Here is a 56,535-nt window from a genome sequence, read left to right on the forward strand (position 1 = left end):
AACAACATAAAAAAATGCCATGACACCGATGGCGCGGCGGAATTTCAAAAGGTTCAGGCCGAGGTATTTGCGGGCCGGAGTAATAGCGAGGCCGATGATCAAGAGTTGCAACGTGATCTCACCCATTTCGCGTTCGAGCGCGTTGATAGGTTCAACGCCCATGCCGCCCGTTTGGGCCAGCCAGAACAGATAAGGGATGGGCAGACTATATAGTATATAGACAAGCCACGTCGGAACCTTGCGCGCGAAGCTATTGATCGGGTCGACGAATTTGGACAATGCGGACATGGGCATGGCTTTCTGATGCGCCGCGTGTTGCGGCTGTTGACCCTACATTGCGGTTGCAGATTTCAAAAGAAAGAGGATGTCATCGTTCCCACGGTGAGTTGCAGATTGTTTCAATGCTTCCGGTGCATCATCCAAAGGCCCATCAGTAGCGCCACAAGCGAAACGGCGACGAAAGGCAACAAAACGCTGTCTCTATATAAGAGGCTGTCTCTATATAAGAGAGAGATAAGGCCGGTGGCACCGATGGACGTCAGCGCAACCGGCAAAAACCCTGTGAAGCAGCAGAGCAGGCCAAGTACGCTGCCCAAGCCGCCCAAGGTGGCAATAGTCCTGCCCATCAGTAATTTTCGCGCAGATCCATACCTTCGTACAACGACGCAACTTCTGGGTAGCCGTTGAACATCAGCGTGTCTTCGCGGCTGTTGAACAATCCTCCACCGATGACGCGATGGGATGCTTGTGACCAGCGCGGGTGATCGACCTGCGGGTTCACATTACTATAGAACCCGTATTCACGCGCATTGATCTTGTTCCACGTGGTGGGCGGTTGCTCGTTTGTCACCGTAATCTTCACAATGGATTTGATCGATTTGAACCCGTATTTCCACGGCACAACCAACCGGATTGGCGCGCCGGACTGATTGGCAAGTGGGCGATCATAGATGCCGGTGGCCATAATCGTCAAAGGATGCACCGCCTCGTCCAGGCGCAGACCTTCCACATAGGGAAATTCAATCACGTTCCGGCGCACGCCTGGCATGACGTCTGGCAGAACTGCGGTTTCGAACGCAACATGCGTGGCCCCGTCTTGGATACCTGCACGGTTCAGCAAATCAGCCAGTTCAAACCCGTTCCATGGAACAACCATCGCCCATGCTTCGACGCATCGGAAACGGTAAAGGCGTTCTTCCATGGTCATGCCATCAACAAGTTCGGCCAATGAAAACGTGCCCGGATTGTCGACCATACCATCAATCGTGATTTCCCATGGATCGGTTACCATATCGCCAGCGTTGTCTGACGGATCGGATTTGCCGGTGCCGAATTCATAGAAGTTATTGTAGGTCGTGATCTGTTCCCACGTGTTTGGTTCAAGCGCTTCTTGTGCCGCAACCGATCCAACCCCGCCAAGCGCGCCTGCACCCGCCATCCCTGCGAGGATCGCGCGGCGGTTCAGCCAAAGCGGTTCAGGTGTGACGTCTGCATGTGTAAATGTGTTCTTCCAGCGGTGGGCCATGGGTCTCTCCGAAGTTCAATTTCTTTGCTGTATATATAGTGCAACGTTCACAGGTCACTAAAAGTCGTGTCACATCTGCGCGGGGCGCCTGTAATGTTTGCGCGTGCCGCGAGCGTGGAGGGGGCCAGCCCCCGCCCGGTGGGCTCCCCCGGAATATTTATGAAGCTCAGACGCAGGTTAGGACGGATAAAGCGTTGAGAGCGGGATGCTCGTGCCGTCCGGCTGGACAATGCGAACGTGATCGCGGCGCATTTTTCGCGGCTCTGACACGCCGACAGAATGCGCGATTGTTTCTACCTCTTTAATGATGCCTTTGGCGTAGGCCGCGACCTTGTCGTATTTTTCGGACGGAACGAGGCCCTTTTGAAACCGTGGATCATGGGTCGTGATGCCAGTCGGACAGGTGTTCTTGTTGCATTTGAGGGCTTGGATGCAGCCAAGCGAAAACATGAACCCGCGCGCGGAGGTAATAAAATCAGCGCCGGCACACAATGCCCATGCGATATCGCCTGGGTTCACCAACTTGCCGGAGGCCACAATACGGATACGATCCTTTAGACCGCGTTCATTGCGCATCGCCGACACGCGCGGCAGGGCTTCGCGGATCGACACACCGACCAAATCCATCAATGGCATCGGGGCCGCGCCTGTACCGCCTTCGCCACCATCCAGTGTTATAAAGTCAGGGGCGGTGTCTGCGCCTCTCTCTACTATAGTATCAAAAAACTCGGCGAATGCCTTTTCGGACCCCATAACGGTTTTGATCCCCGTAGGCAGCCCCGTGACGCCGCGAACATGGACGATGAAATCGAGCAGATCATTCCAATCATCCACTTCGGCGTGCCGGTTCGGGCTGATGCCATCTTTCCCGCGCGGCAGACCGCGGATGTCTGCAATCTCAGCACTAATCTTGGCGGCCGGAAGGATGCCGCCCTTACCGGGCTTAGCCCCCTGCGCGAGTTTGATTTCGATCATCTTGACCTGATCGTGCGCGGCAACCTTGCGCAGTTCGTTGTCGTCCAGATTGCCATCCGCGTCCCGCACACCGTATTTGGCGGTGCCCATCTGAAACACCAAGTCGCACCCGCCTTCCAAGTGGTAGGGCGACAAACCACCCTCGCCCGTATTCATCCAAATTCCAGCCTTGGCGCACCCTTTGGATAAGGCCTGCACGGCTGGTTTGGAAATCGCGCCATAAGACATGCCACTTAGATTAAAGATAGACGGTGCCAGATACGGTGTGCGCGCGCCCTCCCCGATGATCAAAGGATCCGTACAAGCGAATTGGTTGTCTAGCGGTGGAAACGCCGCGTTGGTGAAAATCGGCGTGCCGGGGACAGACAGATTGCGGGTTGAACCGAATGCAATTGTGCTACCGCCCCCGCCCGCCGCATGTTTAACCCATTCCCGTTGCGCACGGTTGAAGGGCAATTCTTCGCGATCCATCGCAAAGAAATATTGGCGAAAGAATTCCCCCAAGCTGGAGAACACATAGCGAAACCGCCCCACCACAGGATAATTGCGGCGGATCGCATCATGGGTCTGCGTACGGTCAATCACAAACAGGATCACCAAAACCGCAATCACCACACCGAGCGAGATGATAAGAGCAAGTGCCAGCCCTTCGAAAACAGACATGCTTAGGCTGGAAAACATTGGCGCGACCCTTTGGTGAAGAAACAATCAGAGACCACACAATAGATTGGTACCCTTTCGGTCAACCGACTGTTGGTAAAAGCAAGTTTACCTTTCCCTTTCGTTAACCACTGCATAGCGTGTGTCAAAAGGCGGGCCAGATTCTGTCAAGAATGTGGCACCGTCGGCGCTGGGGAAGGCGCAACGGGGATTTGAGAGCATATTATTAGACGCGCCGCTTCGGTGCGTTGTTTTTGTTATTGGAGACTCTCATGTCTGTTGCTGATCTTAAGATTACCGAATTGCTATTTAACACTGGGCCCACAGGCTTTCAGTTTATCGAAGTCACCAACACGGGGGCGACTGCCGTTTCAAGTCAGGATTTCTTTGTCGGAAACGATGATTTTGGCCCGGCCTATTTCGAAGGCAACTTTGGCCCCGATATCCAGATTGCTGCTGGCGCGTCGATTGTTTTGGTTCCTGTTGTGCCTGATTTTTCAGAAGAGGTTTTCGAGCCCCCAGTTCCCGTTACCCAAGCCGAGTTTGAGGCGGTCTACGGCCCGCTACCGGCTGGCGCTGTTTTCCTAAGCTATCCGGCATTTTTGGCCCCGGTTGAGGGCAATTTGTTCACGGGCAACACGTCTTACACAATCGGTGGCAACGATGTCTTTGGCGACAGTGTGTTCATACCCGACGGTGGCACAGTGGGCCAAAGCGCGCAGATCGATTCCGCTGGCGTGATCACGTTCGGTACGCCAACACCGGGGGCGACCGGGCTTGTTGTTCCTGTCGGTCCAACATCCGGTGATGATGTTCTGTTTGGTGGCGATGCCCCTACGACGATTGACCTGATGGATGGTAACGACACTTGGACAGGCGTGGCCAGCACCGACGAATTCGTCGTTGGCATGTATATCGATAGCATTCTTGGCGGCAGCGGGGATGACTCCATCTTCGGCGGCCTTGGCAATGACTTGATCAACGCTGGTCGTGATAATGACCTCGTGGATGCGGGCGAAGGCAACGACAAGGTTTGGGCCGGTCAGGGCGATGATGAAGTTTACGGTGGCACAGGCGCAGATCGCTTGAACGGAAACTCCGGCGACGACGAAATCTATGGCGGCAACGGTGGCGACATCATTCGTGGCGGCAAAGGCGAAGATTACATCGAAGGTGGCGGCCAGTCAGACAAGATTTGGGGCGGTTCGCAGGCTGACGAAATCTATGGCGATACAGGGAACGACTATATCAATGGCGGTGCCGGTTTCGATTTGTTGTTTGGTGGTTCCGGCCACGACGATCTGTACGGCGGCACATTTGACGATGTGCTGTATGGCGGAACCGGATCGGACCGCCTAAATGGCGGATCGGGCGATGATGAATTGCACGGTGAGCGCAGCAATGACCGTTTGAACGGTAATTCCGGTGACGACAGCCTGTATGGCGGGTCGGGCAACGACAAGCTTTGGGGTGGTTCCGAAGACGACGTTCTGTTCGGCGGCAGCCAGTCGGACACGCTGAATGGCGGCACAGGCGAGGATATTCTTGTCGGTGGTTTGGGTAATGACATCCTGAACGGTGGCCAGGACGCAGATACCTTCGTATTCGCTGGCGTCACAAACTCGGACATCATTGAAGACTTCGAAACAGGTATCGATAAGATCGATTTCACAGCCTATGGGCCCGTGTCTGATCTGGATGCCGTGTCTATCGCCAGTCAGGTGGGCGACGACGTCGTGCTTGATCTGGGTGCGCAAGGCGACATTACCCTGAAAGACACCAATCTGGCCGATCTGTCCTTGGATGATTTCATCTATATTTCTGACGATATCTTCGTCGTTGGCTAACAAATACCTATGCAGCAGATGATCTAGGCCCGGCGTAGTCCGGGCCTTTTTCGTTTCAAACAGCGTCTTTTGATAAACCTGTTGTGACTTGAAAGTGAAATCCACGCGGGCTTAGTGCGCCCTGTCTTTGCGTCAAATGACACCGGCGGAAACCCCCTGTGAACCAAAACCGACAGGCCACGTATTCCTTTACGATACCAACAAGGTGTCGACTTACTGGAGGACTACACATGTTTCGTCGTACATTCATGGCCACAACGGCCGCACTCGCACTGACCGCAACATCTGCTTTCGCAGACGGTCATTCCAAGGACATCGTGGACACAGCTGTTGAGGCTGGCACATTCAACACCCTCGTCGCAGCCGTAGAAGCCGCCGGACTGGTGGAAACGCTGAAAGGCGAAGGGCCGTTCACAGTGTTCGCACCAACGGATGACGCATTTGCCGCATTGCCCGAAGGCACAGTCGAAGGCCTGCTCGCAGACCCAGAAGCACTGGCAGCCGTGCTGACTTATCATGTGGTCGCGGGCAAAGTGATGTCGGGCGATCTGTCTGATGGCATGATGGCCACGACTGTAAATGGCGCAGACGTCACGATCATGACCGAAGGTGGCGTAATGGTGAACGAAGCCAACGTGATTGCAGCCGACGTAGAAGCATCAAACGGCGTGATCCACGTGATTGACGCAGTGATTTTGCCACCAATGTAAACGGTGCAAACCATACTTTTGGCCCCGGCGCGTTCCCCCACGCGCCGGGGCTTTTCTTTTGCCGGATCACCGTGCAAATTCGTGCCATGAAAACAGCAATTATTACAGGCGCGGCGCGCGGGATCGGGTTGGCAACCACTGACATCCTTTTGGCAAACGGCTGGCAGGTCGCGATGGTAGATCGGGACGCGAAAGCCCTCGCCGACGCGCTAGAAACCCGCACAAATGTGCACGGCATTGATTGTGACGTGTCCGACGAAGGCTCGGTCAAAGGGATGATCGCCGAAACACTGCGCCACTTTGGTCAGATAGATGCGCTGGTGAACAACGCAGGCGTCGCAGATTTTTGCCCCATCGAAGAAACCGATTTCGTGCGCTGGAAAACGGTGATGGAAACAAACCTTGATGGGGTGTTTCTATGTACGCAGGCCGCGATCCCCGCGCTTAAGAAAACAAAGGGCGCGATCGTAAACATCGCCAGTATTTCCGGCTTGCGGGCCTCAACCTTACGCGTGGCATACGGCACATCCAAAGCAGCGGTCATTCAGCTAACGCTGCAACAGGCCGTCGAACTCGGCGAATATGGAATTCGCGCCAATACTGTTTGTCCTGGTCCGGTGCGCACAAAATTGGCAATGGCCGTGCACACGCAAGACATCATCGATGCCTACCATGACGCAATCCCGCTGAACCGCTACGGGTCAGAGGCCGAGATCGGCGAAGTCATTGCGTTTCTGATTTCGGAGAAGGCGAGCTTTGTAACAGGCCAGACCATCGCCGCAGACGGCGGGTTTGAAGCCACGGGCGTCGGGCTTCCGGCGTTGCGATCCTAATAGACGTGCATCATTTCTTTGATTAACGGCAGCACGGAGGCGGCGATGATCCCGACCCCTGCCCCCACGCCAAGACGTACAGGTAGGCCCGGAAATTTCGGGGCAACAACGCTAAGGCAGCCACAAACAACAGCGTAAAAAGCAATAGTAATCGGGTCCATGCGCAAAAGCGTAGCACACAGACCCGATTTTTGTCACCTTTAGTGAACGACAGCGTCCTCTGGGGGGCGACGGTTTGATTTGCTCACGCGGTCGCCAACCAGCAATCCATCCGCACCCGCTGAAACAGGCACGGTGTCGCCATCTTTCACATCCCCCGCCAGCAGCATCTCAGCGAGCGGGTTTTGCAACGCATGTTGGATTACCCGCTTTAATGGGCGTGCACCAAACACCGGATCATAGCCTTCATCAGCCAGCCATTTGCGCGCGTCATCATTAAGGGCGAGGTTGATCTTGCGCGACGCGAGCCGTTTTAGAAGACGCGCCATCTGGATAGTCACGATCCCGTCCATGTCGTCGCGCGCAAGGCGGTCAAAGATGACGGTTTCATCCAAACGGTTCAGGAATTCGGGGCGGAAGTGCGCGCGCACCGCATCCATCACATCGCGTTTGGCTTCGGATGCATCCGACCCTTCAGGCAACTGGCTAAGCGCTTGGCTTCCGAGGTTGGATGTCAGAATGATCAACGTCTGTTTGAAATCAACAGTGCGCCCTTGGCCATCCGTCAACACGCCATCATCCAAGACCTGCAACAGAACGTTAAACACATCCGGATGCGCCTTTTCGACTTCGTCAAACAGGATCACCTGATACGGCCGTCGCCGCACGGCTTCGGTCAGCACACCGCCTTCGTCATAACCGACGTATCCGGGGGGCGCCCCGATCAGACGCGCAACCGCATGCTTTTCCATGAATTCAGACATATCGATGCGCACCATCGCGCTGTCATCATCAAACAGATATTCGGCAAGCGCTTTGGTCAGTTCGGTCTTACCCACGCCGGTTGGTCCAAGAAACAAAAAGCTGCCCAAAGGCCGCCCTTCGTCGTTCAACCCGGCGCGGGCACGACGCACGGCATTGGCCACAGCCCGAACCGCGGCGTCCTGACCGATGACGCGCTGGTGCAGCCCGTCTTCCATACGCAGCAATTTTTCACGTTCGCCTTCCAGCATCTTTGCGACAGGCACGCCTGTCCAACGCTCAACCACGCTCGCAATCTGTTCAGGGCGCACGGCTTCTTCGACCATCAAATCACTGTCGTCCGCCTCCCCCAGCTGCTTTTCAAGCTCGGGGATAACGCCGTAAGACAATTCACCCGCCTTCGCGAGGTTGCCTTCACGCTTGGCAATATCCAATTCGGCACGCGCCCGATCAAGCCGCTCCTTGAGATCACGTGACCCCTCAAGCTTATCGCGTTCCGCCTGCCATTTGGCGGTCATCTCGGCTGATCTTTCTTGCAGATCAGCAAGTTCTTTTTCGCGCTTCTCAAGCCGATCCTTGGAGGCTTGATCGTCCTCCATGCGCAGGGCCTCTACCTCGATCTGGAGCTGTAGGACCTGGCGATCAAGCTGGTCCAGTTCTTCGGGTTTGCTGTCGACTTCCATGCGCAAGCGGCTCGCGGCCTCATCCACCAGATCGATGGCTTTATCCGGCAAGAAACGATCTGTGATATATCGGTGCGACAAGGTTGCGGCACTCACCAAGGCAGAATCCGAAATGCGTACGCCGTGGTGAAGTTCATATTTTTCTTTGATACCGCGCAGGATGCTTACCGTATCTTCGACAGTGGGTTCTTGCACGACAATCGGTTGGAAACGCCGCGCCAACGCCGCGTCTTTTTCCACGTATTTGCGGTATTCATCCAAGGTCGTCGCACCGATACAGTGCAATTCACCCCGTGCCAGCGCAGGTTTGATCAGGTTAGCAGCATCCATCGCGCCGTCACCCTTACCCGCACCCACAAGCGTGTGCATTTCGTCGATGAATAAAATGACTTCGCCCGCTGCTTCGCCCACTTCGTTAAGAACAGCCTTAAGGCGTTCTTCGAATTCACCACGGTACTTCGCACCCGCAATTAGCGCGCCCATGTCGAGGGACAGAAGCGATTTGTTGCGCAATGATTCCGGGACATCACCGTCGATAATCCGCAGCGCAAGACCCTCGGCGATTGCAGTTTTACCCACTCCGGGCTCACCGATCAGCACCGGGTTGTTCTTTGTGCGGCGCGACAACACCTGCATCGCGCGACGGATTTCTTCGTCGCGCCCAATAATCGGATCAATACGGCCTTCGCGGGCACGTGCAGTCAGATCCATCGCGTATTTCTTCAGCGCATCATAGCCTTCTTCGGCGCTGGCAGTGTCAGCGGTGCGGCCCTTGCGGATATCATTGATCGCGGAATTCAGCGCCTGCGCCGTCACCTTACCGGCATCCAAAGCATCCTTTGCTTTGGACTTGGTCATCGTCAGTGCCATCAAAATGCGTTCGACAGGCACAAAGCTATCGCCGGCCTTCTTGGCCAGCTTCTCGGCCTCGGCGAGAACCTTACCCGTCGTGCCATCCATATAGGTTTGCGCCGCATCGCCGGACACCTGGGGCAATTTCGCCAGTGCAATATCAACGTTCTGCAACACGCGCGCAGCATCACCACCCGCCGCATTGATCAGATTCGCCGCGAGGCCTTGATCATCGTCTAAAAGGGCCTTGAGAAGGTGTTCAGGCGCAAGCCGTTGGTGGCTTTCGCGCATTGCGATCGTCTGGGCGGCCTGAATGAAACCGCGCGACCGCTCTGTGAACTTTTCTAAGTTCATAGGTCTCTCCTTTATATAAGCGCCCCGGATTGAATGCTGCCCGCAATGCGGCACAGAGGTATGGGGCCTCGATTGACATATGGGGGGCGATTTCGGGCTGTTCAAGGTCGGTTGATGATTGCGGCGCTGGGGCATAGAACGGCCAAAATCAAAGGAGCCCGAAATGACTGATGACCGCCTGATTGTTGCCCTTGATGTGCCTGATGCAATCGCCGGACTGGCGATGGCCGAACAGATCGGGGATGCGGCATCGTTTTACAAAATCGGTTTGGGAATGTTGACCGGCGGAGGGCTTGCGCTGGCCAATGAACTCGCGGACGAACACGGCAAACGTATTTTCCTTGATATGAAACTGTTTGATATCGGCGCAACGATTGAATCCGCCGTGCGGGGGCTATCTCGGTTCGGGCATGATTTTTTGACTGTGCATGGCGATCCGCATGTCGTGCGCGCTGCGGCCCAAACCAAGGGTGAGATGAAAATCCTCGCCGTGACGATCCTGACGTCACTGGACCGCGCTGATTTGAATGCGGGCCTGATCAAATCGGGCGACATCACTGATTTGGTGCAAGAACGCGCAGGTCTGGCGCTATCCAACGGCGCTGACGGAGTGATTGCCTCCCCGCAAGAGGCCGCGCTGATCCGCGCCCTGCCAGAAGCCGAAGGAAAGCTGATTGTGACCCCGGGCGTACGCCCTGCGGGGGCCGATCTAGGTGATCAAAAACGGGTCACAACACCTGCAACAGCTATTGCAAACGGGGCAGATCACGTAGTTGTCGGACGTCCGATTTGGCAAAATTCCAACCCACGCGCCGCCGCACAGGCCATTGTGGCAGAACTCCGCTCACCTCAGGCGCAGACTCCGAACACTTGAAAATAAGGGCGTTGGCAGGAACACGCCCGCAATTATTACATTGAATCACAGGGTTGAGGGAAAACGTGTGTTTTCTTCCCCTTCAATGGCGCCAAAGTTATCCCCAAGTGTTGTGGAGGCAATCAGTGCCGCCACAACATCCACGTAAAAGGGGATACACGATGATTACGCTGAACGACATTCGCTACACTGGCCGCGGCTTTGAAGCTGCAGTTGTTTTGCCCACCCGCGATGGACCACTGCATTTTGATTGCCGCGTCGATGGGCCGTCATCGCTTGACCCTTTTCACGTAAAGCGTGCCCTGCTGGGCCATGCCGTGCGACAACGCACGCGCTAAGGAAGGACTGCAATCATGTCAGATATTTTGCTTGGAAACATTCGCTACAACCCCACGACTGGCGCCTACGAGGCCCGTGTGGATATTGACCGCAAAGGTCGCACATACCGGTATCCGTGTTCCATTCCGGGGACGCTGATGATGGATGAAAGTGCCGTGCGTCGTGGTCTGGCACTGCAGGCGATGAAGATGTCGCGCCGCGAAGGTGGACTGGCCTCAATTCGTTAGATTTTGAAGATATCTGTCACTGCCTCTGTCCGAATTGTCCCTCGGATAAGAAACTCCTCGTGAACAGATCGAACTGGCCCCGCCGTTTTCGTGCGGGGCCCTTTTTTATCAATCGTTGATGTCGCGATCCCAGATTTTAACCTGGCCCCGGCGGATGCCAAAGATTTGGCGCATCAGGACATACGCGATCAGCGACAGCACGGCAAATATCACCAACGTCCATGCAAGTGACAAGCCCGTGCCAATGCCAAGCCAGATCACGCTGCCCAAGAAGAACGCGCCGACCGCAAAGCCGAAGAAAATCCAACCCGGAATCAAAACCTCGGCGATGGCCAGCACAAGGGCCGCCACCATCCAGATCCACCATTCGTTAAACCAAGACATTATACGCGACCCTTAAGCATCTTGAACGCATCGCCAAAGCTTTCGATCAGGTTCGCAGGCAGGACAACGGTGTTGCTGCCAGCGGACGAGCTCATCGCGTTGACGGCCTCAACCTGTTTTAATGCAACTTGGTACTGCGCGGCCTCAAGACCGTTTTCAGCAATCGCGACGGCAACCACCTGCGTTGCGTAGGCTTCGGCGTCCGCAGATACACGACGCGCTTTGGCGGCTTGTTCGGCAGCATACAATTCAGCATCCGCCTGAAGTTCAACAGACCGCTTTTTACCTTCGGCCTCGGTTACTTGCGCACGACGCGCACGTTCCGCGTTCAACTGCTGAAGCATCGCTGCACGTGTCGCAGCATCCAGATTCACGTCCAGGATTTCAGCGCGTGTTACTTCGATACCCCAATCATCAACCTGCGCCGCAAGCTGGTCTTGGATCGCGAGGATCAAACCGGTGCGGTTCGCCTGCACTTGGTCCAGCTCCATCTTACCGATTTCAGAACGCACGATACCCGCAACAGTTGTGGAAATCGCGCCATCAACATCGCGGATACGGTAAACCGTCTTTTCAGGCTCAGTGATGCGGTAGAAAACGGATGTTTCAACCTGCACCAACACGTTATCCGATGTGATCGCATCCTGGCCCATGACGGGCAACTGACGTTCAAGGATCGAAATCTTGTGCGCAACGCGGTCAAGGAACGGGATGATAAAGTTGATGCCTGGTCCAAGTACCGCGCGCAGACGGCCAAACCGTTCAACGACATATTTCTCGGACTGCGGAACGATCCGCACACCAACCAGAATACAAATGATAATAAAGGCCGCCAACAAGATCAGGACGATGTTCCCGCCGATCAGGTTGGTGATGATGTTCTCGATGTCCATAAAATGGGTCCCTCAAATTTATTATGACGTGCCGTGTTTGCCAGTTTTATAGGCCATTTCGCGGCATTCTTCCACCAGCTAGATAGGGTCGCCACCCGTTCCCTGCAACCAGAGCGTCAGCCGATTCCGCAAGGCTGCGATCAGGTTTGGCAATTTCGCCACATTTGATGGGTGTTCTTGCCTCACATGCCTGCCCCCCTTATCTGTGGGGCCATGCCATCCCTTTGTCGCGCCTGTTTACACACATTCAATGACGGTGCCCGCTGCCCCGCGTGCCGCAGCCCCCGTGTGACGGCGCATGATGAGTTATTCGACCTGACGATCGCCCACATGGACTGCGATGCCTTTTACGCCAGCGTCGAAAAACGCGACAATCCAGATCTTGAGGGCAAGGCGGTGATCATCGGCGGGGGCCGCCGCGGAGTTGTATCCACCTGCTGTTACATTGCGCGCATTAAAGGCGTGCGATCGGCGATGCCAATGTTTCAAGCACTAAAGCTTTGCCCCGAAGCCGTCATCGTGCGCGGGCGGATGGATCGCTATGTCGAAGTGTCCCGCCAGGTACGCACCCTGATGGATGAACTGACGCCAACGGTTGAACCTTTGTCACTGGACGAAGCGTTTATGGACCTGTCCGGCACCGCCAAACTGCACGGTGCGCCGCCTGCGGTCATGCTTGCGCGGCTGACAAAGCGCATGCAGGACGAAATCGGGATCACGGGGTCCATCGGGCTAAGCCATAACAAATTCCTCGCTAAAGTGGCCTCTGATCTGGACAAGCCGCGTGGGTTCTCCGTGATCGGCGCGAAAGAAACGACAGAATTCCTACGCCCCAAACCCGTGAAACTGATCTGGGGGATCGGCCCTGTTGCCCAGCAATCGCTGGACGCGGCTGGCATACGGACGTTTGATGACCTTCTGCGTTGGGAAAAACGCGATTTGACAGATCGGTTTGGCGGAATGGGTGAACGGCTCTATTCTCTTGCGCGCGGGGAAGACGCACGCCGCATCAGCGCCCACACACCCGTAAAGGGTCTCAGCAACGAAACGACGTTTAACGATGACACCGCCGATACGGACATTCTGGATGGGCACATCTGGCGCATGGCGGAAAAAGTTTCGGCGCGGGCCAAGGCGAAAGACAAGGCCGGGCGTGTCGTAACGCTGAAACTAAAACGCGCAAACCACAAACTGCTGAGCAAACGGCAATCCTTGCACCAGCCCACCCAATTGGCCGACACGATTTATCGCTGCGCACGCGGGTTGTTCGATCAAGTCGGCGATCAGGGGCCCTATCGCCTGCTCGGCGTAGGCATTTCCGATTTGGTCCCCGCCGGGGATGCCGACCGTGAGGGCGATCTGCTTGACCCAAACGCAACCAAACGCGCCGAAGCCGAACGCGCCGCAGATGCGATCCGCGAAAAATTCGGGAAGGATGCAATATTGAAAGGGCGGGCGTTGCGGTAGTTACTCTGCCGCGACGCGCAGGTCGCTCGGTCTGCCTATGCCCGCGATTTCGGCCATGACACCGTCCAGTTTTGCCTTGAATGCCTTAAAGTTCGCATTTGGTTTTATCGTGGCTTCGTCCATGTAGATGGATCGATCAATTTCAACCTGCACCGCGTGATGGCGCCGCGACGGGCGGCCATATTGCTGGCAAATGTACGCGCCCGCAAACGGCATATTGCGCGCGACCTTGAAACCCGCAGCGCCAAAAGCGGCTTCGACTTGTTCAACAATCGATGACGCCGCAGATGCGCCGAACCGGTCACCTAACACCACATCAGGGCGCGTCGTGCCCGGTGGACCGACATGTTCCAACGCTTCGTGCGGCATGGAATGGCAATCAATCAGGATCGCTTCGCCGAATGTGCGGTGCGCCTCGTCCATCAGGGATTGCAATGTGTCGTGATAGGGCCGCCAGACGGTTTTGATCCGTTGGTGGGCCTCGGTCAGGGTCAGCTTACCGTCATAAATCGACCGACCACCGGATACCACACGGGGAATGACCCCAAGCCCACTCGCGATTCGCGGATTGTGGGCAACACGGCGCACACCATCAATCACGGCAGGATCAAATTCATCGGGGCCACGATTAAGATCAAGATAGGCACGTGGGGCTTGGGCCAACAAAAGCGGCGCACCATGATCAACGGCCCCGCCAAACAAATCATCGACGAAAGCATCTTCGGACGACCGGATATCTTTTTCATTCAAAACGGCGCGGCGCAAAAATGACGCAGGGTACTTGCGGCCCGAATGGGGCGATGCGAACACAACTGATGTGGTGCGGGCCACCGGGCGGCGCAGCAGGTAGGATAATTCAGTGTTAACGTTGCTCATTCGTGCCCCTTCGTGACCAGACTGTAGCGCATTTCGCGCAAATACCAAAAGCCCTTGATCCCTATCCCGACTCTTTATATAGACCGCGCAACCGACGCGCGCTTGCGCGTCCCTTTTCGTTTTAGAACACGGTTCTATTCGGTTTGGGAGGCAAGTGTGTTAAGGGTATGGATGATTAGCTCAGCGGTAGAGCACTTCGTTGACATCGAAGGGGTCACTGGTTCGATCCCAGTATCGTCCACCATTACTTTGCACCTTTGGTGCGGACATGAATTTAGCCGCGCTGGCAACAGCGCATGAACGAAACAAAGGCGCATCAGACGCGCCGCGAGACAAAGGATAGAACACATGAAAGTTCGCAACTCCCTCCGGTCGCTGAAAAACCGCCACCGCGATTGCCGCGTCGTGCGCCGTAAAGGCCGGGTCTACGTTATCAACAAGACCCAGCGTCGTTTCAAAGCCCGTCAGGGCTAAACGAGACCGCAGTAATTTGAGAAAGCCGCGCCCAGAAATGGGACGCGGCTTTTTCTTTGTTCCGTGTCTTGTTTTAGAAAAAACCCTTCTTTCAGACCGCACATTCGCGTTAATGCGAAATGGCCTGACCAAAAGAATACTCAGACGATCAGCACAGGGTTCGCCATCCGCACTTGCGATTGATCGCGGGCCTGACGGTGTACGGTGCAACGCAATTGTGCCGGGTCAGGTATCCCTGACCTTCGGGCGCAAAGCGCACCTGCCCCCTAGCCTCGCCGTGATTGCCCCCTTACGCTGGGACAAATCATAACCGAAGAAAGGGTTTTCAATGATCAAACCAATTTCAACGGCACTGGCCACGTCGCTTTTCGCGCTGGCTGCACTGCCGGCCGCCGCCCAAGACGCCAATTTATGTGGCGGCGCAGGTGCGAACGGGCAGTGGCTTGGTGGGGACGAAGCCTCATCCGATATCTCAACCACGGACAGCTACATTGAACAGATGGCGTTGGTCTTGTTGCGCAATGAATACGTCGGGTTGTTCACGGTTTCACAAGATGGCGATTACCGGATCGAAGCCCAAGGGCGTGGGGGCGGCGATACTGTTCTGGATGTGCGCGACGCCAGCGGCGAAATCGTCGCATCCGATGATGACAGCGGCGGCGATGCGGCCAGCCGTGCTGAAACTTACCTCACCGCAGGCACCTATTGCGCGTCTATGCGCAGCTTTGACGGGTCCCCGCTGACGGCATTTGTGCGCGCCGCACGGATCGATCAGGAACCACTAACGGCTGGTTTCGCCGCACCAAGTGGTGGGGGCGACGGCGAATGCGACCTCAGCACCGCGCAACCTTTGGTCCTTGGGCAACCTGTTTCAAACCCGTGGTCCACCCAGAATGTCTATAGCCTGCGGATCGACACACCCATGGCCGTGTCGCTGACAGCAGAAAACGAGACAGCAGACCCGATCCTGACGTTGTTTGACCCGTCGGGCAATTGGCTCGCCGAGAACGACGATTTTGATGGGCTCAACAGCCGCATCGACATGGCAAACCCTTTGCCTGCCGGTGAATACTGCGTCGCAGTTGATCTATATGGTGACGAAAGCGTGCCGATCACGGTGACGGCAAAGGAATACGACGCTGCTGAAATTCAGCGCAATCTATACGCGCGCGGCGACGCAAGCCCACCACTGGACGGGACGTATCCTGTTGAACCACTGGGGGAGCTGGCAACACGCCTGCGCCAGGACGTAAACGTCAATGGTGATGCGACGTGGTATTCATTCGAGGTTTACGAGGGTGGTCTGGTCTTGGTCGAGGCAATCGCGCAAGGCCAAGGCGACCCCGTATTGGTCATGTACGACGATCTTGGCCGACAGGTCGGATACAATGATGACTATGACGGAAGCCTGAATTCATTGCTGACAGTGCGGGTGCAACCGGGCACTTATCTGGTGGCCGTGCGTCAGTTGGACAACGGCACGACAGGTTTTGTGCGGATGCTGTTTGAACGCTACGTTCCCGCCCGCCCATAAGCGGATTGAAACGACACGAACCCCGTCCCAACCATGCGTTGGGGCGGGGTTTTGTTTTTGATCAGCGCCCCGGAACAGTGATTGAGATTGATCCCGTCATCAGCCCAACAGCCGTTGCACGGTCCACATATCCCGTAGCTGTCAGACCCTCAGCCTCTTGGTAGGCGACGATGGCGTTGCGGGTATTTCCGTCAATGACACCGTCCAAGCGGCCGGGGTTATAGCCCAGATCGCGAAGACGCAGTTCCAACAATTGCGCCCGCACGCCTGACAGGCGCAAATTGGATTCTTCGCCGCGTGATTGTGCGACCTGCGCGTCAGAAATGCGCGGTTCGCTCAGCGCTGTGATCTGCGCCAGCGCCTGCCCCGAAAAGACGCCAGACGGATAGGCCGCAAGATATTCTTGATATCCTGCGATGTCGTCTTGGCTGTCGGCAATTGACCATGCGGCGCGGTCGGCTGCCTCTGCGGCGCCGCGACGGCGGTCTTCGATCTCGGCCAAACGGGCCTTGGCGATGTTGGCAAACAGACCGTCAGGATAACGCGCAAGGTACGCCCGGAACCCCGGTTCATCGCCGACCCCGCCAGTTTCACCCCAATAACTGCGATCAAGCGCTTCGGCTTGGGCACGCTCGCGGGCTTCCTCTGCTTCAATCTCGGCTTGTCGGCGGGACGCTTGTGCATCCAGCAGATTAATTTGATCGCGCGACAAATAGGATGTCTGCGGAAACCCGTTTGATTGCTGCCAATTGGTAATCGCACCGCGCGACCCGGGGCCAAAAATCCCGTCCACGCCACGTGTATTGTAATTCAGCAGCGTCAGTTGCGATTGAACCGTGCGGCGTGCATTGCGATCCAGCCCCAAGGCTTCTTCGACCAACCGCGCAGCGCGGTTCGGTTCTGCCAAGATCGCCTCAATCTGTTGTTCGGCGTCATCCACGAACCGACCTGTCGGATAGCGCGCAACGTAATTGCGGTACGCCACGACAGTGTCAGCGGCGGTCGTGCGATCCCACAACGCGGCCTCTGCGTTCAGATCAGCCTCTGTCGGGCCAGTCGGCGTTGGGTCCGGGGTTTCAACAATCACTTCGCCGGGCATCAAGGCCCAATTGGCTGGCAGGTATCCATCAACAAACAAGGATGGATTTGACAACAGCCGCCGACCGATCACCGCCTCCGGTTCGGTCAATTCACGCGATAATACAGTAGATGCCATTTGCGGTGTCGTTCGGATCACGGTGACACCTTGGGGAATGTCCAACGCACCGATACCAGACGACAACGCGCTGTCGTCCATATCCAGATCATCAGGATCAGCCGCACCCAACAGCAAAACAGCCTGACCGGGGCGCGCGCCAAGCACCGCCAAAAGGCTATCAATCGCAAGGCCCGCGTCATCCACAGAAAACAAATCCGGTTCAGATGCTTCGGCCGTCAAAAGCCATGTGCGCGTGCCGTCTGTTACGAAATGGCCGGACAGGGCCACAACCAACCGGTCCGCATCGCCGACACTTTGCTGAAACGCCGACGCAAGGTCCTTGGCGGCTGCGACGCGGCTATTGGCGCGGCTGAACACATCAAACCCCAGCGCGTCAAAGCGATCAGTGGCACCAAGCAAATCATCGGCACGGTTCACCCGATCAAGCTGTTCATACCGCTCCATCCCAAGAATAAGGGCGGCATCCTGCGCCCAAACGGGCAGCGGCAACATCAGGGCGGTGGTCAGTAAAAGCGAACGCATGGTGGGTCCTTTCGATTGGATCTGCATACATTTGGCCCGCATTCAGATCCGATATACAATAACACCGCGACGTATCGCGGTATTGCGGTTGCAGCCCATCTTCGTCATCCCTGTCCCACACGCAAGACACCGGATGTTTCAATGAACTACACAGACGATTTTTCGCCGGATGCGCTCGACCCGCGAATCACGGTTCACGAAGGCGCCCAAATTGTTGAAATCGACTTTACCGGCCTGTATTTCCACACCAGCGCCGATGTGAACGCCTTTTATGACCGGGTTGAGGCGCGGATCTACGAAACAGGTGAAGCGCAGTGGTTCTTTATGGTGAACACGCAAGACTACCGCGTCGATGGGGACGCATGGTTTGCCTTCACGCGGCGCGGGTTGGATTTGAACGAAGGCCACGGAATGAAAACCGTGCGCTACGACGCCGACCCGATGACGGTGAAACAAATCGCAAAGGCGAAGGGAACCGACCGTGCGAACCCGAACCTGTTTGGATCACGCGAGGAGGCATTGGAATTCCTCAAATCACTACCCTCCAAACGGCGCGAACGCACCGCGCACCACCCCAATTTCCACAAAGCCGAATTCCTGCGCCGTCTGGCGTTTGACGAAGACACAGGCATCCTTGAAATTGATCTCTCCGGCATGAGCCTTGAACATTCGCGCGACGTCAACGACGTCCACAACTGGACCGAAGAAGCGATCCGCGCGACGCGGCATAAATGGTGGGTCATCTTCAATTACGAAGGCACGCGCATCCAGTCGCGGGCTTGGGTGCAGTTTTCACTGCGATCCGATGCGTTCAACGCAGAATATTCCATGGGGTCCGTCCGCTACGCGATGGGATCAGAAACCGAGGCTGACAAACGCCTGCGTTATGAGGCCAAAACAACCCGCCCCAACATCCGCAACACCCGCACAGAAGCGTTGGCACGGCTTGAGGAGTTGCGCGCAGAATACGCCGCGAACCATTAGGCCAGACAGGGTTGTACGATTGGGCCGCACACCTATGCTGATAGCGGCAGATATGCCCCAACAGTTAGGACCCGACATGCTGATCTGGCTTCGCAGCGAATCCCGCGACAATGAATCCCGCACGCCCTTAACACCGGACGGGGCCGCACAGCTGATCGCCAAAGGCTGGCGCGTCGTTGTTGAAGGGGATGATCACCGCTGCATCCCAACCACTGACTATGCCTCAGTAGGGTGCGAAATCACGCGCGCCGGATCATGGGTGGGCGCCCCGAAAGGTGCGATCATTCTAGGGCTCAAAGAACTCCCCGATGATGGAACCGATCTTATCCACCGCCACATCATGTTCGGGCATGCGTTTAAGGCGCAATTGTCCGGTCGCGTCTTGCTAGATCGGTTCAAATCAGGCGGTGGAACGCTGCTTGATCTGGAATATCTGGTTGATGAAACAGGCCGCCGGGTGGCCGCGTTTGGGTTTTGGGCAGGCTATGCTGGCGCTGCTTTATCTGTGATGGCGTGGGGCCGTCAGCAAAGGGGCGCGACGTTGGGTGCGGTGGACATGTTCACATCGGCCCAAGTGATGGCCGACGCGGCAAAGGCCGAATTGGGCGCCCCCCCCAGCGCATTGATCATCGGTGCTTTGGGTCGCGTGGGCAGCGGGGCCGCCGCCCTGTGCAAAGCCGTCGGAATTGAACCCACAGGCTGGGACATCGCCGAGACCGCCCACGGCGGACCATTCCCCGAAATCCTGACGCATGACATTTTATTGAATTGCATCCTCGCCCACGAAGGCGCGCCTGTGTTTGTCCACGCGGATGCAGGCAGCACGGATCGCAAACTGTCTGTGATCGGCGATATTGCCTGTGATCCCGACAGCGATTATTCCCCCATCAAGGTCTATGATCGTGCAACGACTTGGGATGCGCCGACTTTGCGGGCCCACGACGACCCGCCGCTTGATGTTATGGCGATTGATAATCTGCCCTCGTTACTACCCTCCGAAAGCACCGAGGATTTCGCAGCGCAGTTGTTGCCACATCTGTTGATGCTCGATCAGATCGACAAAAGTGTCTGGGGCCGCGCAACGCAGACCTTCAACAACCACGTCTAATACAGGTCGTTCTCTTCGGATCGCGCTGACACGCCCAGCGCGTCCAGTCCGTTTTCAAGGTGGTCTGGCAAAAGCGGCGACCCCGCGAGGTAATCTTCGGTAGGCGTTGTTGCCTCATCCAAGGCCGTATTATGGGCCTCGTCAAAATCTGCCGCATCAAAGCTATCGCGCCCGATCCACATGATAGCCACAAGATCAGCTTGTTCGCCTTGCGTCAGATTAGACACGAAGCCGTCAAACTCGGCCCGCCTGTGGGGCAGGTCGCGGGCGAGGATGATGACTTCCGCCACTTTATCAGTTGTAATTTTCATGACGTTCTCCCGTGCAATGACGACAGGGTGCCAAATTTCGCAGGGCTGCGCCTTGATCTAGGACAAACGGATTACTTGCCGAAAATCCGGTAGTACAGCCAATCAGGAAGAAACTGGGATGCACGAAATACCAACGAAAACGCGGTCGGAAAACTGCGTTTGAAGCGTCCCGAATTCATATGGTCAAACATCACTTGCCCGGCCTGCGCAGGTTCCATGATGAACGGCATGTTGAAATCGTTTTTATCAGTCAGTCGCGTTTTGATGAACCCTGGGTTGGCGACCTGAACATCGACGCCCGTTTTGCGCAGGTCCGCATACATACATTCCGCAAGCGACATCGTGCCCGCCTTGGACGCCGTGTACCCGATCGACCCCGGCAAACCGCGAAAACCGGTCAACGATGATGTAATCACGATATGCCCATCGTCCTTAGCCACCATCGCAGGCACCACCTGCCCCAAAACACGAACAAAACCCGTGAAATTGATATCAACCATGGCGGTGGCCTTTTCGGCGTCCCACTCATCCGCCCCGAACGGCCAATAGACGCCTGCCAACAGCACAACACCGTCAACATCGCCCACGGCCTCTGCTGCCGCTTTGACGCTGTCATCATCGCTGATGTCGATGGTCTGATAGGATGCCTTGCCGTGCATGTCTTTCACGGCCTCGGCCAACGTATCCTCAGAACGCGCGGACAGGATGACTTCGGCACCTTGACGGCTGATGATTTCCGCCAGCGCCTTGCCCAACCCTTCACTGGCCCCGATCAGCCAGTACCGTTTTCCCTGCCAGTCGCGCATTACTTTATTCTCCGGGTTGCATGGATGATGCATTTTTTGGGCGCATCGTTGCGACCAATTCCGCCACCTTGATCCCGAATTTGCGGAACTGGCTGCGGTTCATCACATTGCCATTGGGCGTCATATACATCCAATCGTTGACCTTCAGAACATGCCCGCCGGCTTCGTCCGTCAGCTTGATGTCGTAATTCAGCTGCACCGCAGATCCATGCTGTTGGCCTGTGCCAACGCCAACCAGATCGGGCGCTTCGGCCTTCATTGATCCATCATTGCCCAGTGTGAATTTCCATTCGCGGTGTTGGACATTGCCGCTGTCGTACCGGAATTCTTCACGCACGGTACCGATGTTGCCGTCCCAGCTCGCGATGAAATCCGCCTCGAACCGCGATGTGACCCGCCCTGTGGGGCCGTAGATCACGCCTTCGCATTCAATGGGGCCATTGAACACGTCCCGCATGTTGAACTGCGGCCCGTCTGAATAATCAGCAGGTGCCTGCGCCATAAAAGACGCGTATCGGCCGCGCAGGATCAAAAGGGCGGCAACCGCAGCGGCCCCCAGCAGGAATAGGATCGTGGACGTCATCGGTTCAGTCCTCCAGTTTGGTCATGGCCAGCAACGCGATGGCCAGAAGTTTCAGCAAGGACGGCACAAGCGCATAAAGCACCGTCAATAATGTCAGAACCTGCGCAGTGTTGTCCGTGCCTGCCTGAAATCCCTGCAATTCGAGCAAGGGCAACAACAGCACGGCCGCGAAGGCCAATGTAAATTTCGAAACCAACGACCACAGGCCAAAGCCCTGTCCGCCGTTGGGGGATATGATACTCATACGTTTGGCGAACATCGCCGGGAGCAAAGTTAAATCGGCACCAATTGTCGCACCCGACAAAACGCAGATAATCGCAAAGGCGGTGACGTCGCCGGTGCCCAGTGTGAAGGCCCATCCAAAAGACGCCACGGCCAACACCATCGCCCACAACAGCACCGGTTTCGCGCCGAATTTACGGGCCAATACAGACCAGAACGGCGATGAAACTGCTGCTGACAAAAAGAACAAAACCAAAAGCGGCCCTTCCCATCCTTGGGCGCCAAGGCGGCTTTCGACGAAGAACAGGAACAACGTCGATGATACGGCAAGCGGCGTCGCGTTGATCAACGCAAGCAACAACAAACGGCGCGCAGTTGGGTCATTTATGATATCGCGGATCGGGGTTGGCTCTTGGGCCGTGGACGCAGGTGTCCATTCGCGCCACATGAAAGCCGCGACAATCACGGTGGCGATCGCAAATCCCCAAGCAAAGGTCGCGAAGGGGTCGTCTGAATAATCCAACAACAACGTCGGCGCGATTGCAGCCAAACATATCCCCAACAGCGCACCGCTTTCGCGCCATGCGGCCAGTCGCACGTGGCCATCATGGCTGTCGCCCACCTTGGCGATGCCTTGGGCGTAAAAATTGATGGTGAGAAAACTGAATGCGCTAAACAGCCCTGTAATCGTCAGGCCAAACCACCACACCGGATCAATCGGTGGCGCAATGGCGAACAAACCAATCATTGACAGCGCCAGAATGGCTGCGCCGAACGTCACGGCAATTGCCTTGGCTGCCCGTAGGCGTTCAGACAACCAACCCAGCAGTGGGTCTTGCACAAAATCAAAGAACCGCAAGCCACCCAAAACCGCGCCAAGCACCGTCAGGCTGACGCCATAGGTGTCGGCATAGTATTTCGGCGCATAAATATAGATCGGCAGGCCCGCACCCGACAGAACGGCCGCGAACCCCGTATAGGCGGGATAGCGTTGGGATAGGGCGTGGCTAAGGCTCATCTTGTGACGTCTTTTGCGGGCGGCTCTGGGCGCGGGCGATACCCAGCACCTTTCCACCACAGCTTAACCGCCTGCCAATGGATCAACGCCAACACACGGCGCGATCCGAACGGGCGGCGCAACATGGCCTTCAGAATACTCGTGTTTGTTAGCGGTTTTCTCGGCCCCGTCAGGGTCGCAATCAAACCGGCATGATCTTCGGAAAAATCGATCCAGACGCCGATGCTGTCGGGCTGGATATCAAAACGAAAGGTGTATTCCCCCGCGATGTCCTGAAACGGAGACACATGGAAAATCTTTTGCGCGGAAATCGTATCCGCCTTCGTGATCGCGCGCAGATCATCATGGTGGCACAAATATGAATGACGGTCGCCAAACGTATTGGACACTTCGGCGATAACGACCCGCAATGTGCCTGCCTCATCATAACAGAGCCAGAACGACACAGGGTTGAAGACATGCCCCAACACCCGCGGCTGCGCGAGAAGTTCGACACGCCCTTTGACGTTAAGCTGATGGTGTTGAAGAACATCGCGAACCCACGCCGCGCCAATCCCGGCCTTTGGCGCGCCGCCATGGTCAACATCATGCAAAGACATCACGCCACGCCCATTGCGCGAAAACAGCGCGGGATGATCAATGTCCTTTTCGGCATCCAACAACACGTAGTCGATGGAATAACGGAACGCGTTTTTCGTCTCGCCCCGCCTGCCGTGATAGGTTTCACCCGCGATATGTTGGATTGTCGTCACTCTGCCGCAACCAACATGGCATCACGCGCGCGGATCGCCGCGACGACATCCATCGCGGACCCGATCCCGTCTTCGTGGAACCCGTTTTTCATCCACGCGCCACAAAACCACGTGCGATTGGTGCCATTGTACGCTGGCATTGCCTGCTGTGCGCCCAGCGCGGCCAAATCATAGACAGGGTGGCGCAACGTGACCTCATCCCAGATCAGCGCAGGATCAATGTCGCGGGTCGTGTTCAACGTCACAAACAATGGATCGCCCTTCAGCCATGGCTGCAACTTGTTCATCCAATAGGTCAGATCAATCCGATCCGATTGTTTATCCGCATCCTCTGAATACACCCAAGACGACCAAACCGATTTGCGTTTCGGCATGATTGAGGTGTCGGAATGCAGCACGATTTTGTTGGGTTGGTATTTCACCGCACCGAGCAGCGCAGTTTCGTCCGCTGATGGATCAGCAATCATCGACAGGCTGTCATCGGAATGGGTCGCAAAGATCACCTCGTCGAAGTCTTCCCATTCAGACCCCGGCGCTTTGATCTTCACACCGTCCTGATCGCGCCGAACCGCTTCGACGGGGGTGCCAAGGCGCATAACAACACCGCGCTCTGCCATCGAAATGCCGAGGCGCGACACATATTCCTGTGACCCGCCTTTGACGGTGAACCATTGATGCTGCCCCGTGATGCCCAGCAACGCGTGGTTTTCGAAAAACGTCATCATTGCGTGGGCTGGGAAATCCATGATCTTTTCAACGGGTGTCGACCAAATCGCGCCAGACAATGGCAACAAATAATAGTCGCGAAAATACGATCCCGCACCGAGCTTTTTGATCAACCCTTCAACGGTCAAACCGTCTTCCTTGGACAACCGCACGCCGTTTTTGTTGAAGTTCAGCACATCACGGATCATGCGCAGGAATTTCGGGTTGGCCATGTTTTTGGGCTGCGCGAACAACGCGCCAAGGGACGCCAGGCCGTATTCGAATGCGCCGCCGTTGATTGATGCGCCAAAGGACATGTTGGATTCTACCACAGGCACGTCGAGTTCGGCGAACAACGCCGCAAGATGGGGGTAGTTGGCATAATTAAAGACGATGAACCCCGTATCGACGGGCTGATCCCCGTTGACCCCGGCCATGCGGGTGCGGGCGTGTCCGCCAAGGCGCTGTTCGGCTTCGAACAATACCACTTGGTGATCTTTGGACAGCTCGTGCGCGGCTGCCATCCCTGAAATTCCCGCGCCAATTACCGCGATGCGTTTGATCGCATCGTTCTTATTATTCGTTGTCATACCGTGTCGTTCCCTCAGACTATCGCACCCAGCGCGACTGTGCCGCGCAGCTGTTCTTATAATCTTTACGCTGCGGGGGCGACTTTGGTTTTTAATAAGGTGGTTTATTTACTGATCCAAAGCTGACCAGCCCCCGTATTATTGATATGTTGACCGAAACATTAACCCCTACCAAGACGACAACACCAACTGCGCACACTGCGCTTTTGGCCTCTAAAGCCTTGAAACAAAATAAGACTCAGGGTGACTGCACACACGAGGTGAATGTGACGCCAGCGAATAAACCGGATCGAATGGCATGGGTAACCCACCTGGCCGCCATTCGTGACAACCAAGATCAATCGGCTTTTGCCGAAGTGTTCGGCTATTTCGCGCCACGCGTGAAGGCCTTTTTGATGAAGTCGGGGGCCAGCCCGGATCTGGCAGAAGACGTAACTCAAGAAGTCATGGCGACCTTGTGGCGCAAGGCCCACATGTTCGACCCCGCCAAGGCCAGCGTATCCACTTGGATATTCACGATCGCACGAAACAGACGGATCGACGTGCTGCGTAAACAGCGCCGTCCTGAACCAGAAGACCTGACATGGGGACCAGAAGCGGAACCAGACCAAGAAGACGTTTTGGCGCTGCAACAAGAAAGCGCGCAATTGGGTGAGGCCATCGCGGCCCTGCCCGACAAGCAAAGGGAACTGATCGTTCGCGCCTACTACGGAGAATTGACCCACAGCGAAATAGCCGACGCTACGGGCCTTCCTCTCGGAACGATTAAATCGAGGATACGATTGGCGCTGGACCGTTTGCGCCATCAATTGAAGTGAACTGTATGATGAACGAAATTAAACACCACCTGACCGACGCCCTTTTGATGGCGTACTCTGCCGGCTCGTTGCCCGAAGGGTTCAATCTGGTCGTCGCAACGCATATTTCCATGTGCGACGAATGCCGCGCACGGATGCATGAATTTGATACCGTGGGCGGTGCCGTGATGGACGCCGAAGCGCCCGAAGGCCTGTCTGACGGAAGCTTCGCCGCGACGCTTGCTCTCATCGCCGCTGAGCCCAAAGACGCGATTGTCGCAAAGCCCGCCAAAGGCGATTTGCCCGCACCGCTTCAGGATTATGTCGGCGGCAATCTGGCTGATGTAAAATGGCGCAAAGTCGGTGGCGGTGTCCGTCAGGCGATTTTGAAAACTGACAAATCCGCAAGCGTGCGCCTTTTGCACATTCCCGCCGGTGCGCAGATGCCAGACCACGGCCACCGCGGCACAGAACTGACGCTGGTTCTGCAAGGTGCCTTCAAGGACGAAACAGATCGGTTTGGCGCCGGTGACATCGAAGTCGCCAGCGAAGATGATCATCACCAGCCCGTCGCCGAAATGGGGCAGGATTGTATCTGCCTTGCGGCCACTGACGCGCCTTTGCGCTTTAACAGCTGGATTCCACGGATCGCCCAGCCGTTCCTGCGCATCTAAGTCACAACGATACGACACTACGCTTCCCCGGAACGAAAAAGGCGCCCTCAGAGAAATCTGCGGACGCCTTTTTTGCTTATTCCGTTCAGTTTAGCGCGACGGCAAAGACACCCAGCGCATGCCCGTCGCTTCACCAGTGGTGAGGTTGTTCAATTGGCCAATACCTGACGGCACACCGCCCGCGTCCAGCTGCAACGCCATGCGCAATTCGTTGTTGCCATAGGCGACGCCTGTTTCGGTTGCCTCCAACTGGAACTGCGCACCATTGGACAACACCACGCAAGACCGCGGGATCAACTGATCGCCACATTCGATGATCGTTGCCTCTTCTGGCGGATCGGTCAGCACCGATTGATAGTAAAATGTCAGCGTATTACCCGGTGCGAAAGGCCCCGTTTCACCGCCGGGCAACGCCGCTAGACAGCCGCTTAGTACCGTTGCCATCAACGCAAATGGCGCTGCCTTCTTAATTCCACGCAAGATCACGATTCTCTCCCCGCCATGTCAAATACCCATCGCCCCCCGGCGACAAAAAGAACGTGCGGCCACGATACGCGCCCGTCACAACAAAATAATCCAAGGTTCGTTCGACATGCCCAACATGGCCATTGGCCCCGCAAATATGCGTGCCACCACAGGGCGTCAGGCTATAGGTGTGCAATTCACCGTGCTCGTTCGCGACGACATAAACCGCACCGGACTCAAACGGCAAATCGCGGTAGCTGCTGTCGATCGTGCGGCGCGTCTCTGCCAAAAGATCATGATCTTCGATTTGACCACGAAACGTCGTCCAATCGGCGGTTGTGCAGGCACCCAGCACAAGCAAACTTGTCAGACCGATTAAATACCGCATGATCGCGCTCCCCTTTGGTTGCGCTACGCTACCCGCCACCCCGCCATGCCTCAAGCGACATTTGGCCTAGGTACGCCCGAAAAGACGCTCAATATCGCTGAGTTTCAGTTCAACATAGGTGGGGCGGCCATGGTTGCACTGACCGGATCGCGGTGTGCGCTCCATCTCGCGCAGCAGGGCGTTCATTTCTTCGCCCAACATCCGACGTCCCGTACGGATGGACCCGTGACAGGCCACGCGGCTCAGGATCGCCTCAAGTTTTTCCTGAACCAATGTGCTGGACCCCTGATCATCAAGCTCATCCAGAATATCGCGCAACATCGCCTCGGCGTTGACTTCGCCCAAAATCGCTGGCGTTTCCCGCACCGCAATTGCCCCGCCACCAAACGGTTCGATTGTCAGACCAAATCTGGTCAAATCATCAGCCACGGCCAAAAGCTGTGCCGCGTCACCCTCAGACATCTCGATAATTTCGGGGATCAACAGCGCCTGCGCTGCAACCCCGTTTTCAGCCATCTGGGTCTTTAACTTTTCATACACCAGCCGTTCGTGTGCCGCGTGTCCGTCCACGATCACAATGCCCGTTTCAGTCTGTGCGATGATGTAATTTTCGTGAACCTGTGCGCGCGCCGCACCAAGTGGGTGGCCTTGTGGCTGATCATCGCCTCGTGGCGCATCCTCAATCACTTCGACACGCCCGGACATATCCGGCGTCATCTCAGCGAACCCGCTTGGCCGATACGCTGGGCCCGTACCGCCTGTTGGCCGATCCATCTGATACACGCGCCCGGCAGGTTGTTCTGGTGTCATTGCCCCCAACGTCGCGCTAGCAACAGTCGTTGACGCCCGATGCCCGGCATTTGCCAACGCAGCGCGCAATGCGCTCACGATCAGGCCACGCACCACGCCCGGATCACGAAACCGCACTTCGGATTTGGCGGGATGTACGTTGACGTCCACGCGCGTCGGATCAACATCGATGAACAGACACGCGGCCGGGTGGCGGTCACGGCTCAGCGTATCCATATAGGCACCGCGCAACGCACCGATCAGGACTTTGTCCCGTACAGGGCGGCCATTCACAAACAGGAATTGTTGCACCGCTGACCCGCGTGAATACGTCGGCAGCGCGGCGTAACCCGTCAGATGCACACCTTCGCGTTCCGCATCAATAGGCAATGCATTATCCGCAAAGTCCTTGCCTAAAACACCACGCAAACGCGCATGCAGCCCTTCGAACATATCGCCCGTTTCACCGTCAGCACGAAACGTCACGCGGGATTTTCCCTGCGACACATCCGTCAGAATGAACGTCACAAACGGTTCCGCCATGGCAAGGCGTTTGATCACATCGTTGATTGCCTGCATTTCGGCGCGATCAGTGCGCAGGAACTTCAGGCGCGCGGGCGTCGCGTAAAACAAATCCCGCAGTTCAACGACCGTTCCAGCACTCAGCGCGGCGGGGCGCACCGGATCATGGACACCACCGGAAACCAAGATTTCTGCGCCTTCACCGTCGCCCGTGCGACTGCGAATGGTAAGCCGCCCAACCGCACCAAGGGACGGCAATGCCTCTCCGCGAAATCCGAAACTGTGGATGTTCAAAAGATCGCTGCCATCAATTTTGGACGTCGCATGACGCGACAGCGCAAGCGGCAGATCGGCGGGCGTCATGCCAACACCATTGTCGGTCACGCGGATCAGGGTTTTGCCGCCATCTGCTATCGCAATCTCGATCCGGGTGGCCTTCGCATCAAGCGCGTTTTCAACCAGCTCTTTAACCGCAGAGGCCGGGCGTTCCACGACTTCACCCGCGGCAATGCGGTTGATTGCGGCATCGTCCAGCTGCGCAATGACAGGGCGAAGATCGCTTATGTTGGGGTCAGGTGCGGCCATGGCGCTATAGATAGCACGCCACAGCCTGATTCTAATAGATCGAAAGGTGGTTAATTGGTGGCTTCCAACCCAACCGGCTGCCCTACAACGACAAAGTGCAAACCGTCAGGGTCCAGCAGCTCGCTTGCTACGCGGTTCACGTCCTCAAGGGTCACTGCATTCACCAAATCATTGCGGTTTTCGATGTATTCTGTGGGCAGCCCAACGGCCTGCATTCCCACCAAAATTCCCGCAATCTCGGCGTTCCCGTCAAACCGAAGCGGATAGGCCCCCGTTAAATAGGTCTTCGCCTGCGCCAATTCCTGCGCGCTGACGCCCTCAGACGCCATCAACGCCCATTCATCGCGCACGACCTCAATCGCTTCTGCGATGGTGCCATTGGCAGACGCAACTTGGCCCAAATACACCTCACTCAGGTCTTTGGGGACGAGGTACGTGTAAATCCCATAGGTCAGTCCGCGTTCTTCACGGACTTCACGCATCAAGCGGGATTCCAACCCATTGCCACCCAAGATCTCGTTCAACAGAAACGCTGCAAAGAAATCATCGGCATCACGTTCAATCCCCGCATGTCCGAACAAGGCAACAGACTGGGGCGTTTCAAATTCTACAATGGTCGTGCCGCCGTCCAGGCCGAATTCCACACGCGGCGGAATTTCGGGCCCGTCTTCAGGCAGCACACCAATCAGATCATCAATTAGAACGCCAAGTTCCTCAGCCGAAATATCACCAGCGGCGCCCACATGAACACGGCCCTTTACCAATGCGTTGCGGTGCGCATCAAACAAATCCGCTTGGGTAAGGGCAGCGACAGTTTCAGCGGTACCATCAATGGACGATCCATAGGGGTGGTCGCCGAATGCAGCAGCATCAAACGCGGCACCGGCAATGCTGTTGGGGTCTTGCGCATCGCTGCGCAGGATAGACTGCACCTGTGCGCGGACACGTTCGATTGCGTCATCGTCAAATCGCGGGTTGATCAACGCATCGCGCAACAACGCCACCGCCTCGTCACGATTTTCAGATAGGAAAACCGCCGAAACAGACACGGAATCATCATAGGCATTAAATCCATACGACGCGGCAAGCGCTTCGCGGGCTTCCTGGAACCCACGAGCATCCAGATCGCCTGATCCTTCTTCAAGAAGGGCCATCATCAAGTTTGTCGCACCCCGCTTACCGGGTAAATCCAGCGTCGCACCACCGTCAAACACGATTTCAATCGCGACAAACGGAATCGATTCTTCTTGGACCAACCATGCGTCTACCCCACCGGGTGACGTAATTTCCTGAATATCAATCGCACGCGCAGGCAGGGCGGCGACAGCTAGGGCAAAGGCAAGGAAAAGACGGATCATTGAAGGACCTCCCTGCTGGGAATGACCCAACCTGTAACGGATTGTTTGCGATCAAGGACGCGCGCCGCGGCGGCCAGCACGTCTTCTTCGGTGACGGCTTGCAGGATGTCAGGCCATGCTTGCACGTCCTCAACCGTCAAACCGGACGTCAACGCAGCACCGTACCGGCGCGCAAGACCACCGACGTTGTCACGGGCAAAAATCTCACCTGCTTTCAACTGGGTGCGCAAAGCCTCCATGCGCGCCGGATCAATTCCATCGTCAAGGAACTTGGCAACAGCGGCATCCATCGCGTCTTCTGCTTCTTGCAAGCTCACGCCCTCAGCTGGCACGACTGTCAGCCCGAATGTACCATCATCAAGGTTCAGCCCGTCATAGAACGCACCCGCATAGACAGCGGTATTCGTTTCGAACTGCAATGCAATCCCAAGCGCAGAGGTGAAGGGCGATCCCCCCAACAGGTCCGCCAAATACGTCAATGCCGCGGCTTCTTCTTGCGCGCCTGCGTCACGTTCCGGCGCAAGATACGTGCGGCTTACATAAGGCTGCGCCACACGTGCATCCTCAAACACCAAACGACGTTCTGCCGTCTGCGGGGGTTCCTGCGTGCGGAACCGCTCAGGCAGGTTCGGTTCAGCGGGAAGCGGGCCGTAGTATTGCTCTGCCAGGGCCAAAACGTCCTCGGGCTCTACGTCACCGGCAACCACTAAGATCGCGTTATTGGGGGAATAATAGATGTCATAGAACGACAGCGCGTCTTCCATATCCAGCGTTTCCATCTCGTGTTTCCAGCCGATGATCGGCACGCCATAACGGTGGTTCAGGAATTGCGCAGCCCGCATCTGTTCACGCGCCAAAGCACCGGGTGAATTTTCAGTGCGCTGATTGCGTTCTTCCAAGATCACGCCGCGTTCGGTCACGATATCATCTTCGGTCAGGACCAGATTGTTTATCCGGTCGGCCTCATATTGCATCATCAAGGGCAAACGGTCCGCTGCAACACGCTGAAAATATCCTGTGTAATCATAGCTGGTAAACGCATTGTCTGATCCGCCATTTTCCGCAACGACCCGCTGGAATTCACCGCTTTCGACATTTTCAGTCGCCTTGAACAACAGATGTTCAAGGTAATGCGCAACGCCAGAAGACCCGACAGGTTCATCCGCAGATCCGGCCCGATACCAAAGCATGTGCACAACAACGGGCGCGCGGTGGTCTTCGATAACAACCACGTCCATTCCGTTATCAAGCTGGTAGGTCGTGACTTCTTCGGCCGTGGCTGTCGTAGCCAATAAAGCAAGTGCCGCAGCAAATAGGCGCATCAAAATTCTCCGCTTATGTTTGGAATGTACCTACGCCGGATCGGGCGGGCTTCAAGGGGCCATACGCGGATGTGAGCGCGGTGTTGGTTACTGTGGCGGCGCAGATGGCGTTGCGACGCCCGCATTGCGGAACCGCGTGAGTTCGGCGTAGGCGTCAAGCGCTTGGCGCGCATAGGCGCGGAAATACCGATCGCGTCCACGAAAGAACCCGAACCGCGATTGACGTGTGCGAAATGCTTCGTCTTCGGACGCCAAAGTCTGGCGGATGGCAGGGTCAACACCATTGCGGCTTGCGGCGGCGACAAGGGCACCATCGCGCACAGGTACGCCATTTGGCACCAGCGCATTGGCACTACCGCCAAGCGCGACAACAGCATCCGCAATCGGTGCAGGATCAGCACGGTTGCCAGCGCCGGGGGTCGGTGTTGGCAACGTGGCCGTGTCCGCCGGCAAAACCAGCGGCGCCATCGGCATCACACGGAATTCGTCAGGGCCACCGCCCGAGGCACGCAAATCCCGCAAACCCCGGTCCCCGCTTGTGCAGGCGGCCAATGTCAGCATCGTTGCGATACATATGAATAATCTTGTCATCATCCGCCTCACGTCTTCCTTGCGCTTGTTTTAGACCAATCCACAGTCCACGTCACGCAGTCTTCTTTTTGTCGTTGCTGTCCGTGAACAACACCAAACCAATCGCCCCCGCAAAGATCGAAATATCGGCGATGTTAAACGCATACGGGTTGGTGAAACCGCAACATGACATATTCAGAAAATCCGCAACGGCGCCGTGTAAAACACGGTCCACAACATTGCCCAGCGCACCGCCAACCAAAAGGCCCGCGCTGATATAGGCCCATTTTCCCACGTTTTCGCGTTTAATCCACCAGATCACAAAACCCGATATTACCAAGGCAACGGCAATCAGCACCCAGCGCATATCAAAATCCGCAAACAACCCAAAATTCACACCGCGATTCCACGCCATGCGCAACGTTAAGAACGGCGGGAACACCTCGTAGGTTTGGTTTGGCAAATTGGGCAAGTTGATCTGATAGAGCACGTAAAATTTGCTCAGCTGATCCACGAGGAAAATCCAAAAGCCGGTCCAGAATGTCAGGCGCATTTACGTTTCTCCTCAGTGGCGGAAGTGGCGCATGCCGGTGAACACCATCGCCAATCCTGCTTCGTCTGCTGCGGCAATCACTTCATCGTCGCGCATAGATCCACCGGGTTGAATGACACAGGACGCACCCGCCGCCGCGGCCTCAAGAAGACCATCGGCAAACGGAAAGAACGCATCGGACGCGACAGCAGCACCCTTAGCAAGGCTTTCGGGCAAACCTAGCGCATCAGCCATGCGCTGTGCCTTCGTGGCAGCAATCAACGCTGAATCAAGACGGGACATCTGCCCGGCGCCCACACCAACCGTCGCCCCATCTTTGACGTAGACGATGGCATTGGATTTCACATGCTTGGCGACTTTCCACGCAAACAGCAAATCAGCCAGCTGTTCTTCCGTCGGGGCGATTTTGGTCACCACTTTCAGATCAGACGCCGCAATATGACCGTTGTCTTTGTCTTGCATCAGATATCCACCCGACACTTGACGAATGGTCTGCGCCACCGCCATCGGATCAGCCAAACCGCCTGTCGTCAAAAGGCGCAGGTTCTTTTTGGCTGCAAACATTGCTTTGGCTTCATCTGTCACGGACGGTGCGATAACGACTTCGGTGAAGATGTCTGTAATGGCCTCGGCTGTCTGGGCATCAAGCTCACTGTTCAGCGCAATGATACCCCCGAACGCAGATGTCTGATCGCATTCAAACGCCTTCTGGTAGGCTTCTGCCAAGGTCGCACCGCGTGCCACGCCGCAAGGGTTCGCGTGTTTGATGATCGCAACCGCGGGGCCGTCTTTGGCATCAAATTCGCTGACCAGTTCAAACGCGGCATCAGTATCGTTGATGTTGTTATAAGACAGCTCTTTGCCCTGATGCTGCTGCGCCGTCGCCACGCCGGGGCGGGCAGATCCATCTGTATAAAACGCAGCCGACTGATGCGGGTTTTCACCGTAGCGCAACGTCTGCGCCAGCGTTCCACCAACCGTCTGACGGCGCGGTGTGCCATCCAACTGGCCAGCCATCCACGTGCTGACAGCAGTGTCATAGGCCGCCGTGCGCGCATAGGCCGTCTGCGCCAACCGCTGACGCAGGGCATAGGTGGTGTGCCCGTCGTTCGCCTCAAGGTCAGCAAGCAAGACCTCGTAGTCTTCAACATCAACAACCACGTTTACAAAACCATGGTTCTTGGCAGCGGACCGGATCATCGCAGGCCCGCCGATATCGATATTCTCGATCATCTCAGCATCTGCCGCGCCACGCTTCAGCGTTTCCTCAAACGGATACAGATTGACGACAACCAGATCGATTGCGCCAATGTCATGTTCATCCATTGCGGCCACGTGGGTATCATTGTCGCGCAGCGCCAAAAGCCCGCCATGAACCGCCGGGTGCAGCGTTTTTACACGTCCGTCCATCATTTCAGGAAAGCCTGTTACATCGGCCACGTCTCGGACCTCAAGACCTGCATCGCGCAACGCGGACGCCGATCCACCCGTGGACAACAATTCAACCCCGCGCGCGGCCAAAGCCTTACCTAAATCAATCAATCCGGTCTTGTCGGATACGGACAGCAAAGCGCGGCGGATGGGTTGAAGATCGGTCATGTTGGCCCCCTCAGGCGGTATCAGTTTTCCAGATCCGTCGTCGTCGCGCCTACGTCACGCAAACCAGTCGGCACATCATGTGCCTTGGACAACGACCAACGGATGCGCGTCGCATAGGCCATTGCGCGCCCAGATAAAACCACCTGTTGCGTCGCACGGGGCCGCAATCGCCCGTTTTCTAAATAAACCGATGGTTCAAGGCGCATATCTGCCGCCCCGTCTTGGCGCAGCACCCAAATCTCACCTGATTTTTGCGTCAGCGAAATCGCCGCACCGCCAAGATCAATCACGGCCTCGACCTCGGGATGCAAATGAAACCGCACGGACCATGCGATCCCCTGCAGCTTTTCACGATCCAGCGCACGGTCAAAAACCGGCTCGTCTGCGGGGGCCAACGTGGTGATCAAATCTTCGCCTGCAATGCCACGCCCGTCCGACGTCAGATCAAGGGTGCGCACATGTGTCAGCCCGTTGCTGCGCCGGTATCCGTCGTGCGCCGTCGCAAGGCGGTACCCGTCTTTCAGGGTGCTGATGTCGGATTGGACCTCAACAGGGCCGTCTTGCAGCAACTCCTCGCCATTCTTGGCGATTGTTATACGCGACGATGACAACCCTTCGATACACAGCGTCGAATGGCTTGGCGTGGCCCGACCCGCGCGGCGCCATTCGGGGCCAAAATTACTGCCAGACCCACAATTCACGATCAAAGGCCTGCGCCCCGATGTAATTTCCATCGCCAAGGTCGATGCATGCGCTTCGGCGGCGTAATTTCCCGACGGCGGCGCACCCACATCCACGACAACGCTGGTTCGCCCTGCCGACAAACGCCCGTATCCCATATGAAGCGATCGATCAGGCTGCTCGAACGTGCCAACAGCGGCCAACGCTTGATCCAACCACCCATCAAGCCCACGCCCGCCGCCGTGAAACCGTGCCAATCCGCCGTCAGAATGGCGCAGCGCCCGCAAGGTCGGCGCGATACGGCCCATCGCAGACGTCAGCGTTTCAGGTACATCGCGCTCCGCACCGCGCAGGGCAGTTTCCACCCATGACAGCAGCGTCAAAATCTCAAGCAGTTCTTCGGGGTTGCGCGACGGAATACCACCGTCCAGCCCGATCTGAACCTTGCAATCGCGGGTCAGCATATCAATCGCGGGGGCGACGCGGCCTTCCATCCCTTCCAGCGACAAACCCGCATAGATCATCCCTGCCAAGGCTTCGAACCGCGCCAAACCGGGACGGGCCGATTTCCAGCGGCGCGATAGGAAAATTGCCTGCTGTGCTGCGGATTTGAAATAGGCTTCTGACGCAGATTTATCGGCACCGCGCAGCAGGAAAAACCCGTGTGCAATCCAGCGAATCAAACGCCGTCCTGTGATGTCAGGCGTCCAGCCCGCCCCACGCCCGTGGCCGTATTTTATGATCCATTCTGCCAACCACGCCTGTGCCGTTGCGCGCGCTTTGGCATCACCCACGGCCGCCATATCATCAAGCCACGCAAACCCGTGAGCATCATTCGTTGACGTATCAACGCGCGCCGCTGCGTCCCACAGGTTAACGCTAGGCGCTTCGATCAGGTGACCGGAAAACAGGAAATTACCCGCCAACAGCTGACGGCCCCGCGCATAATGGCCGATCATCTTGGGTTCAGGGTTTGATCGAAATCCAGTCGCGGGACGGGTCCGTGCGGCCAGCCGCGCGTGCAGCCGGTTCATCAGACGCACGCGCCTTGAATGTGTGTCGGTTGTGTCAACCACGTCGTCTGTGCCTCTCGCCCGTGCTATTCAGCATCTTTGCGTTGGACTGACCATAGAAGGCTCTGCGTTTTAAGTCACGGCTTTAACTTAGGCAGGTTTGCGCAATTGGGCGATGTAAAACCCGTCCATACCGCCCTTGTCAGCCCAAAAATCCGGGCGCAGGCGCAATCCGCCTTCTTCAGTCCGCCAATCAGCGTCCACACCAGCAACATCCAACGCATCCACATCCACCGTCAGGCCGGGGTTACGTTCAAGCGCTTCGTCGACCTGAACTTCGCCTTCATCAGGCAGCAGCGAACAAGTGCAAAACACCAATCGCCCACCAGGTTTGAGCAGCGTCAAAGCATGATCAATCATCCGGGCCTGCTGATCGATCAGGTCTTGAAATTCGGACCCGTCCTTGGCGTAGGGCAAATCGGGGTGACGACGGATCGTGCCCGTTGCAGAACAGGGTGCATCCAGCAAAATTGCGTCAAAGCCACCTTCGCTAAATTCAAACGCATCCGATGTGACAGTCTTGGCCGTCAGCCCCGTACGTTTCAGGTTTTCCTTCACCCGGATCATACGCCCAACGGACGAATCAATGGCCGTAACATGCGCACCGGACGCCGCGATTTGCATCGTCTTGCCCCCCGGCGCCGCACATAGATCAAGGATTTTTTCGCCGTCCTGCGGGGCCAGAACCATCACAGGAATTGCGGCGGCGGCATCTTGGACCCACCAGTCGCCCTCATCAAAACCGGGCAGCGCAGACACCTGCCCCGCGTTCGCCAGCCGGATCGACCCAGTCGGCAAAATTTCGCCTTTCAACGCGTCATTTGCAGCGGCAACATCCCCTTTGACGGTAATATCCAATGGCGCGCCTGCAAAATGAACGGCTTCCATGGCCGCTACGATCTCGGGCGAATAGGCGTCTTTTAATGGCCCACGCAGCCAACCGGGAATGCGCGGATTGGCAAGTTTCGCCCACCCGTCAGGTCCCTCGGCGGCGACTTTGCGCAATACTGCGTTGGTCATGCCCTTCATCGTCGCCGTGCGCTTGTTGCGCGCTACCAGTTCAACACCGGCGTTCACAACACCATGCGCCGCCTCACCGCCCGCCAATTCAACAGTGCACAGGCGCAAAACGTTGCGCACGGCCTCTGGCGGGGTTTTCTGCAAAAACCGCGCCAACATGCGATCCGCACGCGCCATGCCGCGCAAAGTTTCCGTCGCAAGACGCTGGGCGCGGGCGCGGTCTTCGGCCGGAAGGTGCTGCAACGCGCCCTCCCCAATCAGCTCGGACAGCAGTTTTCCTTCGCTCGTAACCTGATCGAGAAGGAAAAGCGCGGCCTTGCGTGGCCCTAACCCTTGTTGCTGCGACATATGTAACCCCTTGGCGAATGATCTTGGCGGGGTATATCAGGTGGGTACGCCGCGCAAGGAGAGCAACGTGACCAAAGACCTACCAGATGCCGCAAAGCGGGCCTTGGCCGAAGCAGAAGACCGCCGCAAGACCGCAAAAGAACTGGAGTTGGCAAAAGAACTCGGTGGCCGCGACGGGCCTGAACCCGTCCGCTTTGGTGACTGGGAGAAAAAGGGCATCGCCATTGATTTCTAGGCGTTGGATCAGATCATGATCATCGAAATCCGAAAATATACGTTAAAACCCGGACGACGCGAAGATTTCGTCACCTATTTCGAAACCGTGAATCGGCCTGCCTTACGTGATGCGGGTATGCTCGTGTTTGGACCAATGCGGGATTTGGATAACCCCGACGTCGTCCACTGGATGCGCGCGTTTGAAAACGAAGAACAGCGGCAAAAGATCAAAGATACGTTTTATGACGGCCCTGTTTGGACGCAAGACGTTGAACCCGTCGTCATGCCAATGATCGAAAAATTCGAAGCCTCAATCGCGCAAACCACCGACGGTTTTCTAGGTTTCACCGATACGCCAAAACTCTAGCGAATGCGAAGAACCGCATCGTCACCCGTACCCTGATCCACAGTGAACCGGATCCGGTCGCCATTCACCTCAACCAGCTGGCAATTGTACTCGATCGGGTAACCTGACCAATCCATGTCACGGCAGAAATATCCGTCTTCCCACGTCCATGAACCGACGATATCCCAACCCGCTGCGCGCCCTGTGATGGTGCCATTGTCACGTACATTCAACGTCAGGCCATACAACGCAATCTTCAGGTCCTTGCCACCAACCGTGTCCACAAACGTCGCGCGATCACTGATGCGCTCATAGGCTTGCGCGCTTGCGGGCAAAGCCACAAGCAGTGTCGTAATCAAGGAAAAAGCGCGAAACATAAGCGGCCTCCGTATTGGTAATCAGTTCTGATACGCACCAAACCCGAAAAAGGTTCACTCTTCGTTGAGGCCAAGGACATCAAACATATCATAAGCCCCCGGTTTCTGCGTTTGTCCCCAAATCGCAGCCTTCAGCGCTCCGCGTGCAAAAATGGTGCGGTCCGTGGCGATATGGGTCAGCTTGATACGCTCCCCCGCGGCGGCGAAAAGAACGTCATGCTCGCCCACAATGTCACCACCCCGAATGGCGCTGAACCCGATATCACCCCGCTGGCGCGCACCCGTAATCCCGTCACGGCCAGAATCGCTCACATCCTTTAGGGAAACACCACGCCCCTCGGCGGCTGCTTCACCCAGCATCAATGCCGTACCGGACGGTGCGTCCACCTTATGGTGATGGTGCGCCTCAATCACCTCGATGTCGAAATCTTCATCCAATGCGGCAGCAACTTTTTTCGTCAGCTGCACCAGTAAATTCACACCCAAAGACATGTTTCCTGCACGCACGATCACCGCATGTCGCGCCGCCGCGTCCAGTTTGGCAATGTCATCTTCGGTCAGACCCGTCGTGCCGATCACATGCACAGCGCGGGCTTGTGCGGCCAGTTCAGCAAAGCCAATCGTCGCGGCAGGTGCCGTGAAATCAATAACCGCTTGGGCCTTGGCAAATGTCGCAACCGCATCATCGCTCACGATCACACCAACCGCCGCGCCACCCATGGCAACGCCAACATCCTGCCCGACCCAATCATGCCCTGTGCGTTCCAGCACACCGACCAGTTTGCATGTGTCGGACGCTTGAACGGCGCCGATCAACATCTGCCCCATGCGGCCAGATCCGCCTGTAATCACAATCCCCGGTAAATCGGTCATTTCATGTCCTTCCGTCACATCCGCGCCACTGCGCTTGGCAAGCGCTTTGAACCCCCTTACATGGACGTCATGGCAAAGAACAGATTTTCAGGCAAAGAAGGCCCAACACAGCGGATGCTGCGTGTGGGTGAATTGATCCGCCGCAGTATGTCGGAGATTTTGCAGCGTGGTGAAATCCACGACCCCGACCTGCAACGTATGTCCATCACTGTGGGCGAAGTCCGGATGACACCAGACTTGTCCATCGCTACCTGTTTCGTGCTGCCCCTTGGCGGCAAAGACGCAGATTTGGCGATCGCGGCACTGGCACGCAACAAAGGCGAATTGCGCCATCTTATTTCCAAAGGGATGAAGCTCAAGGTCACGCCGGATCTGCGGTTTCGCATTGACGATATGTATGACCGCATGGACGCCACCCGTGCGATGTTCGCCCAAGATCGCGTCGCCAAAGATGTGGCCGCCCCTGATTCCGACGAGGAAGAATAATGCGCTGGCTGGCGGGTCTGTTCCTGTTGGCCACCCCCGCGGCGGCACAATTCAACGAAGTGCCGTGTGAAAACATCGACCACCTCGGCGCGTCCTACACAGTGTGCGAAGTTCTTGCGACGGACGACATTCAGCTGTTCCTGCGCGACGATGACGGGGCAATCCTCGGCAGCTTCAGCGCCGTCGAAAATCACGCAGGCCGCACCCTGACCTTCGCGATGAACGCTGGCATGTACCACGATGATCGCGATCCAGTGGGCCACTACATCGAAGACGGCGTTGAGGAAATGCGCGTCATTACGTCCGACGGCCCCGGCAATTTCGGCCTGCTGCCCAATGGCGTGCTGTGCATCGGCGACGACGTGCGGGTGTATGAAACGCTGGCGTATGTTGATGCGCAACCGGCCTGTGACTTTGCAACGCAATCCGGTCCTATGCTGGTGATCGATGGCGCATTGCACCCCCGTTTCATCCCCGACGGCACATCGAAATTCATCCGCAACGGCGTGGGCACATCCGCCGACGGCACCCGCGCCGTGTTCGCCATCAGCAATGAAGCCGTTAATTTTCATGACTTCGCCACGTTGTTTCGTGACCGTATCGGCCTGCCCGACGCGCTGTATTTCGACGGCAAAGTCAGCCGCATGTACGCGACATCCATCAACCGGTCCGATTTCGGTTGGCAACTTGGCCCTATCGTCGGTGTGCTTGACGGCGCGACGCCGTCCAACTAACCCGCCCATCTGACCTGACCTCGGAGGCTTCAATGGCACGCAAACGCAAAGGACGCGACCTGCACGGGTGGCTGGTGGTGGATAAACCTGCGGGCATCACGTCCACCTCAGTGATCAACAAGGTCAAATGGGCGCTGGATGCGAAAAAGGCGGGCCATGCGGGCACGCTCGACCCTGAGGCAACGGGCGTCCTGGCCGTCGCATTGGGCGAAGCCACCAAAACCGTGCCGTGGATCACCGACGCGCTAAAGGCCTACACATTTACCGTGCGTCTTGGTCAGAAAACCAACACCGATGACGCCGAAGGCGAAGTCACACACGAATCCCCTGATCGCCCGACGGACGACGACATCAAAGCACAGCTTGGCCAGTTCGTCGGCGATATCATGCAAATCCCACCTGCCTTTTCGGCTGTCAAAATCGATGGCCAACGCGCGTACAAACGCGCCCGCGACGGCGAAGAATTCGAAATCGCGGCGCGTCCCCTTTGGGTCGAAGAACTGCTGCTGGTCGATCGCCCCGATGCGGATCATGTCACCCTTGAAATGACCTGCGGCAAAGGCGGCTACGTGCGTTCCATCGCGCGCGATCTGGGCGATGCATTGGGCTGCTTTGGACACGTGCGCGAATTGCGCCGCACATGGTCCGGCCCCTTTGACGCCAAAGATGGCGTAACCCTGGAACAACTGGACGAACACGCAAAAACAGACGGCCTCGATCACATGATCCAACCGCTCGAGGCCGGGTTAGACGATCTTCCGCGCGTCCACTGCCCCGAATCCAGCGTCACCAAACTGCGCAACGGCAATCCCGCGCTGGTCATGGGCGACGTCGAATACGGTGAAGAATGCTGGGCTGCCCACGACGATCACGCCATCGCAGTCGGCATCTTCAAATCAGGCGAACTCCACCCGACGCGGGTTTTCGTACGTTAACGGTGTTGGTCAATCAGGATCGGGTTCCCGTCGGGATCAATCACAACGAACGATCCATTCCCCGTGTCTTCACCGGTTTCCTGGCTCACCTCATGGCCCGCCGCGATAACTTTTGCCTTGATGTCGCGCACGTCCTCAAAGGGGTCAACATTCTGCGCGGCTTGATCCCAACCGGGATTGAACGTCAACATCGGGCGCTCAAACATACCCTGAAACAACCCGATCAACGTGTCCCCGCTCGTCATGATGGCGTAGTTGTGTTCAACTGTACCGCCAAAATGCGAAAATCCGAGGTCTTCGTAAAATGCGATCGATTTTGCCAGATCCTTCACAGGCAAACTGATCGAAAATGCACCTAGGTTCATGGGATATCCTTTCTTTATCGCACCACCCTAGCACATTTTCCCACAGATCGGCATAACCCCGACATGATCACGCGAACCCACACCAAAGGCGATGCGCCCTCAACAGCTGTGTATTCGGACTGCGAACGCTATCGCTATTCCCTGACACGCATCTGGGACGGGGCCGGCACGTCGGTGCATTTCATCATGCTCAACCCGTCCACCGCGACCGAAGTGCAAAACGATCCCACGGTTGAACGCTGCGAACGCCGCGCCCGCGCTTTGGGTCACGGGGCGTTCCGCGTCACCAATATTTTTGCGTGGCGCGACACCGATCCACGGCAAATGCGCAAGGCGGATGATCCGGTTGGCCCCGAAAACGATGCAACAATCCTGGATGGGCTTTCATGGGCCGACCAGACGATCTGCGCATGGGGCACGCACGGCGAACACCGCGCGCGCGGCCCCGAAATAGAGACGCTTTTGCGGGCAACCCGCGCGCCTCTGTTTCATCTCGGCCTCAGCAAGGCAGGTCATCCCAAACACCCCCTCTATATCGCCTACACGCAGCAACCCGAACGCTGGATTGCCCCCTAACGCCATGGATTCCTGAAGGGTGCGTTAACCATGCACCCATATTTACAAGGCTTTTGGGCGGATGTTCACGTAAGGTTTCGCTGAACCGTAGCTATCGCCATGTGTCCGAATCATTCGGTCAACTGGCGCCTTTTCGAAAGCGATATGTCATACTTGCACTCCTTGGCCTTGTCGGCATTGCCGTTGCCGGAACTGCCTTCGTCGGCAATATGCTCCCCGATGAGGAGGACAACACCGACAAAGCGTTCGACGAGATGGAAAATGATGCGAACGACGAAGACACCCCCGATCTGCTAGCGTCCATCCCGTTTGATGACCCGGTTGAGGACACGACACCTTTTGAAACGGCGCAGACCACAGCGGCCAACACTCCGGCTGGTGTGAACAACGCGGCTGTCCAAAACCTTGCTCCGGCGATTGGCCTGACGGGCGGTGTCGTTGAATCCGTGGGTGAAACACTGTCCGATCCCTTCGATCTGGTCGAAGACGTGGTCGAAACTGTCGGCAACACAGCCGATACTTTGATCCTCGCCGGGGGCGGCGGTGATGACTTGCTGACTGGTGAATTAGGCGATGACTACCTGACCGGCGGTGCTGGCGATGACAGCCTTACAGGCGGTGACGGCATCGATGAAATCCACGGTGGCGCTGGCGAGGATATGATCAACGGTGATGATGGAGATGACACCATGTTTGGCTATATCGGTGACGATGTCATGTCCGGCGGAACGGGCAACGATAGGCTTATCGGTGGCGACGGCGATGATGCGATCCATGGCGGAACGGGTGATGACCAGCTGAACGGCGGATACGGCGATGATACCCTTGTTGGTGGCGCAGGCCGCGACAATATCCAAGGCAGCGAAGGTGACGACATCATCGATGGTGTCTCGGGCGAAGATATCGCCGAAAAAGATTACCTGAACGGCAGCGAAGGAAATGACACGCTGATCGGCAACAACGGCGATGTTATGTCCGGCGGTGACGGCGCGGATCGCTTTGAAATCACCAGCGGGACTGTGTCGATCATGGATTACGCTGACGATGATCTTCTTGTTCTCAGCTACGAAGGCGACGTGCCCGTCCTGACGACCGAAACAACAACGGACGGAACGATGCTCTTGGCCAATGGTCAGCCCGTCGCATCCTTGTTCGGTGTCACCACATTTGACATAGGCGATGTCCAAATGGTCGCGGCCTAAACTGCCACCAAACCTATAGGCGACATTTCCTTTGCGTTTGTGGGGGAATCTTCCTATACGCCCGCATCACCCCTGATTTTATTGGGGATGATGTCCCTCCACGGGCCCTGCTGGACGACATCCCGGCTTGTGCCATTCACCCTTTTTAACAAGGAGACCCCGATGTCGATTACTGTTGAAGAAAAAACACGCCTGATGAAGGAATTTGCAACCAAAGAAGGCGATACTGGTTCGCCCGAAGTACAGGTTGCTATCCTGACATCCCGCATCACGACCCTGACAGAGCACTTCAAGACACACAAAAAAGACAACCACGGTCGCCGTGGCCTTTTGAAAATGGTCGCTCTGCGTCGTAAACTTCTGGATTACACCAAAGGCAAAGACGAGGCGCGCTACCAAGACCTCATCAAGCGTTTGGGCATCCGCCGCTAAGAACCTTAGGTTTTTAGGAACGTATAGCAGCCGCCCTCGGGAAACCGTGGGCGGTTTTGCTTTTGCTGACAAAGATATAGGGCTTCTTCATGGACATTTTCCTCATTACATCACCCGGTCTGCAAGACCTCCTTGCCGTTGAAGCCCGCGAAAAAGGGTTCAAGGTCACATCTGTGATCCACGGCGGCGTGACACTGCGTGGCGATTGGCCCGCAGTCTGGCGCGCCAATCTACAACTGCGCGGTGCCGCCCGCGTTCTGGCCCGCGTCGGCGAATTTCGCGCCCTGTACCTGTCGCAGCTTGAAATGAACGCCAAAGATTTCGACTGGGCCGAATTCCTGCCCCACGGCAGCGAAATCAAAGTCGAAGCAACCTGCCATAAATCGAAAATCTACCATGCCGGTGCCGCCAAAGAACGGGTTGAAACCGCGTTGGCCTTCAAAGGGTACGTCATCGCCAGCAATGACGTTGAACCCGATTTCAATATTCGCGTCCGCATCGACCACGACATCGTCACGTTTTCCCTCGATACCTCCGGCGCGCCTTTGCACAAACGCGGCCACAAAGAGGCCGTCAACAAAGCCCCCATGCGTGAAACCATGGCCGCCATGTTCCTGCGCGACGCGGGGTTCAACGGCAAAGAACCCCTTTATGATCCCATGTGCGGTTCTGGTACGTTCCCGATCGAAGCGGCTGAAATCGCACGGCGCCTTGATCCGGGTCGCGGACGGTCGTTCGCGTTTCAAACGCTCGAACACTTTGATCCTGACACCTTTGAAGACATGCGCAGCCCCCCGCGCGACGCGGCATTTAACGTATACGGTTCAGACCGCGATCAGGGTGCCATCACCATGTCACACGCCAACGCCGACCGCGCCGGCGTGGCCGACATCGCGTCCTTCGACGTCAAATCCATCGGCGACGTCACCGCACCCTGCGACGCCCCCGGCCTTGTCATTGCCAACCCGCCCTACGGTGGGCGCATCGGCAACAAAAAACCGCTGTTCGGACTGTATGCATCGTTCGGCGAACGCATGAAGTCGAATTTCAAGGGCTGGCGCGTGGCTATCATTACGTCCGAACCCGGCCTTGCAAAGGCAACCACCCTGCCTTTCAAACCCGCCGGTCCGGTCGTTGATCACGGTGGAACCAAAGTCCGCCTATGGCAGACCGATCCTCTTTAATGGCCGCAAGCGGCGCGATAGCATCGCCGCAACGCGCATCTAAATTGGGGCACACCACGTGAAACGCATCATTGTTCTGCTTCTTGTCCTTGGCGCTTTGGCTTTTGCGGGACTGCAGGCACGCGAATACAGTCGGTCCCGCGATACGCAGATGTTTGGTACGCTTTTGAACCGCGTGGACACCCCCCAACAGGTCATCGCGCTGACGTTGGATGATGGTCCGACGCCACGCCATACCTACACCCTTTTGGATATCCTGATGGCAGAAGACGTCACAGCGACGTTCTACCTCACCGGGCGAGAGGTGACAGCCAATCCCGATGCTGCCCGCGCAATCATGCAAATGGGCCACGAGATCGGGAACCATTCATGGGATCACCCGCGCATGGTCCTGATTACCCCGCGTGCCGTGCGCAGCCAGTTGTCGCGCACAGATGACGCAATCCGCGCAATTGGATATGAAGGTGTTTTGCATTTCCGCCCGCCCTATGGGCGCAAGTTGGTGGTGCTGCCATGGGTGCTGGACCAGCAGGATCGCACCACTGTGATGTGGTCGGTTGAACCCGAAACCGATCTCGGGTTTGACGCACCCCCCGAAGACCTCGCCGCGCATGTGATCAACACGGCGCAATCCGGCGATATCGTGCTGCTGCATGGCATGTACAGCGGCAACGATTCAACACGTGCGGCTTTGCCTTTGATCATCCAGGGGCTGCGAAACCGCGGGTTCGAATTTGTGACAGTGTCCGATCTAATGGCCCTGCGCTGATCCCACAGTAACCCTTGCAAAACAGCCCTATTCCCAAACGCACCAAAGTGCTGTAGACGCCCCCCATCTGAGACGTCGCGCTTAAGACCCCGGCGTGCGCATAAGGACTTGGGGTCGGTGGCAATGGGGCCACCAATGATACGAGGGACTTGGGAACGCCCAAGGGTGCCCTCAAATAGGAAACGATAATGTTCAAAGAAGTTAAAAAATCCATTCAGTGGGGCGAAGAAACGCTCACACTGGAAACGGGTAAAGTTGCACGTCAGGCTGACGGCACAGTGATCGCCACATACGGTGAGACAACCGTTATGGCCAACGTCACGTTCGCCAAAAAGCAAAAGCCGGGTCAAGATTTCTTCCCGCTGACAGTTCACTACGGTGAAAAATATTATGCCGCCGGTAAAGTACCTGGTGGTTTCTTCAAACGCGAAGCACGTCCAACAGAAAAAGAGACGCTGACGTCTCGTCTGATCGACCGCCCAATTCGCCCGCTGTTTGTAGATGGGTTCAAGAACGAAGTACTGGTGATCTGTACCGTTCTGTCCCACGACCTCGTCAACGATCCCGACATGGTTGCGATGATCGCGGCCTCTGCTGCGCTGACAATTTCCGGTGCGCCGTTCATGGGCCCGATTGCCGCGTGTCGCGTTGGTTTTGAAGACGGCGATTACATCCTGAACCCTGAAATGGACGACATGCACAAGTTGCGTGAAAACCCGGAACAGCGTTTGGACCTTGTTGTCGCAGGCACCAAAGACGCCGTGATGATGGTTGAATCCGAAGCATACGAGCTGTCCGAGGACGAAATGCTCGGCGCGATCGAATTCGCCCACGAGCAGATCCAGCCGGTCATCGACATGATCATTGATCTGGCCGAAGACGCAGCCAAAGCTCCGTTCGACTTTTCTGCACCTGACTATTCCGATCTGGCAGCGGCCGTTGCCAAAGCTGGTGAAAAGCAGATGCGCAAGGCCTTCGCGATCCAAGACAAGCAGGAACGCACAACAGCTGTTGGCGAAGCCCGCACAGCGATCAAAGAAGCGCTCACAGACGAGCAGCTGTCCGATGAAAACCTCGGCTCCGCAATGAAAGGCCTCGAAGCCTCCATCCTGCGCGGCGACGTTGTGAAAACCGGTAAGCGTATCGATGGTCGTAAAACTGACGAGATCCGCGACATCGTTTCCGAAACTGGCATCCTGCCACGGACCCACGGTTCTGCCTTGTTCACACGCGGCGAAACTCAGGGCCTCGTTGTAACGACGCTTGGTACAGGCGACGACGAACAAATGATCGACAGCCTTCAGGGCATGTATAAGAGCAACTTCCTGTTGCACTATAACTTCCCCCCCTACTCAGTTGGTGAAGTCGGTCGTTTCGGCCCTCCCGGACGTCGTGAAATCGGCCACGGTAAACTCGCATGGCGCGCCCTTCAGGCCGTTTTGCCAGCCGCCACCGATTTCCCATACACCGTGCGCGTTGTATCCGAGATCACTGAATCCAACGGTTCGTCCTCCATGGCATCCGTCTGTGGTGGCTCCTTGTCCATGATGGACGCGGGTGTTCCGCTCAAGGCGCCAGTTGCTGGTGTTGCGATGGGTCTGATCATGGAAGACAGCGGCGAATACGCCATCCTGTCCGACATCCTGGGTGACGAAGACCACCTCGGCGACATGGACTTCAAGGTTGCGGGTACCGAAAACGGCATCACGTCCTTGCAGATGGACATCAAGATCGCAGGCATCACGCCCGCCATCATGAAAGAAGCAATGGCACAGGCCAAAGCGGGCCGTTTGCACATCTTGGGCGAAATGGCGAACGCACTGACAGAAGCGGCTGAATTCTCCGAGCACGCACCACGTATCGAAACGATGCAGGTGCCAACGGATAAAATCCGCGAAGTCATCGGTTCTGGCGGTAAAGTCATCCGCGAGATCGTCGAAGTGTCCGGCGCAAAAGTCGACATCAACGACGAAGGCATCATCAAGATCGCATCGCCAAACGGCGAAGCCATCAAGAAAGCCTACGACATGATCTGGTCCATCGTGGCCGAACCTGAAGAAGGCATGGTTTACACCGGAACAGTCGTCAAGATCGTCGACTTCGGTGCATTCGTGAACTTCTTCGGCAAGAAAGACGGCCTCGTGCACGTCTCCCAGATCGAAAACCGTCGCCTGAACCATCCATCCGACGTTCTCAAAGAAGGTCAGGAAGTGAAAGTAAAGCTCTTGGGCTTTGACGATCGCGGCAAGGTGCGCCTGTCCATGAAAGTGGTCGATCAGGAAACCGGTGAAGAAATCAAAGAAGAAAAGAAAGAAGACTAAGGTCTGATCTTTTCGAAAGAAGGCCCCGATGGAAACATCGGGGCCTTTTGCATTTAAGGGTATGGAATCTCTGACCTCTTCGTGATGGGCAAAACCTTGCCCATGCGACCCTAAACAGGTCATATACGCGTCAATAGACGTTTTCTGGGGACTTATTATGATTACGCGCCGCCATTTTCTGAACACCGCCGCAGCCACCGCTGGTCTTGCCGCAACTTCCGCAAACGCCCAAGGTTATCTGGTCCCAGAAGGCAATTTGCCCCGCGTGGTCCGCATTGACCGTGATTATGCCCCCGGCGAAGTCCACGTCGAACCGGGCAATTTCAAACTCTACTGGATGCTCGGCCCCGGCCTTGCGCTACAATATGCTGTCGGTATTGGCCGTGCGGGCCTTTATGAATCCGGCGACTTCATGATTCAGGTCAAAAAAGAATGGCCCAGCTGGACGCCGACACCGGACATGATTGAACGCAGCCCTGAATCCTACGCGCAATACGCCGATGGCATGGACGGCGGCATCAACAACCCGCTGGGTGCCCGCGCGCTGTACTTGTTCAAAGGCAACCGCGACACGTTCCTGCGCATCCACGGCACCAACGCGCCACGTACCATCGGGTCCGCAGTGTCAAACGGCTGTGTGCGACTGGTGAACAGCCATATCAGCGATCTGTACAACCGCGTGCCGCTGCAAACCCGCGCCGTGCTTCACTAATAAAAACGCCCCGCCCACCAATCCCGAACGGGACGGTGGGCGGGGCGCATTTGGCCAACGGCCAAACAGCGTCGCTCAGCGTTACTTCGGCAGCTTTGCCATCCGCAAATACGGCAATTTGGTATCAATCGACCCGTACTTTGCAATCGCGTCTTCGTCAGACACGGCCACAGGCACCACAACATCACCGCCCGGAACCCAGTTCGCAGGTGTCGCCACGTTTTCCCGTGCCGCAGTCTGCAACCCGTCCAAAGCGCGCAGCACCTCGGCGAAATTACGACCCACGTTCATCGGATACGTCATCGACAGCTTCAACTGCTTGTCCGGCCCGATGATGAACACGCTACGAACTGTAGCGGAATGCGCGGGCGTGCGGCCGTCCGGCATATATGCCTCAGCGGGCAACATATCGAACGCCTTGGACACCGCCAGATCACCATCTGCGATAATCGGGAAACCCGCCTTCGCACCGGCAAACCCTTCGATGTCGGTCTTCCATTTCTTGTGTTCTTCAACACCGTCCACGGACACGCCAATCACCTTGGTGCCACGCGCGTCCCATTCATCGGCCAACTGCGCCACAGCACCAAACTCGGTCGTGCAAACGGGCGTAAAATCCTTCGGGTGGCTAAACATAATTGCCCAGCTGTCCCCTACAAAGTCGTGTAGGTTGATCGTGCCCTGATCCGTTTCAACGGTCATATCAGGGATCGTGTCGTTGATGCGCAAACCCATGTCGGTGCTCCTTCTTGTGTGTCCTTTCCAAACATATATGTCTTGCACAGACGCAGTTCCACCTTGGAACACGAAACAACCGGAGGCACAGATGCTCGAGAAACGCGAATTCTATATCAATGGCCAGTGGGTCAGCCCCGCAAAGGCAAACGATTACAACGTGATCGACCCATCCACAGAAGAAACCTGTGCCGTCATTTCGCTCGGTGATCAAGCCGACACAGATGCAGCCGTTGCCGCAGCAAAGGCTGCTTTCCCCGACTGGGCCTTCGTAGATCGCACTGAAAAGATGGCCTTGCTGAAAAAACTCCTCGAAGTTTACAAAGACCACGCCGAAGAAATGGCGCAGGCAATGTCCATGGAAATGGGCGCGCCAATCGATATGTCGCGCGCCAATCAGGTCGGCGCCGGGTCTTGGCACCTCGAAGGATTCCTCAAGGCGTTTGAAACCTTCGAATTCGAACGCGACTACACAGCGACAGAAAAAACCCTGCTCGAACCCATCGGCGTCACGGCGCTCATCACGCCATGGAATTGGCCGATGAACCAGATCGTCCTAAAGGCCGTGCCAGCCATCGCCGTGGGTTGTACAACGATTCTTAAGCCATCCGAAATCGCGCCGCTCTCCGGCCTTCTGTTCGCAGAATTCATGCACGAGGCGGGCTTCCCCGCAGGTGTGTTCAACATGCTCAACGGTGACGGCGTGGGCGTCGGCTCGCAGCTCTCCGCGCACCCTGATGTGGATATGATCAGCTTCACGGGCTCCTCGCGCGCAGGCAAACTCATCTCCAAATCCGCCGCTGATACCCTCAAGCGCGTGTCGCTGGAACTGGGTGGCAAAGGCGCGAACATCATCTTCAAGGATGCCGGTGCCAAGGGCGTCGAATATGGCGCGGCGCGGTGTTTCCGCAATTCCGGCCAATCATGCAACGCACCAACCCGCATGTTGGTTGAATCGTCTTTCTATGACGAAGCCGTCGAAATCGCGACGCGCATGGCCAATGAAACCAAAGTCGGCCCCGCATCCGAGCAAGGCCAGCACATCGGCCCCGTCGTATCCGAGGCACAGTTCGACAAGATCCAAGGCCTGATCGAAATCGGCATCGGTGAAGGCCGCCTTACGGCTGGTGGCCTTGGCCGCCCCGATGGTCTGAACCGCGGCTTCTACGTCAAACCAACCGTCATCGCAGACGTCACGAACGACATGCAGATCGCCCAAGAAGAGGTGTTTGGCCCTGTCCTGTCGATCCTCAAGTTCGACACGATTGATGAAGCCATCGCAATCGCCAACGACACGCCCTACGGCCTGACCAACTACATCCAAACGCCGGATGATGAAAAACGCCGCCACGTGGCGCGCCGCGTGCGGTCCGGCATGGTGGAAACCAACGGCAACGGCTTTGCCCAAGGTTCCCCGTTCGGCGGCTACAAACAATCCGGCAACGGACGCGAAGGCGGCGTCTTTGGTCTTGAGGAATTCCTCGAAGTCAAAGCCGTTTCAGGCTGGAACTAGACACAACGAAGGCGCGCGGATAGGAACCCTTCATGTCCGCGCGCACCCCTTTCATTCCCACGACCGTCCACAAACGTGACGAATTTTCGGAAACTGTTTCAGGTCATCTTGAAGATGCACCAGACACAAAACTCGTCTTGCGTAAACTTGACGGGGTGCCCTTCTGGGCCAAACCGATCGCCAATTTCCTCGCCCGTAAAGAAATCAAATCACTGCGGGTTGTCACAGGGATCGAAGGCACACCCGACCTGATCCGCGTGGATCACGAAGGCATCCTGCGCAGCTGGTCAGACGGTATTCCCCTCAACCTCGCGAAACCGTCCGATCCCGCATTTTACCGCGACGCACGGCGCATCCTGCGCGACATGCGGGCGCGCAACGTCACGCACAATGACCTCGCCAAGCCGCAGAACTGGTTGATGACGCCGGATGGCATGGCCTCTGTGATCGACTTTCAATTGGCGTCTGTGCATCGCCGCCGTGGCAAACTGTTTCGCACCATGGCCTACGAAGACCTGCGCCATCTTTTGAAACAAAAACGCCGTTACGCCCCCGCGCATCTGACGGCGGCCGAAATACGCATCCTGAACCAGAAATCCCTGCCCACCCGCATTTGGATGGCAACGGGCAAACGCGCCTACAACGCCATCACGCGCGGTGTTTTCAACTGGTCGGATCACGAAGGCGTCGGCAACCGCATCGCACAAGACGGCCCGCAGATCATCGCGGATTTAGAATCTAACAAAGACGTCTCCGGCGTTGTCCTCAGCCCCTTTGCACTGCCTGCCAAAGGGATGGGCATCTACGCATTCGTTGAAACATCACTCGATCAAACCGCGACACGCGCGCTGATCCCCGAAGGACGCGTCGAACTAATCCAGCCCGTCGCAAAACTGCCACGCGCCGATGTGCTGGAACTGATCGCGATGAACCGGCTGGACGAACTGGACATCGTGCTTACGAACGAACCGGATTTGCGCGCGATCACAGATCCCATCGTCGCGGGCCGCCTCAATCTGACGGACAGACGGCTTACCGGGGTTTAGAACGGCGCCTTCGCACGAAACTTTACGCCCTCACCACCATCAGGATGGCGCAGGCGCAATTCTTCGGAATGCAGCATCATGCGGTCAAATTCTTGCGCTTCACCGCTCGCGTAGAACGGATCACCCAAGATCGGATGGCCCAGGGCCAACATATGCACCCGCAACTGGTGGGACCGCCCCGTTTTTGGCATCAAACGCACACGACTTTCGACACTGTCACTGCGCAAAACGCGCCAATCCGTCTGCGCCGACTTGCCGGTGTCATGGCACACCTTCTGGCGCGGGCGGTTGTCCCAATCAACAATCAGGGGCAAATCGACAGTGCCTGTTTTAAGCTCTAACGCGCCCCAAACACGGGCAACGTATGTTTTCTTCGTATAGCGTTTTTCAAACTGCAAACCGATGTGGCGCTGCGCGTGGGGCGTCAGCGCGAACACCATCACACCGCTTGTGTCGCGATCCAGACGATGCACCAACAGCACCTGCGGAAACGCGACCTTCAAGCGTTCAATCAAACAATCGGCCAGTTCAGGCCCCTTGCCCGGCACAGATAACAATCCGGCAGGTTTGTTCACGATCAGAATTTCATGGTCCGCGTGGATAACGTCCAGCGGGACATCCGGTGGATGATACGCCGAACTCATGCGTTGCGGCCCCGAAACATCGCGTAGGTATACAGGCCCAGCGCCGCCCAGATCATCGGAAACGCAATCGCGCGCGCCTCTCCGAAGGGTTCATCAAACACAAACACCGCCACCAACATAATCATCGTCGGGGCAATATATTGCATGATGCCAATGGTGGTCAGCCGCAGCCCTTTGGCCCCGTTGGCATACAAAAGCAGTGGCACCGCTGTCACAATCCCGCAGCCCACCAGCAGCCACATATCAAACGTCACGGGCACAAAATGCCCGCCCCCCGCGAACCAAAGCCACACAAGATAGCCCAAAGCAAACGGCATCAAAATCAGCACCTCAAGCAGGAATCCCTGATTGGGCCCAATCGGCAAGGATCGTTTGAAATACGCATAAAACCCCCACGTGGTGGTCAACGCCAATGCGGGCCACGGCAGTGATCCGTTTTCAAACGTCAGCACCAGCACCGCAAACAGCGCCAGCAAAACCGCAGCCCATTGCAGGCGGTTCAACCTCTCGCCCAGCAACACAGACCCGAGGAACACGGAAAACAACGGGTTGATGTAATAACCCAGCGCCGCATCCAACGCGCGGTCTTGTGCAATGGACCAGACGTAAACGCCCCAGTTCACAGAAATCAGCGCCGCCGTGACACACCCCATCGCCAAACTGCGCGGGTCGCGCAGCACGCGGCCGATATCGCCCGTGCGTCCCAACAGCATCAAGACCAATCCGGCCACGGGAACCGACCACAACACGCGGTGGGCCACGACCTCGATCGCGGGCACATGCGCGAGGTATTTCATATAAAGCGGCAGAAACCCCCACAACACATAGGCGCAAAACGCAAAGCCAAAGCCGCGCAATGTATCTTCGTTCTGGGGGGATGTATTGGCCATGTCTGCATCAGCACGACTTCACCCGCCAAGGTCAAGCACTGACACCTGCATCCGCCAGCATATTTTGTCGCCTAGCCCATCACGATCCGAGATACCCGCCAACAATCGCAATGAACGCCCCGATATGCACAACCATAATCGCACGGTCTTTCCACATCACACCAACGATGAACCACAGGATAATCCCGACAACAAAGGCCGCAATATTCCACGGAACCACGTTCAACCCCGTCAGCCCGTACCCGATCAGCTGGATAACTGTCGCGATCCATTTAACGGTGTCGACGCGCGCCACCCGTTAAACCTTTACGCGTTCTGATTTCGGGTCATACATCGGCTTCAGGGATGCTTCGGCCTTCACCTTCGTTCCCATCACATCGATCTCGTAGGTGGATGCCAAAACATCCGCAGGTTTTTCGCCTTTGCACGGCACATATCCAAGGCCCATCGCACCACCAAGCGTGTGCCCATAAGCGCCTGAGGACAGATATCCGACAAGCTCTCCGTCGCGCAGGATCGGCTCGTTGTGATAAAGCAGCGGCTCGGGGTCGGTCAGCTTGAACTGCACCATGCGGTTTTCCAACCCGTTTTCCTGTTTCTCAAGCACCGCTGCACGCCCGATGAAATCCGGCTTGTCCTTTTTGACGGCAAAGCCAAGGCCGGCCTCCATCACATGGTCTTCGCACGTGATGTCATGGCCAAAATGCCGGAACCCTTTTTCAATCCGGCATGTGTCCATCATGTGCATTCCGCACAGCGTCAAACCTTGATCCTGGCCTGCTTCATGCAGCGCTTCGAACACATGGCCCGCCTGATCCGCACTGACGTAGACTTCCCAGCCAAGCTCCCCGACATAGGTCACACGGTGCACCCGCGCCATCCCCATACCGATCTCGATCTCTTGGGCCGTGCCAAACGGGTTCACGTCGTTTGAAAAATCCGCAGGCGACACGGCCTGCAGCAGCTTGCGGCTGTTTGGCCCCATCACAGCCAAAACGCCCTCGCCTGCCGTCATATCCGTGATCACCACATTGAAATCACCGACATGGCGCTGCATCCAGACCTGATCAGCCAATCGCGTGGCCGCAGGTGTCACCACCAGATAGGCAGTTTCGCTCAGCCGGGTTACGGTCACATCCGCTTCGATCCCGCCGCGCTGGTTCAGGAATTGCGTATAAACGATTTTGCCGACAGGCACGGAATAATCACCGCCGCCGACATAGTTCAAAAAGCGTTCGGCGTCGCGCCCTTCGACTCTGATCTTACCGAATGACGACATATCATACATGCCGACGTTCTCACGGACGGCCTTATGTTCCGCCGCAACATTGTCGAAGAAATTTTGCCGCTTCCAGGAATACTCATACTCCGGTGTCTGCCCGTCGCGCGCGAACCAATTGGCGCGCTCCCAACCTGACAGTTCCCCCATCACGGCCCCATGCTGGGCCAAATGGTGATGAAACGGAGTCCGCCGAATGCCGCGCCCCGTCGCCTTCTGGCGGAACGGATAGTGATCGGCATAAAGCAGGCCCAAAGTTTCGGTCGACCGTTCCATCAGGAACGTCTTGTTCCCCATAAACGGTTCCATCCGGCTGATATCTACATCGCCCAGATCAAACGGTTTATCGCCATCATCCATCCACTGCGCCAGCGCCATACCAGCCCCGCCAGCCGATTGAATACCAATCGAATTGAACCCGGCAGCGACCCAGACATTGTCCATCTCGGGCGCAAGGCCAAGGTGATAGGCATCATCGGGCGTAAAGGATTCCGGCCCATTGAAAAACGTATGAATCCCCGCCTCGGCCAGCATCGGCAGACGCTCAACCGCTTGTTCCAAAATCGGCTCGAAATGGTCGAAATCCTCGGGCAATTGATCAAATTCAAAGTCCGCAGGGATCGGCCCCCACGGTTTGCTGACAGGCTCGAACGCACCCAAAAGCATCTTACCCGCGTCCTCTTTGTAATAGGCACATTCATCAGGAACGCGCAGCACTGGCATCTGCGTCAGCCCCTCAATCGCCTCGGTGACGATGTAGAAATGTTCACACGCCTGAAGGGGCACATTCACGCCCAGCATCTTGCCGACCTCACGGCCCCACATGCCCGCACAGTTCACGACGTGATCACATTCGATCGTGCCGGACCCGTTTTCGTCTTCCCACTGAACACCGGTGATACGCGCAC

Annotated in this window: 60 protein-coding genes and 1 tRNA gene (2 of these 61 cut by a window edge); 28 read left to right on the forward strand and 33 right to left on the reverse strand. The window is 56.7% G+C overall.

The features are described from left to right. From msrQ to L0664_RS09240, 3 genes are all read right to left on the reverse strand, one after another. Window positions 1-294, reverse strand: partial view of a protein-methionine-sulfoxide reductase heme-binding subunit MsrQ gene (gene msrQ, locus L0664_RS09230; RefSeq protein WP_235225446.1) — the 5' portion only. 348 nt of this gene lie to the left of the window's left edge; only the first 294 of its 642 coding nucleotides appear in the window; it begins with the start codon at window positions 292-294; the stop codon falls past the left edge of the window. A 331-nt stretch (window positions 295-625) separates the two neighbouring features. Further along, window positions 626-1,525, reverse strand: a complete 900-nt coding sequence (gene msrP, locus L0664_RS09235; protein ID WP_235225449.1) for a protein-methionine-sulfoxide reductase catalytic subunit MsrP — start codon at window positions 1,523-1,525, stop codon at window positions 626-628. Window positions 1,526-1,702: 177 nt separating this feature from the next. Next, window positions 1,703-3,181: an FMN-binding glutamate synthase family protein gene (locus tag L0664_RS09240; protein WP_235225451.1), complete on the reverse strand. Its 1,479-nt coding sequence runs from the start codon at window positions 3,179-3,181 to the stop codon at window positions 1,703-1,705. A 251-nt stretch (window positions 3,182-3,432) separates the two neighbouring features. Here L0664_RS09240 and L0664_RS09245 point away from each other — a divergent pair, with 251 nt between their 5' ends. The 3 genes from L0664_RS09245 to L0664_RS09255 all read left to right on the forward strand — a co-directional run bounded on the left by L0664_RS09245 (window position 3,433) and on the right by L0664_RS09255 (window position 6,550). Beyond that, window positions 3,433-5,007: a hypothetical protein gene (locus tag L0664_RS09245; protein WP_235225453.1), complete on the forward strand. Its 1,575-nt coding sequence runs from the start codon at window positions 3,433-3,435 to the stop codon at window positions 5,005-5,007. Between the two features lie 230 nt (window positions 5,008-5,237). Next, complete coding sequence (locus L0664_RS09250; protein ID WP_235225457.1) at window positions 5,238-5,717, forward strand: fasciclin domain-containing protein; 480 nt, start codon at window positions 5,238-5,240, stop codon at window positions 5,715-5,717. Window positions 5,718-5,803: 86 nt separating this feature from the next. Beyond that, window positions 5,804-6,550 (forward strand): SDR family NAD(P)-dependent oxidoreductase, encoded by a 747-nt coding sequence (locus L0664_RS09255; RefSeq protein ID WP_235225460.1) that lies wholly within the window; start codon window positions 5,804-5,806, stop codon window positions 6,548-6,550. On the opposite strand, the gene L0664_RS09260 is transcribed toward L0664_RS09255, so the two are convergent. Both L0664_RS09260 and clpB read right to left on the reverse strand, forming a co-directional pair. After that, on the reverse strand, window positions 6,547-6,711 hold the full coding sequence (locus L0664_RS09260) for a hypothetical protein (protein WP_235225461.1): 165 nt from the start codon (window positions 6,709-6,711) through the stop codon (window positions 6,547-6,549). The genes L0664_RS09255 and L0664_RS09260 overlap by 4 nt on opposite strands. A 39-nt stretch (window positions 6,712-6,750) precedes the next feature. Beyond that, on the reverse strand, window positions 6,751-9,360 hold the full coding sequence (clpB, locus tag L0664_RS09265; protein WP_235225464.1) for an ATP-dependent chaperone ClpB: 2,610 nt from the start codon (window positions 9,358-9,360) through the stop codon (window positions 6,751-6,753). A 163-nt stretch (window positions 9,361-9,523) separates the two neighbouring features. Here clpB and pyrF point away from each other — a divergent pair, with 163 nt between their 5' ends. The 3 genes from pyrF (at window position 9,524) to L0664_RS09280 (ending at window position 10,800) form a co-directional block, all read left to right on the forward strand. Beyond that, complete coding sequence (gene pyrF / locus L0664_RS09270) at window positions 9,524-10,234, forward strand: orotidine-5'-phosphate decarboxylase (protein WP_235225466.1); 711 nt, start codon at window positions 9,524-9,526, stop codon at window positions 10,232-10,234. 161 nt (window positions 10,235-10,395) lie between these two features. Continuing rightward, window positions 10,396-10,572 (forward strand): hypothetical protein, encoded by a 177-nt coding sequence (locus tag L0664_RS09275; RefSeq protein ID WP_235225467.1) that lies wholly within the window; start codon window positions 10,396-10,398, stop codon window positions 10,570-10,572. Between the two features lie 15 nt (window positions 10,573-10,587). After that, window positions 10,588-10,800, forward strand: a complete 213-nt coding sequence (locus L0664_RS09280) for an orotidine 5'-phosphate decarboxylase (protein WP_235225468.1) — start codon at window positions 10,588-10,590, stop codon at window positions 10,798-10,800. Between the two features lie 108 nt (window positions 10,801-10,908). Here L0664_RS09280 and L0664_RS09285 read toward each other — a convergent pair whose 3' ends face one another. Both L0664_RS09285 and L0664_RS09290 read right to left on the reverse strand, forming a co-directional pair. Further along, complete coding sequence (locus tag L0664_RS09285; RefSeq protein ID WP_235225469.1) at window positions 10,909-11,184, reverse strand: NfeD family protein; 276 nt, start codon at window positions 11,182-11,184, stop codon at window positions 10,909-10,911. Then, on the reverse strand, window positions 11,184-12,077 hold the full coding sequence (locus L0664_RS09290; RefSeq protein WP_235225471.1) for an SPFH domain-containing protein: 894 nt from the start codon (window positions 12,075-12,077) through the stop codon (window positions 11,184-11,186). The genes L0664_RS09285 and L0664_RS09290 overlap by 1 nt, the downstream gene beginning before the upstream one ends. A 213-nt stretch (window positions 12,078-12,290) precedes the next feature. Between L0664_RS09290 and L0664_RS09295 the strand changes: the two genes are divergently transcribed. Beyond that, window positions 12,291-13,544, forward strand: coding sequence for a DNA polymerase IV (locus L0664_RS09295; RefSeq protein ID WP_235225473.1), 1,254 nt, complete (start codon window positions 12,291-12,293; stop codon window positions 13,542-13,544). Here the strand turns inward: L0664_RS09295 and L0664_RS09300 are convergent, their stop codons facing one another. After that, entirely contained in the window at window positions 13,545-14,420 is an 876-nt protein-coding gene (locus L0664_RS09300) for an N-formylglutamate amidohydrolase (protein ID WP_235225475.1), read from the reverse strand. It abuts the gene before it with no gap. Window positions 14,421-14,589: 169 nt separating this feature from the next. Here L0664_RS09300 and L0664_RS09305 point away from each other — a divergent pair. From L0664_RS09305 to L0664_RS09315, 3 genes are all read left to right on the forward strand, one after another. Continuing rightward, window positions 14,590-14,664, forward strand: a tRNA-Val gene (locus L0664_RS09305). A 104-nt stretch (window positions 14,665-14,768) separates the two neighbouring features. Continuing rightward, a complete protein-coding gene (gene ykgO / locus L0664_RS09310; protein WP_005850168.1) occupies window positions 14,769-14,894 on the forward strand; it encodes a type B 50S ribosomal protein L36 in 126 nt (41 codons plus the stop codon). 328 nt (window positions 14,895-15,222) lie between these two features. Further along, a complete protein-coding gene (locus L0664_RS09315; RefSeq protein WP_235225477.1) occupies window positions 15,223-16,428 on the forward strand; it encodes an ABC transporter substrate-binding protein in 1,206 nt (401 codons plus the stop codon). Between the two features lie 61 nt (window positions 16,429-16,489). Here the strand turns inward: L0664_RS09315 and L0664_RS09320 are convergent, their stop codons facing one another. Then, a complete protein-coding gene (locus L0664_RS09320; protein ID WP_235225480.1) occupies window positions 16,490-18,169 on the reverse strand; it encodes a peptidoglycan-binding domain-containing protein in 1,680 nt (559 codons plus the stop codon). A 141-nt stretch (window positions 18,170-18,310) separates the two neighbouring features. Here L0664_RS09320 and L0664_RS09325 point away from each other — a divergent pair, with 141 nt between their 5' ends. Then, window positions 18,311-19,153: a hypothetical protein gene (locus tag L0664_RS09325; protein WP_235225482.1), complete on the forward strand. Its 843-nt coding sequence runs from the start codon at window positions 18,311-18,313 to the stop codon at window positions 19,151-19,153. A gap of 76 nt (window positions 19,154-19,229) precedes the next feature. Next, window positions 19,230-20,261 carry a saccharopine dehydrogenase gene (locus tag L0664_RS09330; RefSeq protein ID WP_235225484.1) on the forward strand — a complete coding sequence of 344 codons (1,032 nt, stop codon included), beginning with the start codon at window positions 19,230-19,232 and terminating at the stop codon, window positions 20,259-20,261. Here L0664_RS09330 and L0664_RS09335 read toward each other — a convergent pair. The 6 genes from L0664_RS09335 to L0664_RS09360 form a co-directional block, all read right to left on the reverse strand. Then, on the reverse strand, window positions 20,258-20,572 hold the full coding sequence (locus tag L0664_RS09335; RefSeq protein ID WP_235225487.1) for a DUF3775 domain-containing protein: 315 nt from the start codon (window positions 20,570-20,572) through the stop codon (window positions 20,258-20,260). The two genes, L0664_RS09330 and L0664_RS09335, sit on opposite strands and share 4 nt — an antisense overlap. A gap of 71 nt (window positions 20,573-20,643) precedes the next feature. After that, on the reverse strand, window positions 20,644-21,378 hold the full coding sequence (locus L0664_RS09340) for an SDR family NAD(P)-dependent oxidoreductase (protein WP_235225491.1): 735 nt from the start codon (window positions 21,376-21,378) through the stop codon (window positions 20,644-20,646). A gap of 4 nt (window positions 21,379-21,382) precedes the next feature. Then, window positions 21,383-21,961, reverse strand: coding sequence for a DUF3833 family protein (locus tag L0664_RS09345; protein ID WP_235225493.1), 579 nt, complete (start codon window positions 21,959-21,961; stop codon window positions 21,383-21,385). A 4-nt stretch (window positions 21,962-21,965) separates the two neighbouring features. Continuing rightward, window positions 21,966-23,201, reverse strand: coding sequence for an MFS transporter (locus L0664_RS09350; protein WP_235225495.1), 1,236 nt, complete (start codon window positions 23,199-23,201; stop codon window positions 21,966-21,968). Beyond that, on the reverse strand, window positions 23,198-23,953 hold the full coding sequence (locus L0664_RS09355) for a DUF1365 domain-containing protein (protein WP_235225496.1): 756 nt from the start codon (window positions 23,951-23,953) through the stop codon (window positions 23,198-23,200). The genes L0664_RS09350 and L0664_RS09355 overlap by 4 nt, the downstream gene beginning before the upstream one ends. After that, on the reverse strand, window positions 23,950-25,248 hold the full coding sequence (locus tag L0664_RS09360; RefSeq protein WP_235225499.1) for an NAD(P)/FAD-dependent oxidoreductase: 1,299 nt from the start codon (window positions 25,246-25,248) through the stop codon (window positions 23,950-23,952). The genes L0664_RS09355 and L0664_RS09360 overlap by 4 nt, the downstream gene beginning before the upstream one ends. A gap of 293 nt (window positions 25,249-25,541) precedes the next feature. Here L0664_RS09360 and L0664_RS09365 point away from each other — a divergent pair, with 293 nt between their 5' ends. Beyond that, on the forward strand, window positions 25,542-26,066 hold the full coding sequence (locus tag L0664_RS09365; RefSeq protein WP_235226167.1) for a sigma-70 family RNA polymerase sigma factor: 525 nt from the start codon (window positions 25,542-25,544) through the stop codon (window positions 26,064-26,066). Window positions 26,067-26,074: 8 nt separating this feature from the next. After that, complete coding sequence (locus L0664_RS09370) at window positions 26,075-26,719, forward strand: ChrR family anti-sigma-E factor (RefSeq protein ID WP_235226168.1); 645 nt, start codon at window positions 26,075-26,077, stop codon at window positions 26,717-26,719. 90 nt (window positions 26,720-26,809) lie between these two features. On the opposite strand, the gene L0664_RS09375 is transcribed toward L0664_RS09370, so the two are convergent. From L0664_RS09375 to L0664_RS09420, 10 genes are all read right to left on the reverse strand, one after another. Further along, entirely contained in the window at window positions 26,810-27,163 is a 354-nt protein-coding gene (locus L0664_RS09375) for a hypothetical protein (protein WP_235225503.1), read from the reverse strand. A gap of 22 nt (window positions 27,164-27,185) precedes the next feature. Continuing rightward, window positions 27,186-27,572 carry a hypothetical protein gene (locus L0664_RS09380; protein WP_235225505.1) on the reverse strand — a complete coding sequence of 129 codons (387 nt, stop codon included), beginning with the start codon at window positions 27,570-27,572 and terminating at the stop codon, window positions 27,186-27,188. A gap of 66 nt (window positions 27,573-27,638) precedes the next feature. Continuing rightward, a complete protein-coding gene (mutL, locus tag L0664_RS09385; protein WP_235225508.1) occupies window positions 27,639-29,468 on the reverse strand; it encodes a DNA mismatch repair endonuclease MutL in 1,830 nt (609 codons plus the stop codon). 50 nt (window positions 29,469-29,518) lie between these two features. After that, a complete protein-coding gene (locus tag L0664_RS09390; RefSeq protein ID WP_235225510.1) occupies window positions 29,519-30,826 on the reverse strand; it encodes a M16 family metallopeptidase in 1,308 nt (435 codons plus the stop codon). Continuing rightward, window positions 30,823-32,148: a M16 family metallopeptidase gene (locus tag L0664_RS09395; protein WP_235225512.1), complete on the reverse strand. Its 1,326-nt coding sequence runs from the start codon at window positions 32,146-32,148 to the stop codon at window positions 30,823-30,825. Before L0664_RS09395 ends, L0664_RS09390 begins: the two co-directional genes overlap by 4 nt. 87 nt (window positions 32,149-32,235) lie before the next feature. Further along, on the reverse strand, window positions 32,236-32,742 hold the full coding sequence (locus L0664_RS09400; RefSeq protein ID WP_235225514.1) for a DUF3035 domain-containing protein: 507 nt from the start codon (window positions 32,740-32,742) through the stop codon (window positions 32,236-32,238). Window positions 32,743-32,791: 49 nt separating this feature from the next. After that, window positions 32,792-33,271, reverse strand: a complete 480-nt coding sequence (lspA, locus tag L0664_RS09405; protein ID WP_235225516.1) for a signal peptidase II — start codon at window positions 33,269-33,271, stop codon at window positions 32,792-32,794. Window positions 33,272-33,283: 12 nt separating this feature from the next. Next, window positions 33,284-34,870 (reverse strand): bifunctional phosphoribosylaminoimidazolecarboxamide formyltransferase/IMP cyclohydrolase, encoded by a 1,587-nt coding sequence (gene purH / locus L0664_RS09410; protein WP_235225519.1) that lies wholly within the window; start codon window positions 34,868-34,870, stop codon window positions 33,284-33,286. Window positions 34,871-34,890: 20 nt separating this feature from the next. Beyond that, window positions 34,891-36,585, reverse strand: coding sequence for a heparinase II/III family protein (locus tag L0664_RS09415; RefSeq protein ID WP_235226169.1), 1,695 nt, complete (start codon window positions 36,583-36,585; stop codon window positions 34,891-34,893). Window positions 36,586-36,714: 129 nt separating this feature from the next. Then, window positions 36,715-37,992 carry an RsmB/NOP family class I SAM-dependent RNA methyltransferase gene (locus L0664_RS09420; protein WP_235225521.1) on the reverse strand — a complete coding sequence of 426 codons (1,278 nt, stop codon included), beginning with the start codon at window positions 37,990-37,992 and terminating at the stop codon, window positions 36,715-36,717. Between the two features lie 67 nt (window positions 37,993-38,059). Here L0664_RS09420 and L0664_RS09425 point away from each other — a divergent pair, with 67 nt between their 5' ends. After that, window positions 38,060-38,227, forward strand: a complete 168-nt coding sequence (locus L0664_RS09425) for a DUF1674 domain-containing protein (protein ID WP_235225523.1) — start codon at window positions 38,060-38,062, stop codon at window positions 38,225-38,227. Between the two features lie 15 nt (window positions 38,228-38,242). Next, a complete protein-coding gene (locus tag L0664_RS09430) occupies window positions 38,243-38,575 on the forward strand; it encodes a putative quinol monooxygenase (RefSeq protein ID WP_235225525.1) in 333 nt (110 codons plus the stop codon). Here the strand turns inward: L0664_RS09430 and L0664_RS09435 are convergent. Continuing rightward, window positions 38,572-38,931 carry a dihydrodipicolinate reductase gene (locus tag L0664_RS09435; RefSeq protein ID WP_235225527.1) on the reverse strand — a complete coding sequence of 120 codons (360 nt, stop codon included), beginning with the start codon at window positions 38,929-38,931 and terminating at the stop codon, window positions 38,572-38,574. The genes L0664_RS09430 and L0664_RS09435 overlap by 4 nt on opposite strands. 54 nt (window positions 38,932-38,985) lie before the next feature. Further along, window positions 38,986-39,804 (reverse strand): 4-hydroxy-tetrahydrodipicolinate reductase, encoded by an 819-nt coding sequence (gene dapB, locus L0664_RS09440; protein WP_235225532.1) that lies wholly within the window; start codon window positions 39,802-39,804, stop codon window positions 38,986-38,988. Between the two features lie 69 nt (window positions 39,805-39,873). Between dapB and rbfA the strand changes: the two genes are divergently transcribed. From rbfA to truB, 3 genes are read left to right on the forward strand one after another with little or no spacing between them, the layout of a single operon-like run. Continuing rightward, window positions 39,874-40,290, forward strand: coding sequence for a 30S ribosome-binding factor RbfA (gene rbfA / locus L0664_RS09445; RefSeq protein ID WP_235225536.1), 417 nt, complete (start codon window positions 39,874-39,876; stop codon window positions 40,288-40,290). Continuing rightward, window positions 40,290-41,024 (forward strand): phosphodiester glycosidase family protein, encoded by a 735-nt coding sequence (locus tag L0664_RS09450; RefSeq protein ID WP_235225538.1) that lies wholly within the window; start codon window positions 40,290-40,292, stop codon window positions 41,022-41,024. The genes rbfA and L0664_RS09450 overlap by 1 nt, the downstream gene beginning before the upstream one ends. Window positions 41,025-41,056: 32 nt before the next feature. Next, a complete protein-coding gene (gene truB / locus L0664_RS09455; RefSeq protein ID WP_235225539.1) occupies window positions 41,057-41,959 on the forward strand; it encodes a tRNA pseudouridine(55) synthase TruB in 903 nt (300 codons plus the stop codon). Here the strand turns inward: truB and L0664_RS09460 are convergent. Continuing rightward, window positions 41,956-42,324, reverse strand: coding sequence for a VOC family protein (locus L0664_RS09460; RefSeq protein WP_235225541.1), 369 nt, complete (start codon window positions 42,322-42,324; stop codon window positions 41,956-41,958). The genes truB and L0664_RS09460 overlap by 4 nt on opposite strands. A 63-nt stretch (window positions 42,325-42,387) precedes the next feature. Here L0664_RS09460 and L0664_RS09465 point away from each other — a divergent pair, with 63 nt between their 5' ends. From L0664_RS09465 to L0664_RS09495, 7 genes are all read left to right on the forward strand, one after another. Then, entirely contained in the window at window positions 42,388-42,900 is a 513-nt protein-coding gene (locus L0664_RS09465; RefSeq protein ID WP_235225543.1) for a DUF1643 domain-containing protein, read from the forward strand. A gap of 101 nt (window positions 42,901-43,001) precedes the next feature. Next, on the forward strand, window positions 43,002-44,102 hold the full coding sequence (locus tag L0664_RS09470; protein ID WP_235225545.1) for a calcium-binding protein: 1,101 nt from the start codon (window positions 43,002-43,004) through the stop codon (window positions 44,100-44,102). 162 nt (window positions 44,103-44,264) lie between these two features. After that, window positions 44,265-44,534 (forward strand): 30S ribosomal protein S15, encoded by a 270-nt coding sequence (gene rpsO, locus L0664_RS09475; protein ID WP_235225549.1) that lies wholly within the window; start codon window positions 44,265-44,267, stop codon window positions 44,532-44,534. Window positions 44,535-44,623: 89 nt separating this feature from the next. Further along, a complete protein-coding gene (locus L0664_RS09480) occupies window positions 44,624-45,718 on the forward strand; it encodes a THUMP domain-containing class I SAM-dependent RNA methyltransferase (protein ID WP_235225551.1) in 1,095 nt (364 codons plus the stop codon). Between the two features lie 58 nt (window positions 45,719-45,776). Next, window positions 45,777-46,487, forward strand: a complete 711-nt coding sequence (locus L0664_RS09485; protein WP_235225554.1) for a polysaccharide deacetylase family protein — start codon at window positions 45,777-45,779, stop codon at window positions 46,485-46,487. Window positions 46,488-46,675: 188 nt separating this feature from the next. Beyond that, window positions 46,676-48,808 (forward strand): polyribonucleotide nucleotidyltransferase, encoded by a 2,133-nt coding sequence (pnp, locus tag L0664_RS09490; RefSeq protein WP_235225555.1) that lies wholly within the window; start codon window positions 46,676-46,678, stop codon window positions 48,806-48,808. Between the two features lie 157 nt (window positions 48,809-48,965). Further along, entirely contained in the window at window positions 48,966-49,520 is a 555-nt protein-coding gene (locus tag L0664_RS09495) for a L,D-transpeptidase (RefSeq protein WP_235225556.1), read from the forward strand. Between the two features lie 81 nt (window positions 49,521-49,601). On the opposite strand, the gene L0664_RS09500 is transcribed toward L0664_RS09495, so the two are convergent. After that, a complete protein-coding gene (locus L0664_RS09500; protein WP_235225558.1) occupies window positions 49,602-50,255 on the reverse strand; it encodes a redoxin domain-containing protein in 654 nt (217 codons plus the stop codon). 91 nt (window positions 50,256-50,346) lie between these two features. On the opposite strand from L0664_RS09500, the gene L0664_RS09505 reads away from it, so the two are divergent. Together L0664_RS09505 and L0664_RS09510 are read left to right on the forward strand one after the other, a co-directional pair. Beyond that, complete coding sequence (locus L0664_RS09505; protein WP_235225561.1) at window positions 50,347-51,768, forward strand: aldehyde dehydrogenase family protein; 1,422 nt, start codon at window positions 50,347-50,349, stop codon at window positions 51,766-51,768. 32 nt (window positions 51,769-51,800) lie between these two features. Beyond that, window positions 51,801-52,814, forward strand: coding sequence for a serine/threonine protein kinase (locus L0664_RS09510; RefSeq protein WP_235225563.1), 1,014 nt, complete (start codon window positions 51,801-51,803; stop codon window positions 52,812-52,814). Here the strand turns inward: L0664_RS09510 and L0664_RS09515 are convergent. The 4 genes from L0664_RS09515 to L0664_RS09530 all read right to left on the reverse strand — a co-directional run. Continuing rightward, window positions 52,811-53,458 (reverse strand): RluA family pseudouridine synthase, encoded by a 648-nt coding sequence (locus tag L0664_RS09515; protein ID WP_235225564.1) that lies wholly within the window; start codon window positions 53,456-53,458, stop codon window positions 52,811-52,813. The two genes, L0664_RS09510 and L0664_RS09515, sit on opposite strands and share 4 nt — an antisense overlap. Beyond that, complete coding sequence (rarD, locus tag L0664_RS09520; RefSeq protein ID WP_235225565.1) at window positions 53,455-54,348, reverse strand: EamA family transporter RarD; 894 nt, start codon at window positions 54,346-54,348, stop codon at window positions 53,455-53,457. Before rarD ends, L0664_RS09515 begins: the two co-directional genes overlap by 4 nt. A gap of 79 nt (window positions 54,349-54,427) precedes the next feature. Beyond that, complete coding sequence (locus tag L0664_RS09525) at window positions 54,428-54,643, reverse strand: DUF6552 family protein (protein ID WP_235225566.1); 216 nt, start codon at window positions 54,641-54,643, stop codon at window positions 54,428-54,430. A 3-nt stretch (window positions 54,644-54,646) separates the two neighbouring features. Beyond that, window positions 54,647-56,535, reverse strand: the 3' portion of a protein-coding gene (locus L0664_RS09530; protein ID WP_235225567.1) for a GcvT family protein. Its footprint extends 550 nt past the window's final position; 1,889 of the gene's 2,439 nt are visible here — the last part of the coding sequence; its start codon lies beyond the right edge, outside the window; it ends in the stop codon at window positions 54,647-54,649.

Origin of the sequence: Octadecabacter dasysiphoniae (assembly GCF_021532615.1) — a bacterium.
Classification (GTDB): Bacteria; Pseudomonadota; Alphaproteobacteria; order Rhodobacterales; family Rhodobacteraceae; genus Octadecabacter; species Octadecabacter dasysiphoniae.

Excerpts from the sequence above, each read along its gene's own strand:
- L0664_RS09435 (WP_235225527.1), bottom strand. The coding sequence starts at position 38,931 with ATGTTTCGCGCTTTTTCCTTGATTACGACACTGCTTGTGGCTTTGCCC.
- L0664_RS09510 (WP_235225563.1), top strand. The coding sequence starts at position 51,801 with ATGTCCGCGCGCACCCCTTTCATTCCCACGACCGTCCACAAACGTGAC.
- L0664_RS09335 (WP_235225487.1), bottom strand. The coding sequence starts at position 20,572 with ATGAAAATTACAACTGATAAAGTGGCGGAAGTCATCATCCTCGCCCGC.
- L0664_RS09290 (WP_235225471.1), bottom strand. The coding sequence starts at position 12,077 with ATGGACATCGAGAACATCATCACCAACCTGATCGGCGGGAACATCGTC.
- truB (WP_235225539.1), top strand. The coding sequence starts at position 41,057 with ATGGCACGCAAACGCAAAGGACGCGACCTGCACGGGTGGCTGGTGGTG.
- L0664_RS09500 (WP_235225558.1), bottom strand. The coding sequence starts at position 50,255 with ATGGGTTTGCGCATCAACGACACGATCCCTGATATGACCGTTGAAACG.
- L0664_RS09460 (WP_235225541.1), bottom strand. The coding sequence starts at position 42,324 with ATGAACCTAGGTGCATTTTCGATCAGTTTGCCTGTGAAGGATCTGGCA.
- ykgO (WP_005850168.1), top strand. The coding sequence starts at position 14,769 with ATGAAAGTTCGCAACTCCCTCCGGTCGCTGAAAAACCGCCACCGCGAT.
- L0664_RS09395 (WP_235225512.1), bottom strand. The coding sequence starts at position 32,148 with ATGCGCCTATTTGCTGCGGCACTTGCTTTATTGGCTACGACAGCCACG.
- rbfA (WP_235225536.1), top strand. The coding sequence starts at position 39,874 with ATGGCAAAGAACAGATTTTCAGGCAAAGAAGGCCCAACACAGCGGATG.
- L0664_RS09260 (WP_235225461.1), bottom strand. The coding sequence starts at position 6,711 with ATGGACCCGATTACTATTGCTTTTTACGCTGTTGTTTGTGGCTGCCTT.
- pyrF (WP_235225466.1), top strand. The coding sequence starts at position 9,524 with ATGACTGATGACCGCCTGATTGTTGCCCTTGATGTGCCTGATGCAATC.
- L0664_RS09375 (WP_235225503.1), bottom strand. The coding sequence starts at position 27,163 with ATGGCAACGGTACTAAGCGGCTGTCTAGCGGCGTTGCCCGGCGGTGAA.
- L0664_RS09280 (WP_235225468.1), top strand. The coding sequence starts at position 10,588 with ATGTCAGATATTTTGCTTGGAAACATTCGCTACAACCCCACGACTGGC.
- msrP (WP_235225449.1), bottom strand. The coding sequence starts at position 1,525 with ATGGCCCACCGCTGGAAGAACACATTTACACATGCAGACGTCACACCT.
- L0664_RS09285 (WP_235225469.1), bottom strand. The coding sequence starts at position 11,184 with ATGTCTTGGTTTAACGAATGGTGGATCTGGATGGTGGCGGCCCTTGTG.
- L0664_RS09505 (WP_235225561.1), top strand. The coding sequence starts at position 50,347 with ATGCTCGAGAAACGCGAATTCTATATCAATGGCCAGTGGGTCAGCCCC.
- lspA (WP_235225516.1), bottom strand. The coding sequence starts at position 33,271 with ATGCGCCTGACATTCTGGACCGGCTTTTGGATTTTCCTCGTGGATCAG.
- L0664_RS09315 (WP_235225477.1), top strand. The coding sequence starts at position 15,223 with ATGATCAAACCAATTTCAACGGCACTGGCCACGTCGCTTTTCGCGCTG.
- L0664_RS09245 (WP_235225453.1), top strand. The coding sequence starts at position 3,433 with ATGTCTGTTGCTGATCTTAAGATTACCGAATTGCTATTTAACACTGGG.
- L0664_RS09415 (WP_235226169.1), bottom strand. The coding sequence starts at position 36,585 with ATGAACCGGCTGCACGCGCGGCTGGCCGCACGGACCCGTCCCGCGACT.
- pnp (WP_235225555.1), top strand. The coding sequence starts at position 46,676 with ATGTTCAAAGAAGTTAAAAAATCCATTCAGTGGGGCGAAGAAACGCTC.
- L0664_RS09350 (WP_235225495.1), bottom strand. The coding sequence starts at position 23,201 with ATGAGCCTTAGCCACGCCCTATCCCAACGCTATCCCGCCTATACGGGG.
- L0664_RS09240 (WP_235225451.1), bottom strand. The coding sequence starts at position 3,181 with ATGTTTTCCAGCCTAAGCATGTCTGTTTTCGAAGGGCTGGCACTTGCT.
- L0664_RS09325 (WP_235225482.1), top strand. The coding sequence starts at position 18,311 with ATGAACTACACAGACGATTTTTCGCCGGATGCGCTCGACCCGCGAATC.
- L0664_RS09330 (WP_235225484.1), top strand. The coding sequence starts at position 19,230 with ATGCTGATCTGGCTTCGCAGCGAATCCCGCGACAATGAATCCCGCACG.
- L0664_RS09515 (WP_235225564.1), bottom strand. The coding sequence starts at position 53,458 with ATGAGTTCGGCGTATCATCCACCGGATGTCCCGCTGGACGTTATCCAC.
- rpsO (WP_235225549.1), top strand. The coding sequence starts at position 44,265 with ATGTCGATTACTGTTGAAGAAAAAACACGCCTGATGAAGGAATTTGCA.
- mutL (WP_235225508.1), bottom strand. The coding sequence starts at position 29,468 with ATGGCCGCACCTGACCCCAACATAAGCGATCTTCGCCCTGTCATTGCG.
- L0664_RS09345 (WP_235225493.1), bottom strand. The coding sequence starts at position 21,961 with ATGACGTCCACGATCCTATTCCTGCTGGGGGCCGCTGCGGTTGCCGCC.
- L0664_RS09390 (WP_235225510.1), bottom strand. The coding sequence starts at position 30,826 with ATGATCCGTCTTTTCCTTGCCTTTGCCCTAGCTGTCGCCGCCCTGCCT.
- L0664_RS09360 (WP_235225499.1), bottom strand. The coding sequence starts at position 25,248 with ATGACAACGAATAATAAGAACGATGCGATCAAACGCATCGCGGTAATT.
- L0664_RS09255 (WP_235225460.1), top strand. The coding sequence starts at position 5,804 with ATGAAAACAGCAATTATTACAGGCGCGGCGCGCGGGATCGGGTTGGCA.
- L0664_RS09380 (WP_235225505.1), bottom strand. The coding sequence starts at position 27,572 with ATGCGGTATTTAATCGGTCTGACAAGTTTGCTTGTGCTGGGTGCCTGC.
- L0664_RS09295 (WP_235225473.1), top strand. The coding sequence starts at position 12,291 with ATGCCATCCCTTTGTCGCGCCTGTTTACACACATTCAATGACGGTGCC.
- L0664_RS09450 (WP_235225538.1), top strand. The coding sequence starts at position 40,290 with ATGCGCTGGCTGGCGGGTCTGTTCCTGTTGGCCACCCCCGCGGCGGCA.
- L0664_RS09320 (WP_235225480.1), bottom strand. The coding sequence starts at position 18,169 with ATGCGTTCGCTTTTACTGACCACCGCCCTGATGTTGCCGCTGCCCGTT.
- L0664_RS09370 (WP_235226168.1), top strand. The coding sequence starts at position 26,075 with ATGAACGAAATTAAACACCACCTGACCGACGCCCTTTTGATGGCGTAC.
- L0664_RS09250 (WP_235225457.1), top strand. The coding sequence starts at position 5,238 with ATGTTTCGTCGTACATTCATGGCCACAACGGCCGCACTCGCACTGACC.
- L0664_RS09495 (WP_235225556.1), top strand. The coding sequence starts at position 48,966 with ATGATTACGCGCCGCCATTTTCTGAACACCGCCGCAGCCACCGCTGGT.
- purH (WP_235225519.1), bottom strand. The coding sequence starts at position 34,870 with ATGACCGATCTTCAACCCATCCGCCGCGCTTTGCTGTCCGTATCCGAC.
- L0664_RS09480 (WP_235225551.1), top strand. The coding sequence starts at position 44,624 with ATGGACATTTTCCTCATTACATCACCCGGTCTGCAAGACCTCCTTGCC.
- dapB (WP_235225532.1), bottom strand. The coding sequence starts at position 39,804 with ATGACCGATTTACCGGGGATTGTGATTACAGGCGGATCTGGCCGCATG.
- L0664_RS09400 (WP_235225514.1), bottom strand. The coding sequence starts at position 32,742 with ATGATGACAAGATTATTCATATGTATCGCAACGATGCTGACATTGGCC.
- L0664_RS09420 (WP_235225521.1), bottom strand. The coding sequence starts at position 37,992 with ATGTCGCAGCAACAAGGGTTAGGGCCACGCAAGGCCGCGCTTTTCCTT.
- L0664_RS09300 (WP_235225475.1), bottom strand. The coding sequence starts at position 14,420 with ATGAGCAACGTTAACACTGAATTATCCTACCTGCTGCGCCGCCCGGTG.
- L0664_RS09430 (WP_235225525.1), top strand. The coding sequence starts at position 38,243 with ATGATCATCGAAATCCGAAAATATACGTTAAAACCCGGACGACGCGAA.
- rarD (WP_235225565.1), bottom strand. The coding sequence starts at position 54,348 with ATGGCCAATACATCCCCCCAGAACGAAGATACATTGCGCGGCTTTGGC.
- L0664_RS09275 (WP_235225467.1), top strand. The coding sequence starts at position 10,396 with ATGATTACGCTGAACGACATTCGCTACACTGGCCGCGGCTTTGAAGCT.
- clpB (WP_235225464.1), bottom strand. The coding sequence starts at position 9,360 with ATGAACTTAGAAAAGTTCACAGAGCGGTCGCGCGGTTTCATTCAGGCC.
- L0664_RS09465 (WP_235225543.1), top strand. The coding sequence starts at position 42,388 with ATGATCACGCGAACCCACACCAAAGGCGATGCGCCCTCAACAGCTGTG.
- L0664_RS09365 (WP_235226167.1), top strand. The coding sequence starts at position 25,542 with ATGGCATGGGTAACCCACCTGGCCGCCATTCGTGACAACCAAGATCAA.
- L0664_RS09340 (WP_235225491.1), bottom strand. The coding sequence starts at position 21,378 with ATGCGCGACTGGCAGGGAAAACGGTACTGGCTGATCGGGGCCAGTGAA.